We start from the raw sequence: 56319 nt of genomic DNA, 5'->3' as shown, positions 1-56319 counted from the left end.
GCAGGGAGTCCACGACGCGGTGGACCCAGTCCAGGAAGGCTTCGGCTTCGGTGGTGGAGCCCAGGGTGACCAGGGCCTGGACGGTGAGTGCGCCGTCGCGGAGCCAGCAGTAGCGGTAGTCCCAGTTACGGACGCCGCCGATCTCCTCGGGCAGGGAGGTGGTCGCGGCGGCCATGACACCCCCGGTGGGGGTGCACAGACCCCGCAGAGTCAGCGCCGAACGGGCCACCAGATCCCGCTGGGTGAGGGGCAGCTCCACCCCGGACAGCCAACCGGTCCAGGCGCCCTCGCCGTCCTCGCGGCGTCGGGTCTCGGGCACGGGGTGCGCGGTCAGGGAGTCGGTGCCGCAGCGCAGCTCCAGCACCACCGGTTCACTCTGGACCGGTTCGAGGGTGGCCCGGGCGGTGTCCCCTCCGTCCTCGGACTCGATGTGCCACCGCACGCCCGGCGAACGCAGGACCAGGGGGAAGTCCGCCCCGTGGACGCGTAGTCCGTCGTCCTCGGCGACGATCCGGACCGGGGCGCGGCCGAAGTCGGGACGCGGGGCGAACTCGACGGTCACGGGCGTCGAACCCTCGACGACGCGGACCAGGTCCGTACGTCCGGGCTCGGTGTCGTGGGCGAGGTAGTCGGTGACCTCCAGGCGGGACCAGCGGGTGCGCACGGTCATCGTGCCCGGCAGGTAGCGCTGGCCCAGCGGCATCCGCCCGTGGGCGGGCGAGATCGCGAAGACCCCGGCCTGACGGCCACCCAGGACCTCGGCGAACAGGGCGTTGGAGTCCGGCTCGGGGTGGCAGAACCAGAGCAGGCGCGCGTCCGGGCCCAGCAGCGCCACGGAGGCCTGGTTGGAGAGCATCGACATGCGCTCGATCGGGACCGGGCGCTCGCGGGGTTCGGCGCAACAGGCCCGATGTGCCGGGGCCGCCCCCGTCGCCTCGTGTGTGCCCGCAGCTCCCTGTGTGAGAGTCACCCCGCCGCCTTTCTCCGCGCCTTCGGGTTCGGGGACCTCGTCGTCCCCGAACACACCGGTTCACTGACCGGCGAGAAGAACCTAGAACAGGGGTGAACGGGCACACAGCGGGTTTCACCGGACCTTAGGTGTCAGCTAAGGGACTCTTAAGGTCCGGGCCCGCTCCTTCCAGGGAAAACCGATTGCCGGGGCTTGAACTCGCGTGGAACGCTGACCTTCCGCGCCGCCGGAGCGTGCGCGCCATCATGGGCAACAGGAAGAGCGGTCGTGGGCTACGTCGACGTCAACCAGGTGACACACACCCTCCCCGACGGGAGGGTGCTGCTGGACGGGGTGTCGTTCCGGGTCGGCGAGGGTTCCAAGACCGCGCTCGTGGGCGCCAACGGCGCGGGGAAGAGCACCCTGCTGCGTCTGGTGCGCGGTGAGTTCACGCCCCAGTCGGGCGCGGTCACCGTCGACGGCGAACTGGGGGTGATGCCGCAGTTCGTGGGACACGTGCGCGACGCCACCACCGTGCACGAACTCCTGGTGTCGGTCGCCCCCGCACCGGTGCGCCGGGCCCACGCGGACCTGGAGGCGGCCGAGGGGGCCATGATGCTCTCCGAGGACGAGGCCACGCAGATGCGCTACGCGGAGGCGATCACCCGGTATGGCGACGCCGGAGGCTACGAGGCCGAGGTGGTGTGGGACCAGTGCTGCGTGGCCGCCCTGGGCGTGGCCTACGAACGCTGCCGGTGGCGGGAGGTGCGCACGCTCTCCGGCGGTGAACAGAAACGGCTGGTCGTCGAGGCGCTGCTGCGCGGACCGGCGCCGGTCCTGTTGTTGGACGAGCCGGACAACTACCTCGACGTGCCCGGGAAGCGCTGGCTGGAGGAGGCGCTGCGCGCCACCCCCAAGTCGGTCCTGTTCGTCTCGCATGACCGCGAGCTGCTCAGCCGGGTCCCCGACCGGATCGTCACGGTGGAGCTGGGCGCGGCGGGCAACGACACGTGGGTGCACGGCGGGGCCTTCGACACCTACCACGAGGCCCGGCGCGAGCGGTTCGCCCGCCTGGACGAGCTGCGCAAACGCTGGGACGAGGAGCACGCCAAACTCAGGGCGCTGGTGTCCATGTACAAGCAGAAGGCCTCCTACAACTCGGACATGGCCACGCGGTACCAGTCGGCGCGGACCCGGTTGAGCCGGTTCGAGGAGGCGGGGCCGCCCCAGCAGCAGCCCCGGGACCAGAACCTGCGGATGCGACTGCGCGGCGGGCGCACCGGCAAGCGCGCCCTGGTGTGCGAGAAGCTGGAGTTGACCGGGCTGATGCGCCCCTTCGACCTGGAGGTCTGGTACGACGAGCGGGTCGCGGTGCTGGGCTCCAACGGTTCGGGCAAGTCGCACTTCCTGCGGTTGCTCGCCGGTGGTGGCGACGACCCCGAGTCCTCGCTGGTCCCGGAGGAGGAGCGGGCCGGGATCGCACCGGTTCCGCACACCGGGCGGGCCCGGTTGGGCGCCCGGGTGCTGCCGGGTTGGTTCGCGCAGACCCACGAGCACCCGGAGTTCCTGGGGCGCACGCTGCTGGACATCCTGCACAGCGGTCAGGGCCACCGCCGGGGCCTGCCCCGGGACGAGGCGGGCCGGGCCCTGGACCGCTACGAGTTGGCCCTCAGCGCCGAGCAGCCGTTCGACACCCTCTCCGGAGGCCAGCAGGCCCGGTTCCAGGTGCTGTTGCTGGAGCTGTCGGGCACCACGATGCTGCTGCTCGACGAACCCACGGACAACCTCGACGTGGTCTCGGCGGAGGCGTTGGAGGCGGCCCTGGACGCCTACCAGGGGACGGTTCTGGCGGTCACGCACGACCGCTGGTTCGCGCGGGGCTTCGACCGTTTCGTGGTGTTCGGCGCCGATGGTCGGGTGTACGAGGCGGACGAGCCGGTGTGGGACGAGACCCGGGTCCGTAGAGCCAGGTAGAAGGCGGGCTGCACCTCGGCGGCAGGCGCGACATATTCTGGTACAAAACAACAGAAAATGAGAAGAAGGCACCCCATGCCGTATCCCCCAGGCCGCTGGAGCCCCCTGCCGCTGCTGTTCTCCCTCGTCGCGCTCGTGGTCGCGGCCTCCGCCGCACCGGCCCACGCCCACCCCAGCGAGGAGTCACCGGGGTTCTACGCCGACATGCGAGTACGAACGGATGCCGTCGGACCGTGACCCGGGTGGTCGCGCACTCTCCCTCGTGGTCGTGCTGCTCGCCGCGCTCCCGCTGGTGGGCCTCGCCGTGTGGGGTCTGCGTCGGCGCGCGCACCGACCGGTCCGGGTCGTCCCGCTCTCCGAGGCGGTGGTCGACTCGGTGGACTCCGCCGCCCACGAGGAACTGCGCCTGGATCTGACTCGGGTCCTGCCCTCCTACGGCCGCAGGGTGGCCAGGTTCAAGGGCTCACGCGAACGCGCGTCGGACGCCCTGGCCGCCTACGAAGCGGCGGCGCGTGTGCTGGACACCGCCGGGGACGTGTCCGACCTGGTCGGGGTGCGCGTGCTCCTGGACCACTGTGAGGCGGCGCTGAACGGCCGCCCCGCTCCCAGGCACTGCTTCTTCGACCCCCGGCACCGGGGTGAGACGGCCCGGACCAGCCTGCGGGTACCGGCCAGTCCTCGTGCGACGTCGGTCCAGGCCTGCGCCGACTGCCGACGCGACCTGCGTGCCCACGTGCCTCCGAGGGCCGTCCTGGACTCCTCCCATGGCCAGCCGACGCCCTACTACGCGGTGCCCGCCCAGCACAGCGTGTGGGCGGCGACCGGGTACGGCACCCTCGCTCCCGACCTGGTCCAGCGGGTCCTGGGCGGTGGTGCCCGGGGGTGAGTCCGGGGCACCCGTCGCGCGGGGCTGCGACGGGTACCGGAGGGCGTTCTTCGTCACGTCGGGGCCCGGTCGTGGGTGTGTCCACGGCCGGGCCCCGAGGCGTGTCCTGGGACCCCACCGCTCTCGGGAAGCCCGTGGGGAAGGGAGGTACGGGGCTCGGCGCGGGCTCGGGATGACAGCCCCACCATCGGCCCACACCACACACGGTGACGAGGTCGACTCCGTGCGCTTTTGTGTGTTTCTCCAGCCATACCCCCCGAATTTGCATGTCAATTCAGATCATCCGATGATTTGGAACGCGACCGATCCACACCGGAAGGCCCCACCACGATGAAGTTCCCCAAGGGCGGCTCGGACACCGTGTCCGACGACCGGGCCCCCGACGCCGCAGCGCGGCCCGAGGACGAGCGTCCGCCGCTGCGGTTCCTGGTCACCTACGGCGTCCAGCACATCCTCGCGCTGTACGCCGGAGTCGTGACTCCGCCGCTCATCATGGCCGCCGCAGTGGGGTTGGACCCGTTGGAGACGGGTCTGATCATCAGCGCGGCCCTGCTGGTCGCCGGTCTGATGACTCTCGTCCAGACCCTGGGGGTGTGGCGCTTCGGTATGCGCATGCCGCTGGTGATCGGCGCGTCGTTCATCCCGATCACCGCGATGACCGCCATCGGTGAGTCCAGCGGCCTGCCCGCTGTCTTCGGCGCCTCGATCGTCGCCGGTCTGTTCGGCATCCTCATCGCACCGGTGATGGCCAGCCTGATCCGCTTCTTCCCCCCGGTGGTCACCGGCAGCGTGATCACCGTCGTCGGCCTCTCCCTGATCCCCGTCGCGATCGGCTGGATCACCGACAACAGCGAGACCGGCGCCCCCTCCGACACGAACCTGCTGCTGGGCGGGTCGACCCTGCTCATCATCCTGGTGCTGTCCAGGGTGCTGCGCGGGGTGTGGGGCCGCGCCTCCATCCTCCTGGGCATGGTGTTGGGCACACTGCTGGCCGCCGCCATCGGGGCGGTCGACTTCGGCTCGGTCGGCACGGGCCCGGTCTTCTCGCTGCCCACGCCCTTCTACTTCGGCCCGCCGGAGTTCCAGATCGCCGCGATCATCACCATGTGCGTCATGATGATCGTGATCCTGTCCGAGGGCATGGCCGACATCCTCGCGGTGAGCGCGGTCGTGGGCAGCAAGGTGGACGGCCGCCGACTGGCCGACGGCCTGCGCGCCGACGCCGCGACGGCGGTCGTCGGGCCGCTGTTCAACTCCTTCCCGGGCAGCACGTTCAGCCAGAACATCGGCCTGATCGCGCTGAACAAGGTGCGGAGTCGCTACGTGGTGGCCGCTGGCGCCGTCCTGCTGCTCGTCATGGGCCTCTTCCCGATCCTGGGCCGGGTCGTCGCGATGATCCCCTCCCCCGTCCTGGGCGGCGCCGGGCTGGTGCTGTTCGGTTCGGTGGCGGCCGCCGGGATCCAGACGCTCGGCAGGGTGGACTACGAGGACAACCAGAACATGGTGATCGTGGCCGTCTCGCTCGGCTTCGGCGTCCTGTCGATCGTCTCGCCCGACTTCTTCGCGACCTTCCCGGACTGGGCCACGATGATCCTGCACTCGGGCATCGTCACCGCGACCGCCTCCGCGCTGGTCCTCAACGTGGTCTTCAACGTCCTGGGGTCCGGGCGGAGGGGTTCGCGGTCTCCAGGCGGCGAGGCGCCCGCTGAGTCCTCCGGGCTCCCGGACGGCTCGGAGGACGGGCCCCGCGAGGGCACGGACAGCGCCCCCGCGAAGGCCTGACCCCACTCACTCCCCAGCGGGCCCACGGGCACGCGACCGGGGCCGCCGACACCGTCGGCGGCCCCGGTCCCCGTTTCACGGGCGTGGTACTTCAGGGCTTGCGGGCGACCCCGCAATTGTCCGCTTTAATGCACTTCTGGGCATGTCCTTGGATCCCCGCTGCCGACCATGACCCGGCGCGGGGCGGCCCCGCCCGCCGACCGGGGCCGCTCCGTCGCTGGCGGAACGGCCCCGGGGACCTCGAACGCTCCTTGCCCGACCTACGGACGCAGCAGGACCGGCAGTTCCTTCAAGCTGTTGACGACGATGGAGGGGTGGTTCTCCAGTTCCCCGTCCGCGACGGCGAGCCTGAGGTCGGGGAAGCGCTCGAACAGCAGGGGCAGGGCGATCTGTCCCTCCATCCGGGCCAGGTGGGAGCCCGGGCACACGTGCGGCCCGTACCCGAAGGAGATGTGGCGCCCCTTCTCCCTGGTCAGGTCGAAGGAGTCCGGGTGCGGCTCCTCGCCGTGCTCGTCGCGGTCGCGACTGATCGCGCCGTAGGAGGTCATCAGGGCCTCACCCTTGCGGATGGTCTGCCCACCCAGCTCCACGTCCTCCGTGGCGAACCGGAAGATCATGTTGGAGGTGGGCGGGTCGAAGCGCAGGGTCTCCTCCACCACCGTGTCCCAGCCGACCCTGCCCTCCTTGACCAGGTCGAACTGCTCGGGGTGGGCCAGCAGCGCGCGCACGGCGTTGCACAGCAGGTTGACGGTGGTCTCGTGCCCGGCCGCCACGACCACCTGGAGGGTTCCGCGCACCTCCAGGTCGGTGAGGGCGTCACCGTTCTCACCGGTGTTGAGGAGTTCGGTGGTCAGGTCCTCGCCCGGGTTGGCGCGCTTGTCCGCGATCATGCCCTCGTAGTAGCGCTCCAGGGTCGCGTAGGTCTCCAGGAACTCCTCGGGTCCGGTGACCGCGCTGAAGAACTTCACGTACATGTCGCGCAGGTAGCCGTGTTCGGCCGCGTCCACGCCGTAGAGCTCACCGATCACGCTCATGGGGAGCTTGAAGGCGAACTCGTTCTTGAGATCCAGTGGCTCGTGGGCCCCGGCTTCCAGACCGTCCAGCAGCTCGACGGTCAGGTCGTGGATCCTCGGGCGCAGGCGCTCCACGCTGCGGGCCGAGAAGGCCTTGGCGGTGAGCAGGCGCAGGCGCTTGTGCTCCGCGCCGTCGGTACCCAGGAGGTTGGTGGGGGTGGGCGGGATGGTGCTCATCAGCGGCCACGCCTCGGGGACGCGGCCCTTCTGGAAGTCCTCCCAGTGGGCGATGTCCTTCACCAGCCGGGGGTCGGTCAGCGCCGCGCGGGCGGCCTCGTGCCGGGTGACGGCCCAGGCGGTCACCCCGTCGGGCAGCTCCACGCGGGTGACCGGTCCGGCGGCGTGGAGGTACTCGCGCTCGGCTCGCAGGTTCTTGACGTAGGGGTCCAGCGTGACGATTCCGCCGGATCCATGCTCAACGGGGCAGGACAACGGTGCACTCCTCGGGTCGGTACGGGGGGGAAGGTGGGGGTACGCGGGGATCGGGGGCACGCGGGGGCCGTTGCGGTCAGAGGCCCCCGTACGGTTCGGTCGGGGTGAAGGTCACGGGCAGGGAGGCGACCCCCCGCACCCACGGGGAGGGGCGCCAGCGCAGGTCCTCGGCGGGAACGGCGAGTTCGATGTCGGGGAGCCGGTCGACCAGCACCTCGACGCCGGTGACGGCGATGATCTCGGCGATCTCCCGGGCCGGGTAGGGGCACTGGTGGGGTCCGTGCGAGAACGACAGGTGGGCCTGGCTGCCCCGGTCACCGATCCGGCCCGCCGTGGAGCGCACGAGCGGGTCCCGGTTGGCGCCGGAGATCCCGAGGAGCACGAGGTCGCCCTGCCGGATGAGCTGGCCTCCCAGCTCGACGTCGTGCGCGGCGAAGCGCCCGGCGTGGATCTGGGTGGGGGTGTCCTCCCACAGGACCTCGTTGAGGGCCTCCTGCACGCTGTTGCGGGCGCCGGCGATGGACGCGCCGAAACGGTCGTCGGTGAACATCAGCCGCAGTGCGTTGCCCAGCCACTCGGCGGTCGGCTGGTTGCCGCCGCCCAGCAGGACGATGAGCTCCGGGACCGCCTCCTCGTCGCTGTACCCGGCGGGGTGGTCGAGCAGCCGGGAGACCACGTCCGGGCCGGGCCTGGCACGACGGTCCGCGACCAGCTCGCTCATGGCGGCCATCAGCGTCTGCTGGGCGACCATGGCGTCGGGGCCGCCGTCGATCATGGTGTTCATGTTGTCGGCGAGGTGGTCGCCGCGCACGTCGTCCAGCCCGTACATCCAGCTGAGCACGAGCGCGGGCAGCCGTGCCGTGTACGAGGTGCGCAGGTCCGTGCCCTCGGTGGCGCAGAAGGCGTCGATGAGCCGGTCGGCCATGCGCGCGGTGGTGGTGCGCAGCTCGTGCAGGTCGGTGCCGGACAGGGCGTCGGTGAGCGCACCGGTGCGGCGGCGGTGCTCGGTCCCCTCGGTGTAGAGCACCGACGGCAGCTGGATCACCATGGGCAGCATCGGCCAGTCGGCGGGGACCAGGTGCCACGCGTTCCAGCGGCTGGAACTGCGCGCGAACACGGTGGTGTCGTTCATCACCTGGTGCAGTTCCCGGTAGCCGACGACCAGCCACGCGGGGATGTCGCCCTCCATCCGCACGGGCACGACCGGCCCGTGTTCGGCCCGCATCCTCTCGTAGAGACCGCCCGGGTCGGACTGGAACTCGGGTCCGTACATCCGGACGGGGCAGCCGGTCATCGGGGACCTTCCGTGATCAGGGAACGCACGTGTTCCACCAGGGCGATGAGCACCTTCTTGGCCGAGCCTCGCTCTCGGGCGTCACAGCGCAGCAGGGGGATGCCCGGGTCCAGGTCCAGGGCGGTGCGGACGTCCTCGAGGGAGTGCTCGGACTCGCCGAAGTCGTTGTGCGCCACGACGAAGGGCGTGCCCTGGTCCTCCAGGCGGTCGATGGCGTAGAAGCAGTCCTCCAGACGCCGTGTGTCGACCAGGACGACCGCGCCCAGCGCACCGGTGAACAGCCGGTCCCACAGGAACCAGAAGCGTTCCTGTCCGGGAGCGCCGAACAGGTAGAGGACCGAGGTGGCGTCGAGGGTGATCCGGCCGAAGTCGAAGGCCACGGTGGTGGTGCGCTTGCCCTCGACCCCCTCCAGGTCGTCGATGCCCGCCCCGGCCCGGGTCATGGTCTCCTCAGTGGTCAGCGGGCGGATCTCGCTGACGGAGCTGACCATGGTGGTCTTGCCGACCCCGAAACCGCCGACCACGGCGATCTTCAGGGCCTGTTCGGTGCTGTCCGCCAGCGGGGTCACCTGCTGGTCGGTGTGAGCGGGTTCAGAGGTTGTGGAGTGCAACGAGCACCTTCTCCAACACGTCCGGGGAGGCCAGGGGGTGCGCCGGTGAGGGCGCCGGTGCCGGGTGGCGGGCGCTCACCCGGCCGGTGTCGAGGAGGTCGGTGAGCAGGATGCGGGTGACCGCCACGGGCAGGCGCAGGTGCGCGGCGACCTCCACCACCGCCATGGGGCTCACGCACAGGCGCAGGATGGCGGCGTGCTCGGACTGCATGCCGGGGACGGGGGCGCTCTCCGTGACGATGAGGGTGACGGCGTCCAGGGACTCGTCGCCGCCGCGGCTGCGGCCCGAGGTGATGATGTAGAGCCGGTCGGGGCTCTCCCGTCGGTACGGACTCACTCCGCTTCGGCCCCGGCTCGGGACGGCGTGGTCAGGTGCTCACCCATCTGCTCGACCAGTTCGTTCATGTTGTGGCCGACCAGCCCAGGTTCGGCCTCCCCGTTGGTGATGACCGCCAGGTGGGTGCCGTGCCCCGCCTCGACGATGAAGAGGAGACCTCCGTAGAACTCGGCCATCGCCTGTCGGACCCCGCCCCGGCCGTCGCCGAACTCCACCGAGGCGCTGTGCGCAAGGCTCTGCACCCCCGCGGCGATCGCGGCCAGGTGGTCTGCGCTGTCGTTGCCCAGTCCGGCGGTGTGGCACAGCTTGAGGCCGTCCCGGGAGAGCACCAGCGCGTGGCGGGTGCCGGGGGTGCGTTCCAGCAGGCCTTCGAGCAGCCAGGTCAGCGTCTTGAGGTCCATCATGTTTCCTTCGGTGAGTCGGTCGTCTCCTGGCCGCGCACGGCGGAGCGGAACGCGCCGAACCCCGTGGAGGGGGTGCGGGGACCGGCCTCCTTGGGAGCGGGCCGGTTGCGTTCCGCCGCCGCGAGGGACTGCCCCCGGCGACGCAAGGGCAGCCCGCTGTCCGCCCTGGGAGCGGGGGCCGTGTCTGCGGGAGGGGCCGCCGTCTCGCGGGAGGAGGGCTCGGGAACGGTGATCGGCTGTGCGGGGACGCTGGCGGTCAGCGGTTTGACGATGCGCTGCGGCAGGAGCAGGACCACGGCTGTGCCGCCCCTGGAGGAGGAGCGGAAGGAGACCTCGAGACCGTAGCGCTGGGCGATGCGGCCGACGACCGACAGTCCCAGGCGGGTCCCGGAGATGGTGGTGATGTCGAGGCCGTCGCGGACCGCCGCGCGGGCCCGGCGCAGCGCCTCCTCCCCCATGACGAGGCCTCCGTCCTCGACCATGACGGCGATCCCGGCCTGCACCTCCTCCACGTGGACGTGGACCTCGGCGGTGGGCGGGGAGAACTTGGCCGCGTTGTCGAGGATCTCGGCGAGGGCGTGGATGACGCCCTCGGCGGCGAACCCGGCGACCGCCAGGTTGGTGACGCTGTGGGTGCGTACTCGCTGGTAGGCGCCGATCCGGCCCATGGCGCCGCGCAGGACGCTCTCCATGGGGATGGCGCGACCCCAGCGACGCCCCGACCGCGCACCGGTGAGGATCGCGATGCTGTCGGCGACCCGGCCGGTCTGCGCGGTGGTGTGGTCCAGCTGCATGAGGTCACCGAGGACGTCGGCCCCGGCGTCGCCGTCACCGTGGCGTTCCTGCATGCGGCGCAGGTCGGCGAGCATGGTGGTGGACAGTGCCTGGACCCGTCCCGCGGCGGTCGCGCAGGCGGCCATGGCGGCGGAGCGGCGGCGCTCGGAGGCGGAGACCTCGCTGGCCACGCTCCGCAGGACGGCGGAGATCGCGGGGTCGGCGACGTCGGGCATCCGGTGCAGGACGGTGTCGGCGGAGTCGCCGGACCGCAGCTGCTCGACCATGCGGGGCAGCAGTTCCGTGGAGAGGGCGGCGGTCTCGGTGCGGGCCGTGTCCACTCGGGCCCGGAGCTCGGCGACCTGACGGTCCCTGCGCGCCAGGAGGAGAGCCAGGACGAGGATCAGCGCGAGCGCGACCCCTCCGGCGGCCAGGACCGGGATCCACCCGTCGGGTCGGGTGGCCCAGAGCGCCCACCCCCAGGCTGGCAGGGCCGGCACCAGGACGAGCAGCCAGCGCGGGGCGGTCGACCTCGCTGGCGGCACTCCGTCGGGACGGGGGGTTTGGTCAGTCATGGCGCTCCATGTCCGGACACGTCCTCACTATTTGCACACGCCGAAGAGCACGCCGAACGGGCATCCTCAGCCCACGTGCACTGTTGTGTTACATAGGCAGCCTTAAGGCCTTCAACCTGCCCTTTGTTCACACAGCGAGCAAAGATACCACTTGACCCAACCGGCTCCCATGTCAGAACAATGACGAATACCGGAGTTAGCCGACAAAGTTAGTGATACCGACTGAAGACCCGCACAACTCCGCACCGAGCCGGGAAGCGTCCATCCGGGGAATCGACACGGAACACCGGACGAAACCCAAGAACCTTTCCTGAACTGCACGAACGCGCGAATACGAAGCCGTCCGAAAATCCACCGTCGCCACCCCCGCGACCGCGAACAGCGGCGATCCGGGTACCGCGCGGCGGCACGACGGACTGGCGGCGTGGGACCGGGGATCGGGTGGGCCGGAGCGGGGTCGGCGACTTCGAGGGCCGGACATCCGGAGTGGTGCAGGTCACCACCACCGGACCGGCCCGGCGGGGCGGGCCCTCACGCATCGGGCGGGCTCCCGCGTCCGCCGAGGAGGTTCGACCTCAGGTCAGTGGGGAATCTTGACGTGGACCGACGCGTTACACCCCGCGAGACCGCACAAGCGCCTGGAGGCACCCACACGATGGCCGAGCGAGCACTTCGCGGCACACGGCTCGGGGCGACGAGCTACGAGAACGACCGCAACACCGACCTGGCTCCCCGGCAGGAAGTCACCTACGACTGTACCCGGGGTCACCGCTTCTCGGTCACCTTCGCGACCGAGGCCGAAATCCCCGCCGAATGGGAATGCCGTTTCTGCGGCGACCGCGCACTGCGCCGTGACGGCGGCGGCGAGGAACCCAAGAACACCAAGCCGGTCCGCACCCACTGGGACATGCTGTTGGAACGCCGCAGCATGGAGGACCTGGAAGAGGTTCTCGCCGAGCGGCTGGAACTGCTCCGTGCCCGCCGCCGTGAAGAGGCGGCGAAGGTCGAGGAGATCGCCAAGCAGCGGCAGAGCGCCTGACCCTGGGAGGGCCCGACGGCCTGCCCGACGACGGATACGGGGGCGGTGGACATGGTCCACCGCCCCCGTCGTCATGTTCCGGGAACGTGTTTCGGGAGGAGCCCGGTCAGGCCCCGGTGCCGAAGGGGTTCTGGGTGTGGCCCACGAGTTCCTTGACCGAGCCGATCACGCGGGTGGGCCGGTAGGGGAACTGGTCGGCGGTGTCGCGTCCGGAGATGCCCGAGAGCACCAGGACCGTCTGGAGACCGGCCTCCAGGCCGCTGAGCACGTCGGTGTCCATACGGTCGCCGACCATCAGGGTGTTCTCCGAGTGCGCGCCGATCCTGCGCAGCGCCGAGCGCATCATGAGGGGGTTCGGCTTGCCCACGAAGTAGGGGCGGCGGCCGGTGGCCTTCTCGATCAGCGCGGCGACCGCGCCGGTCGCGGGCAGCGGCCCCTCGGCGCTGGGCCCGGTCTCGTCGGGGTTGGTGGCGATGAACCGGGCGCCGTTGCGCACCAGGCGGATGGCGCGGGTGATGGCCTCGAAGCTGTAGGTGCGGGTCTCGCCCAACACCACGTAGTCCGGGTCGCGTTCGGTCATCACGTAGCCCACGTTGTGCAGGGCGGTGGTCAGACCCGACTCACCGACCACGTAGGCCGAGCCACCGGGGCGCTGGGTCTGGAGGAACTGGGCCGTGGCCAGCGCGGAGGTCCAGATGGACTCCTCGGGGATGTCCAGCCCGGTGTTGAGCAGTCGTGCCCGCAGGTCGCGCGGGGTGTAGATGGAGTTGTTCGTCAACACCATGAACGGGGTCCCCTGCTCGCGCAGCTCCGCGATGAGCGTGTCCGCTCCGGGGATCAGGTGCTCCTCGCGTACGAGCACGCCGTCCATGTCGAAAAGGTAGTTCCACTCGTTGCTCACGTGCCCATTGTGCAGGTACGGACCACTAAGGCGCTATTCCTACCGGCCGGTATCCGCGTGTTGGGCGCTTGAGACTGCTCACACCGGTCACACCGGAGGCCAGGGGACGGAGGGCCAGTCGGGGGCGGGGTAGGGGTGGATGCCGTGGTGGATGAGCAGGTCCACACGGGCCCGCACGGCGTAGACCTCGGGGCCGGTCAGGTGGTGGGCCAGCGCGGCCCCCAGGGGGTCGTCCGGGTCGCGGAGCCGGGTGCGCAGCGAGGCCAGGGCCACCAGCGCCTCGTCGGTCAGGGGCAGCCCCTGCCACTGCCACAGGACCGTGCGCAGCTTGTAGTCCTCGGCGAAGGACACCCCGTGGTCGCAGCCGTAGAGGTGCCCCTCGGGCGTGGGCAGCAGGTGGCCGATCTTGCGGTCGGAGTTGTTGATCACCGCGTCCAGGACGGCCATCCGGCGCAGCCCCGGGTGCTCGGTCTCCCGGGAGAGCGCGACGAGGTCGACGGTGGTGTCGCCGTGCACCCACAGCTGCACCATGCCCTCCCCGTAGGGGCCGTCCCGGTGGACGGTGGGCGGCACCACGGACCAGCCGAGTGCCTCGGAGACCGCGTGGGCCGACACCTCCCGACCCGCGAGCGTGCCGTCCGGGAAGTCCCACAGCGGCCGCTCCCCCGCCACCGGCTTGTACACGCATACAGCCGACCGGGTGCCGTCGGAGACCGTGCAGTAGAGGGTCGCGTTGGAGGCGGCGGTCAGACGGCCCTTGACGGTGATCTCGCCCCGGCGCAGCAGATCCAGCCCCTCGGCGGGGGTGAGCCCGCCGAAGGCCGCCGTGGTCACCGTGGGGGGCGGGTCCGCGGCGGTCGGACAGCCGGTGGTGTCGTCGTCCACGAGGTCCCTCAGACGAGACGGTCCGGGCGGTAGCCGTTCTGGCGCGCGCAGATGTGGCCGTTCGGGTCGAGGGGGCGTCCGCAGAGCGGGCAGTCGGGCCGACCGGCGGAGACGACCTTCAGCGCGCGGTCGGCGAAGGCACGCGCCTCGCCCGGGCTGAGGTAGACGCGCAGGACGTCGCGGTGGGCGGGGGCCTCCTCGGCGAAGACCTCCAGCTCCTCCTCGTCGTCGTCCTCGACCAGCTCCTCGGTGGCGGTCTCGTCGATCTCCTGCGCCTCGATGATGACGCGGGCCGCCTCGGCGTCCCAGGCCAGCGCGAGGGTGCCCACCCGGAAGTCCTGCTCGATGGGCTGTTCCAGCGGACCGTCGTCCTCGGGCGGGGCCGCTTCGTCCGGTGGCGCCCCGAAACGGCGGTGCACCTCTTCCAGCAGCTCCTCGATTCGGGTGGCCAGGGCCTCCACCTGGGCCTTCTCCAACACGACGCTGGTGATACGACCCTCGCCGACGGCCTGGAGGAAGAAGGTGCGTTCCCCAGGCTGACCCACGGTTCCGACGACGAACCGTTCCGGCGGATTGAACTGAAAGACGGGCATGAACAGCACCCTAAGGGATGACGGTGACACGGTGCGATACGGCCGCGTTCCGGGGTCGTGTCCCGGGCCGACGACGCTGACCGCGCCCCCGCGTTCCCCCGGTGCGGGGCCCGAGGGGCGCGCGCCGCTCACTCGTCTCCGGCCGACTGGCCCGCCCCGCCGCCGACCGCCGCGTCCCCCCGGGTCTCCGCCGCCGTGGGCAGGGCCCCGGCCAGGGGTTCGCCCGTGTCGTTGAGCTTGTTCAGGAAGGGCCGGGTCCGCGTGTAGGTGATGGAGGTGACCGAACACGGATCCACGCGCAGGCGCTGGAAGAGGTCGAGGTGCATACCCAGGGCGTCCGCGATGATCGCCTTGATCACGTCGCCATGGCCGCACACCACGTACACGGGCGGGGCGGAGCCGGGCGGGGCCTGTTCGAGCAGTCGGCCGTTCCAGTCGCGGACGGCCTCCACGGCCCGGGCGGAGGTCGTGGCCAGGGCCTCGCCGCCGGGGAAGCGGGCCGCGCTCGGGTGGTCCTGGACCACCCGCCACAGTGGTTCGGCGGACAGGTCGGTGAGGGTCCGGCCGGTCCAGCTGCCGTAGTCGCACTCGACGAACCTGTCGTCGGTGGTGACGGTGGTGCCGAGGCGCTCGGCGACGGCCTCGGCCGTCTCCTGGCAGCGTTCGAGCGGGCTGGACACGAGCGCGGCGGGCCTCAGTCCCGCCAGCCGTCCGGCCAGGCGGGAGGCCTGGTCGCGACCCACGTCGTTGAGGTGGATGCCGGGGGCGCGACCGGCCAGGCGCGGCCCGGTGGCGTCGGTCATTCCGTGGCGGACGAGCAGGAGGGTGATCGCCTCGGGCGCGGACGCTCCGCCTGGTGCGTCCCGGTGCCCGGCGGGGGCGTCGGCTGGGGTGTCAGCAGGTGTGGCCATGGCACCAGGGTAGGTCGGCCACGGCCTCGGGGCGGGCCACCGCGACCGGTGGCCCGCCCCGAGAGTGGAACGTCCTGGGGTGTCCGAGGGTGAGGCTGGGACGGGGACGGTCGGCTAGCCGACTCCGGCTCCGCCCTCCGGGGCCAGGACGCCCGTGGAGACCAGCACGATGATGAGCACGCCCAGGGCGATGCGGTAGTAGACGAACGGCATGAAGCTGTGCGTGGTGATGAATTTCATCAGCCAGGCGATGACCACGTAGCCGATCACGAAGGCGACCAGGGTCCCGACGATGGTGGCGCCCCAGCCCGCGTACTCGTTGCCTCCGATGTCGAGCATCTTGTACAGGCCCGAGGCGAACACGGCGGGCATGGCCAGCAGGAACGCGAACTCGGCGGCGGCCGGTCGGGAGAAGCCGAGCAGACGGCCACCGGTGATGGTGGCGCCCGAACGGGAGACGCCGGGGATCAGCGCGAGCGTCTGGAACAGACCGAAGGTCAGGCCCCGGCCGAGGGTGAGGTCCTCCAGCTCGTTCTGCTTGCGGGCGAAGTGGTCGACGGCGCCCAGGAGAAGGCCGAAGACGATGAGGGTCAGGGCGATGAGGCGCAGGTCCCGGAAGACGCCCTCGATCTGGTCCTCGAAGAGCAGGCCCAGGACACCGATGGGGATGGTGGCGAGGATGATGTACCAGCCCATACGCGCGTTGACGTCGGCGCGCAGGTCCCGGTCGACCAGGGAGCGGCACCACACGGAGATGATCGCCCACACCCGTCTGCGGAAGTACACGACCACCGCGAGTTCGGTGCCGATCTGGCTGACGGCGGTGAAGGCCGCACCAGGGTCGGACCAACCGAAGAAGGCCGCGAAGACGCGCAGGTGGGCGCTTGAGGATACTGGCAGGAACTCGGTGAGCCCTTGGATGAGGCCGAGAACGACCGCCTCGAAGATGGACACTCGGTACGGACTTTCGTGACGGGTCCGAGCCCACCGGGGGCACGGACACGAACCAGATGGGGTGACGGCCCGGACGGCCCGCGCGACGAGAGGTCGCGCGTCGGCGCTGGTCCGGCCCCTGCCGACAGTACGCAGCGAAGGTGTACCCAGGGCCTACTTCCGATGAACACGGTAATCTCCGCCGCATGGAACAGCGACAGGTGGGCAGATCAGGGCTCTGGGTGTCTCGTACCGCTCTCGGCACGATGAGCTGGGGAAACGACACCTCCGAGGAGGAGGCCGGGCAGCAGCTCACCGCGTTCGTCAACGCGGGGGGCACGCTCGTGGACACGGCGGACATCTACACGGGCGGCCAGAGCGAGCGGATTCTGGGACGGCTCCTGCGCGGGTCGGTGCGCCGCGAGGACGTGGTGGTGGCCACCAAGAGCGGTCACACACCCGAGGCGTACCGGCCGGTGGACGGTTCCCGCCGCCACCTCCTGGCGTCGCTGGACGCCTCGCTGCGGCGCCTCCAGACGGACTACGTGGACCTGTGGCAGCTGCACGTGTACGACCCCCACACGCCGCCGGAGGAGACGCTGTCCGCGATGGAGACGGCGGTGGCGTCGGGCAGGGCCCGCTACGTGGGCACCGGTGACCTCAAGGCCTGGCAGTTCGCCACGTTGGCCACCTGGCAGCGCGCCCAGCCGGGGCGGGTGCCGCTGGTGAGCGCGGGCACCGAGTACTCGCTGCTCAACCGGGGCGCCGACCACGCGCTGCGGCCGGCCGCGGCGGCCAGCGAGGCGCACGTGATCGCGTGGTCTCCGCTGGGGCGGGGCGTGCTCAGCGCCAAGTACCGCAACGGAGTGCCCGCGGACTCCCGCGCCGCGTTCCCGCACATGGCCCCCTACGTGGAGCCCTACCTGGACGAGCGCAGCCGACGCGTGGTCGAGTCGGTGTGCACGGCGGCCGAGGGGCTGGGTGTCTCCCCGCTCGCCGTGGCGCTGAGCTGGGCCCGGGACCAGGAGGGTGTGGCCTCCGCCGTGGTGGGTCCGCGCACGCTCTCCCAGCTGGAGGAGATCCTGTCCGTGGAGAGCGTGCGGCTTCCTCCCAAGATCCGCGACGCCCTGGACGACGCCACGGCCGGTCCCGAACGCTGACCGGCCGCGCGCCGAGGGCTCAGTCGCCGGGCGGGATCGGGAAGTTCTGGTCGAACACCTGGTCCGGGTCGTACGCGGCCTTGAGCGCGCGCAGACGACCGAGCGCGGGTTCGGGGAAGGCCTCGGCGAGGACCTCGGGCCCGGTGCGCGTGTCGAAACTCAGGTAGAGCCCCCGCGCCGTCGCGCCCAGTTCCGCCCAGCGACGGTCCAGGACGTCCGCCCGGCGCCCCATGGCGGCCAGGGAGAAGTTGGCCGAGCGGTGGGGGTAGGCGGTGGCGTCGGCGGCGACGTCGTTGACCGCCCCACCGACCTGGCGCAGCTGCGCGAAGTAGGCGTCGCCCGTGGCGAGCGCCCGGGCCACGGCCTCGGCGGACTCGTCGGTGATGTGCTCCAGCAGGGCCGAGCGGGCGACCGGGGTCTGGCCGCCCTCGTGCGGACCGGCGTGCCCGACCAGGATCGCCGGGTAGGGGGCGACCTGCGCGCGCTGGTCCAGGACCGGTCCGACCTTGAGGAAGGGTTCCAGGGCCTGGACGGCGGCGTCGGTGTCGTCCCCCGCGAACACGACCATGGCCTGTGCCACGGGCCCCTGGCCTGCTCGTCCCTGGCCCAGGGCCAGGAAGGCGGTGACCTCGCGCGGGGCGGACTCGGCGACCTCACCCCAGGTTCGGAGGAAGGCCGCGGTGTCGGCGGCGTCGTAGGCGATCTGGCCGAGGACGACGTCCCGGACCGGGGCCGCCACGGCCTCCACGGAGGTGATGACGCCGAAGTTGGCCCCGGCGCCGCGTACCGCCCAGAAGAGGTCGGGATGGTGATCGGCGTCCACCCTGAGGTGTTCACCAGCGGCGGTGACCAGCTCGACCGCGGTGAGGCGGTCGATGGTCAGCCCGTGGGCGCGGGACATGTATCCCAGGCCCCCGGTGGTGGCGATCCCGCCGACCCCCACTCCCCCGTGGTCGCCCGAGCTGATCGCCAGCCCGTGCTGGTGCAGCACCGCGCCGACCTCCCCCCAGCGGGCACCGGCGCCGAGACGGACGCGACCGGTCGCGGCGTCCAGGACCTCGACCCCGTTCATGCGGCCGAGGTCGAGGACGACACCGCCGTCGTTGGTGGAGCGGCCGCTGATGCCGTGTCCGCCGCTGCGCACGTTGAGCGGCGCGTCCTGGTCGAGGGCGTAGGCGAGGGCCTCGGCGACCTGGTCGGGACCGGTGGGCCGCAGGACCAGCCCGGGGCGGCCCCGCTGCATGTACCCGTGCCGGAGCTTGGTGAAGCCCTTGTCCCCGGGCTCGACCGCCGTGTCGCGCAGGCCGTGCGGGACGGCGTCGTAGTCGATGCCGGGGCGGCGTGCGGTCAGGGCGGCGACGGGACGGACCGGCCCGGTCGGGGTCCCGGTGCTGGTGCGTTCGGCCTCGACCGCCCGGCGCAGGGCGGGGGCCACCTCCTGGCCGAAGGTGTCGATGGCGCGGGGGTCGTCGGTGGGCATCACGAACGTGGAGAAGCCCAGCTCCAGGGCCAGGGGCAGCAGCTGCTCGACCCACTGTTCGGGCGGGCCCTGGAGGAAACCGTCGTCGCTCGGGGAGAACGCGGCGCCCGTCAGGTTGACGAGGCGGCGGATCTGCCGTGGGTCGCGGCCGTGTTCGAGCGCGGATTCGTCGATGGTCGCGTTGAGTCCGGGCAGGTCCTCGAGCTTGGCGTAGCCGAGGCTGGGCAGCCAGCCGTCGGCCTTGGCACCGATGAGCCTGAGCATGCGGGGTTTGTAGGCGCCCAGCCAGATCCCGATGTCGTGGGCGGGTTCGGGGCCGCGCTTCATGCCGTGGGCGGAGTAGTGCTCGCCCTGGAGTCGCACCCCTCCCCTGGCGTCGGTGTCCCACACGGCGCGGATGAGGTCGATGGCCTCGGAGAGGGCGTCCACGGACTGGCCGGGGGTGCGGCGTCCGCCTCCCATCGAGTGGATGGCGTCCCAGAAGCCCCCGGCGCCGAGCCCGAGCTCGAAGCGGCCCTTGGAGAGGCGGTCGAGGCTGGCGGCGGCGCGGGCCAGGACGGCGGGCGGGCGCAGCGGCAGGTTGATCACGTTGCCGGAGACCCGGAGGCGTTCGGTGCGCGCGGCGACCCAGCTGAGCAGGGTCCAGGTGTCGAGGAAGGCGGGGTTGTAGGGGTGGTCCTGGAAGGTGGCCAGGTCCAGCCCGGCGGCCTCGGTGAGCTCCGCCAGCCCGACCACGCGGTCGGGGTCCTGTGCGGTCGGCGTGAGGAAGGTGCCGAACTCCAGGGGGTGTCCGTAGTCGGTCATGGCCTGACCTCCAGGAAGGGGATCGTTTGTTGGACAAATGATGCTCAACACAACTTATCTTCCCTCACACCTATTCCTGGTAATCTCGGACCATGACACCCACCACGCCGGAGCCGAGCCTCGGGGAACACAACCTGGGCTGGTCCCTGGCCGTGCTGCTGCGCCGCTGGCACGAACACGTGGAGGCGGCGCTCGCCGACCTCCCGCACGGGAGCCGCGGCTACCACGTTCTCGCGGCGGCCTCCCGGGGTGACGCCCCCACACAGGCCGCGCTGGCCGAACGGCTGCTCATCGACCGCAGCGTGATGACCTACCTCATCGACGACCTGGAAGCCGCCGACCTGGTCCGGCGCCGCGCCGACCCGGCTGACCGCCGGGTACGCAGGGTGTGCCCCACCGACCACGGGTCCGAGGTCCTGGCGAGCGCCAACGAACTGGTCGAGCACGTCGAGGAGCGGCTGCTGGGCGCGCTGGACGCCGACACCCGGGCGCTCTTCCGCGCGGCCGCCGCACACGCGGCCACCGCCGTCCAGGAGGCCTCCCCCGACACCGATCCCTGCGCCGCCGTCCTCCAGGTGACCCAGGACGAGGCGGGCCCCACCGGGTGACCCTGTGGACGACGAACACCGCGTGTCGCCGCGAGTCGGTAGGCTCCCACCGAGTCCACGAACCACCTGACGAGGGGAACCGGTGTCCGAGGCTGTCGAGAAGGTCCTAGCCGTCCTTGACCGGATGGGTGCCCCGCACGCCCTGGCGCCGCGCCTGGTGTCCGTGCTGGGTCCCCAACCCGCCGCCGAGCTGGACGCCAACCCCTGGTTGCTGCTGCGCCTGCCCGAAGTGACCATCGAGCAGGCCGACTACTGCGCGCGCAAGCACCTGGCCGGGGCCGCGCGCCCCGACGACCCCCGCCGCCTCGGCGCCCTGGTCGGACACACGCTGCGTACCGCCGCCCGCCGGGGCCACACCGCGATCGAGGAGAAGAGGCTGGCCACAGTGGTCGGCCAGCTCGGCGTCGCCGACCCCCGGGCTGCGCTGGAGGCCGCCGTCGCGGCGGACGAGATCGCGCTGTTCGAGAGCGGCGACGAGGCCGACGACGACCTCGACTTCGAGGAGGGCGGTGTTCCGGAGGTACCGGACCTGCCCGATCCCGAACGCCACTACGCCCCCTACGATGTCGGCCACGCCGAACAGCGGCTCGGTGTACAGCTCCTGCGGCTGATCGGTGGCAGCGAACCGATCATGGACCCGATGACCGCCGCCGAGACCCTGGAGGCCGCCACCTCCGAACACGGTCTCACGATCTCCGAGACCACCCGGGAGGCGGTGCTCACCGCCACCATGCGTCCGGTGACGGTGGTGCACCACGGCCCCGGCGACCAGGCCGAGGCCGCGCGGACCCTGCTCTGCCTGGCCGGTATCGCCCGGGAGAGCCAGGTGGGGATCACGGTCGTGGCTCCCACCGCGCAGACCGCCGCCGCCGTGAACGCCGACCTGGACCGGCTGCTGGGTTCGGAGGGCGAACCGCCCGTGCGCGCGGTCTCCCTCGCCGCCCTGCTGGCCGGAGGACCCGCCTCGGCGGGGATCGTCGCGCTGTGCGAGTCGATGTCCCTGGGCGTGGCCCGCATGGCGGACCTGGCGTCGGTCTGCGTGGACGACGCGCATCTGGTGCTGCTGGCCGACCCGGACCAGGCGCCCTCCGCCACCCCCGGTCGGGTGGTGGTCGACGTGGCCTCCTCACGCACCGCGCACGTCGCCGTCGTCGCCGACGACGCCGAGCCCTCCCCCGTCGCCAAGTTGGCCCGCGCGGTCGCCGAGGGCGACTGGACCGAGGTGGAGGCGCCCGACCGCGAGGTCGTCCGGGTCCCCGCCGCCTCCGCCGAGGAGGCCGCCCACCGGGTGACGCAGCTGGTGACCGACTCCATCCCCCGGGCCTTGGGGATCGGTTCCGACCAGGTCCAGGTGGTCACCTGCCGCGAGGACGGCCCGGCCGGTGCCCGCGCGCTCAACGCCGCGTGCAAGGAGCGCCTCAACCCCGGCCCGGGAGCGCACGGCGGGTTCGACGTGGGCGACCGTGTGGTGCTCACCTCCGAGGGTCCCGGGTACGGTCCGGGCGAGACCGGCTATCTGCGTGAGGTGTCCGAGGGTGCCGTGATCGAGCTGGCCGACGGCACGACTGTCACCGTCACCGACCCGTCCGCGCTGCGCCCGGGATGGGCCGTGAGCGTGGCCGTCGCCCACGGGAGCCGCTGGCCCGCCGTGGTGGCGGTCTTCCCGCCCCAGGTCCCGGTTTCGCGCCCCCAGGTGTACACGGCCCTGACCAGGACCACCCGCCACGTGTCCGTGGTCGACGCCACCGAGGGCGCCCTGGAGACCGGGGTGCGCGAGACCCTCGCGCCGGATCGCACCACGCGTCTGGCCCTCATCCTCCGCGCGGGCTGAGGACCGGGCACGGAAACGGGATGACCCGGACATCAACGGTCCGGGGCATCCCGCGCTCCCGGTTCGGGAGGGACTCCGACGTCGGTCAGGACCCGAGCTCGATGGTGACCTCCTCGGTGACTCCGTTCACGCTCACGCGCAGCTCCACGGTCCCCTCCCCCAGCGCGCTGAACCGGCCCGTCGCCGGATCGAACGCGGCAACGTGATCGGCCCCCGCGTCGTCGACCGGGCCGATGTGGACACCGTCGGAGCCGGACCAGTCCGCGCTCACCGGGTAGGCGACCGGCACCGCGCTGCCGTCGTTGTCCACCGTCGCGGCGATCTCCGCCTGCTCACCAACGGTGACCGAGGCGGGCGCGTCCAGCTCCAGCCCGTCCACGTGGGGGCGCAGTTCCGTCACCACCCAGTCCTCCTCGGGCTGTCCCCCGGTGTTCACGCCCCACAGCGACCAACCGGTGAATCCGCCCTCCGCGGGTCCGGCCGAGGGGTTCTTCCCGGCGTTGCCGTTGACGACGTAGGGCACCCCGTCCACCCGGTCGGCGTGGAACACTCCCACGTGCGCCCCGATGAAGGCCGCTCCCTTGCCGGTCTCCGCCTGGAACCCGGCCAGCCAGCCCTCGACCGTGGCCGCCTCCTTGCGGTCCGCCAGCTCGCTCGCCTTGGAGGGAAGCGGGTCACGGAAGGGCACGTGCTGGGCGACCACCACCGACGTCACGGCGGGGTCCTCGGCCGCGGCGTCCAGTTGTTCCCGCAGCAGCCGCAGCTGCGACCAGTCGCTGGCCCGGTAGGAGAACCGGGCCGTGTCCAGCAGCACGAACCTCGTGCCGTGGTGGTCGACCACCCGCTGGGTCTGCCCGAACGCCTCCCGGAAGTTGTCGAGCGTGCCCCCGGAGACCTCGTGGTTGCCCGGCACGTAGTAGTAGGGCAGCTCGCCCTCCAGTTCCTCGTCGAGGATGCGCTGGGCCAGAGCGAGGTCCTCGGGCGCGGCCTCGTCGACGAAGTCACCGTTGATGATGAGGAACTCCGCGTCGCTGGCGCGGATCTCCCTCAGGGCCCGCCGCGTGTAGGCGACGATCTCGCTGTCCGGATCGCGTGCGACGAACTGGGCGTCCGACAGGACGGCGAACCGCCAGTCCTGTTGGGCCACGGTCGCGCCGGGGGCCACCACGGGGTCGACGACGGGCTCGGTGGGCGGCACGTCGATCGGCGGCGGCACCATCGCGGTCACCTCGTCGATGACCACCTCGCCCTGGTAGCTGGCCCCGGGCTCGGTCTCCGCGAAGTAGACACGTCGCAGCGACAGCGGATACTGCGTGCCCGGCGGGACCCTGAAGACCAGTTGCTGCCAGCCCGGTTCGTCGAGGTACCCGGCGCGCATCGCGGGCACCAGCTGTCCGGCGCCGTCCCAGACCTGGAGGCTGGCCCACTCCCCGTTGCCCTCCGAACTGACCCAGGCGCGCAGCTCCTGCGGCTGTCCGGGGATCTCCCGCTCCCCGCCCGGCGGCAGGACACCACCGGTCCGGGTCCCGGTCGAGGCGGTGAAGTCGTAGGTCAGGTTCACACCCTTGCCGTCGCGGCCCTCCGCCACCGCGACCTCCCCCTCGGCCCGCTCACCGAAGTAGGACCAGTCGGCGGCGTCCTCGAAGTCGGCGACGACGACCTCGTCCAGCCCGACGGTAACCGCCATGGTCGTCTCGACGTCACCGACCCGCACGGTGGCGAGCGTGGAACCGCTCTCGGTGGCGGCCCGGACCTCGAAGCGACCGTCCTCGGTCACCGAGACCCGGGCGACGCTCTCGTCGACGGTCAACTCCACGTCGTCCGGCTCGATCGGTGCGGCGAACCCGTCCGCGTCGTAGCCGGTCACCTGCACGACGGCGGAGGCCTCCGCGTCGGAGAGTCCCACCCGTTCGGGTGTGGTCCCGATCCGGGTCAGGTCGCCCAGGACGGTCAGTTCGATCTCGCCCCGCGCACGGAGCTTGCTGGCCGTGACCGTGGCGATACCAGGTGACCGAGCGGTGAACACTCCCTCGCGGTCCGTCACTCCGACCCGGCTGTCGTCGGACCGCCAATTCGGTACGGCCTCGGCCGGACCATAGGTCTCGTCGTGGCCGGCCGCCGTCAATCTTCTCGTCAGTCCGGGGAAGACCCGGTCCGTCCGACTGGGCGCGACGTACCCGGAGCCGTCGACGTGTTCGGGGGCGATCCCGGTCTCCACCCAGAAACCGTCGATCTGACCGCTGCCCTCGGGGGCGAACAGCCCCAGCCCGTTGGGGACGAGGCGCTCCTCCCCGTCCGAGGGCCGGTTCTCCACCCGTACCTCCTCCGCGCCGGGGGTACGCGCCACCATCGTGGCCGAGCCGCCGCCGTCCAGGTTGACCGCGGTGTGCGCACCGGCCTCGACCATCATCTGGCCGAGCTCGTCCAGACCGACCCCCGCCGAGAACGCGGGCTGGCGCCCGTCCACACTCAGCAGGAACATCTGTGAGCCGTCCTCGGAGAACCCGATGGCCATGCGCGGGGCCCCGGGGACGTTGTTGCCCTCCGAAGCCCGCTGCACCCGGCCGTCGACGACGAGCATCTGACGGCCGTTCAGCGCCGCGTGGATCTCCTGGTCACCGCTGGCGCGCGCGTCGTAGGCGATGCCGACCGGGTCGCCCACCTCCAGCGAGGACAGTGCCTCGGCACCGTCCTCACGTCCGACCAACACGAAGCTGTCGTCGGCGATCGTTCCCTCGCGCGGATCCTCCACGACCTCGGTGACCACGCCGTCGGTGACGACGACCTCCAACGTCTCCGAGGTGCCCTCCACCACCCGGCAGCGGCAGTACGACCCCCACAACGGGGTGAACGCGGCGATCTCGCCGGGACCCAGAGAGGGCTTGTTGATCGCGTCCAGCGGCGAGGTTCCCTCGGGCAGTTCGATGGTCCCCTCGAAGAACACCTCGCCGATCGAACCGAGCCCGTCGGGGGTGAAGACGGCGGAGGACTCGCGGTGGTCGTCGGTCGTCGGCGACTGGATGAGCTCACCGCTGCGCACGCCCACGCCCTGCGGAGCACCGGAGGCGTTGATGTCGAAGAAGTCGCCGTTCACCGCCGCGACCGCACCGACCCGGTCGGCCTGGGTGCTCAGGGGCTCCCGCTCGGTCACCCGGCCGGGGAACAGGTAGTCGACGCTGACGTCCCCGGTGAGGTCCGTGGTCAGCAGGTCGCCCTGGAGCCAGTTCGGGTCTCCCGTGTAGCCGTCCGGCCCGTAGGTGTCGAACGAGGTCAACGTGACCCCGGGGGCGACCGGTCTCTCGGACTCGAACGTCTCCAACCTCGGCGCGGGATCGTCGACCCTGGTGGCCGAGCCACCCGGTGGGATCTCGACGGTCTCGCTGAACCCGGTGTGTTCCCGGGGATCGTCGCGGGGGTCGGCCGCTGCCGCGACGGGTGTGAAGGTGAGGACCAGGACGGAACCCGCTGCCACGAGGGCACTCGTGCGTGAGCGGATCGACCACCGGCGATTCATGGAAAGCCTCCGGGCGGCTGGGGGAACGAGGAAGCCCTGCGCGTCAACTTCCTACCATCTGCCCCATCCTTTGTGTAGGAGGTGAACATCGTCGCGGTCTGTCCGTTTCGACCGGGAACGCGCCTCCCCAAGGGGATGACCGGCACATACACACGCCCACTGATGACACCGAGTTGAGCACGAGTATCCAGATTTCACCTGAACCCTGCCGGTTCGTCATTCGGAGTCCGACTGATCACTCATCACGCGGCGTCGCGTCACCGCGTCGCCGCGTCGAAGCCCACGCACCTGTCCGTGTTCCGTCCCGGGACCTCCGCGCTGAGAACGGATCCGGCGACCGGGTCGGGACGGACGCCAGGGGGAGCGGCCCGGCTCGAAAGAATCCAGGGATCCCGGGGAACTCCTCGCGGCCGAGGGACGACTTCTCGTAGTGCCGACCACGTGGTCGCACACGACGAGGAGGATCCATGCGGGGCATCCCCGGCCTACTCTGCGCCGTCACCACCGCCGTGGTGCTCACACCGGCCCCGGCGCTCGCCCACGACACTCTGCTCTCCTCGGTCCCAGGGGACGAACAGGCGGTCCCGACCGCTCCCGACGAGGTCAGGCTCACTTTCAGCGGGGAGCCGATGGACGTGTCCACCGCCGTGCTGGTCCTGGACTCCGAAGCCGAGCCGGTGGCCACCACTGAGCCGCTCGTGGACGGTCACGAGGTCAGCGTCGAACTGCCCCCGGACCTGGCCGACGGCGGGTACGCGGTCCGCTGGCGCGTGGTCTCCAGCGACGGCCACCCCATCAGCGGAGCCCTGACCTTTGAGGTGGGCGAGGGCGGACCGCCCCCTCCCGATCTGGAAGCCGCCCCGGCCAACGAGACCGACGGCGAGGACGCGGCCGCGGCCCCCTCCCCGAACGTCACCCTTCCCCGCGAGGCCGTCATGGCCCTGGCCGGAGCCCTGACCGGACTTCTCATCTACGCCGCCGCCCTGCGCCTTCGGCGCCCCACCGACCCGCGACGACCCATGACCCAGCACACTCGAGCCGAACAGGAAACCCGATGAACCTCACCGCACGCTCGCTCCTGATCCCGACCGCCGTGAGCGCCGCCCTGATCCTGGGTGCCTGCTCCTCGACCTCCCCCGCAGAGGAGGACGCCGCGGTCCAGGAGGGATCCGCCGCACAGGCCGATCTGGTCTCCGTCTCCGACCCGTGGGTCAAGGCGGCCGCTGCCGACGACGGCATGACCGCCGCCTTCGGCATCCTGACCAACGAGGGCGAAGCCGAAGCCCTCATCGTGGCCGCCAGCGCCGACGACGTCTCCGACATGGTCGAACTGCACGAGGTCGTCAGCGGGGACGACGGCAACATGGTCATGCAGGAGAAGGACAGCGGCTTCTCCGTTCCGGCCGGGTCCGAACACGAGCTCTCCCCGGGTGCCGACCACATCATGATCATGGGCCTGGCCCAGGACCTGGAGCCCGGCGCCGAGGTCACCGTCACGCTCGAGTTCGAGGACGGCTCCACCCACGAGTTCACCGCCCCTGTGAAGGACTTCGAGGGAGCGAACGAGAACTACGACGGTGACCACGGGGACCACGGGGACTCCGACGACGACCACGAGGGCCACTGATGGAGCACCCCACGGAGGAGGGCGCTCGACCCTCGCGCAGAAGTGTCCTGTTGGGAGGTGCCGCTGCCGCTGGAGTGGGAGCGGTGGCCCTCAGTGGTGGTGACGCCCTGGTCCGCTCGCTGCGCTCACCCGCGGAGTCCTCCTCGGCAACCGGGAACGTGCACGGTGACCGCACCCACGCCTTCCACGGCGCCCACCAGGCGGGGATCGCGACACCACCGCAGGCCCACGCCAGGTTCGTCGGCGTCGACCTGAACGAGGACGTCGACGCCGACGGGGTACGACGGCTGCTCACGCTGCTCTCCGACGACGCGGCCCGGCTCACCCAGGGCAGGTCCGCTCTGGCCGACACCGAACCCGAGCTCGCCCTCTCCCCTGCGGGCCTGACCGTGACCCTGGGCTTCGGCCCCGGCCTGGTGGAGCGGGTCGACCCGGCCCTGGTCCCACAGTGGCTGGGACCGTTGCCGGAATTCGACACCGACCGCTTGGAGGAGGCATGGTCCCACGGCGACCTGCTCCTCCAGGTGTGCTGCGACGACCCGCTGACTCTCTCCCACGCCGCACGCATGCTCCTGAAGGACACCCGCGCCTTCGGTTCGGTGCGCTGGGCGCAGGACGGCTTCCGCCGTTCCTACGGGGCCGAGCCCGAGGGAACGACCATGCGCAACCTCTTCGGTCAGGTCGACGGCACGGTCAATCCAGAGCCGCAGGACGAGGACTTCGATCCCCTGGTCTGGTGCGGGGAGGACGCCCCGGCCTGGCTCCGGGGAGGAACGGCTCTGGTGCTGCGGCGAGTCTCCATGGACCTGGGCGAGTGGGACCGCCTCGACCGCCCCGGCCGGGAGGACTCAGTGGGGCGTCGCCTGGACAACGGCGCTCCCCTCACCGGAGAGGAGGAACACGACGACCCCGACCTCGACGCCCTGACACCGCTCGGGTTCCCGGTGATCGCCGAGTACGCGCACATCCGCCGCGCCCGCTCGGAGGACCCGGACGAGAGGATCTTTCGTCGCGGCTACAACTACGAGTCCGGGGACGACGCGGGGCTGCTGTTCGTCTGCCACCAACGGGACCCGCACCGACAGTTCGTGCCCATCCAGCGTCGCCTCGACGAACTGGACCTGCTCAACGAGTGGATCACCCACATCGGCTCGGCGGTCTTCGCGATCCCGCCCGGCTGCTCGGAGGGAGGGTTCGTGGGGCAGACCCTGTTCGAAGCCTGATGTCCGTCGCTGCGGTCCTGTGTCCCGACCACCCCAAGCGGTGACCCGCCTCCCTCGTGAGAGGGCAGGGCGCTCCGGACACACGCCACCGCACCGTCGACCGGCAGGAACGTGCGACGGGTCGCCCCATGCGTGCGACCCCGTCCCACTGGCCTCCGTGGTGGAGTACGCGGCGGTCGGGCGGGGGCCCTGGGCAGGACCGCCAACGGGCGCACCGGTCGGAACCACACAGCGGCTCCGACCGGTGCGCCCGAGGGCCGGCTATCCGGCTGTGCGCAGGCGTCCGATCATGCCGTCGAGGTCGGCGCGCACCAGGTCCGGGCGGATGAAGTGGCCGCCCCCGGCCTCGTGCGACTCGTGCGGGATGCCGGCGCCGTCCAGCAGGGCGCGGAACTCGCGCTGACCGGCCAGCACCTGTTCCTCGTTCATCCGGTCGAAGAGGTCGAAGGGGTCAGGGCTGTCCCCGGCGACCATGAAGACACGCTTGCCGCGGTAGCGCTCGACGTTCTCCACGGCGTTGTCGGCGCTCACCCTGGCCTCGTTCCACGGCACGCCGTAGACCGTGCCGCCGCCGAGCTCGAAGGCTCCGGAGGTGAAGTTCGCCCAGTGGGTGACGAGCCCGAGATCGCGTCGCATGCTGGCGGGCCCCGAGTAGGAGCTCACGGAGGCGAAGTGACCGTAGTACTTGGCGGCGTACTTGAGCGCGCCGAATCCGCCCATCGAGAAGCCCGCGACGGCGCGGCCGTCGAACTCCGCGTGCGTGCGGAAGTTCGCGTCGATCCAGGGCAGGACCTGGTTGATGTGGAAGGTCTCCCAGTTGCGGGGACCGACGTTGGTGGTGACGGGATTGCTGTACCACCCGCAGGGCCCACCGTCGGGCATCACGATGATGATCTGCTTGTCCTCGGAGAGCTGGCGGATGCCTGCCCTGTCCCAGCTGATGAAGTCCTGGCCGGGGCCGCCTCCGTGGAACAGGTAGAGGACCGGGTAGGTGCGGCCGTTGTCCCGGTAGCCGTGCGGCACGAGGACGTTGACGGCGGGATTCCACCCGATCTCGTCGGTCTCGAAGCGGTAGTACCACATGCGGGGGTCGTCCTCGTTGTGTGCGACGAGACGGAGTCCGGCGTGGTTCGGTGCGGGCAGGTTCCGGGCGACCGGGTCCGCGTGGGCCGAGGAGGTCGCCGCGAAGACGCCGCCGGAGGTCACGGCCAGACCAAGGGAAAGTCCGCCGACGCTCTTGAGGAGGCTGCGTCGGCTCGGGGGATTCGGACTCAAGTCGGCTCCAGGGGAAGACGGGGGCGCTCGTGCGAGTCGTCGCGTCCCGGTCCCGGTTCGAAGGGGTGGACCGGGACGACGGCTCGTGCGAGGCGGCCACCCTCGTGGCCGCCGCCTCAGTGAAACAGAGCGCTCCCTCGGGCACACGGGGGGTTGTCATAACGGATCCGACAATTTTCGTCACTCAATGCTGGAACTGAGTTCGTTTCCTACATGGGCCTGTGGCCCGGGGTGCGCCCGCCTCCCAGGGGTGGTTGACAACCGGGGTCGGCCTGTTGATCCTGAGCCTTCGGCGACCACGTAGGAGCGATCTTGATCGACCCCCACTCCCCTCGGCTCCCCCACTCCCACGCGGCTCATCCCCCGCGGATCGACCGGTCCACGTTCCTGCGCGGCTCCGCGGGGGTCCTGCTCGGCTCCGGGTTCCTGCTCGGTACGTCCCCCTCCACGGCCGCGGCGGGCCCCGCGCCCCGGGAGGGCCTCGAGGTCACCAAGGTCGGTGACCTCACCGGCCCCGGACTGACCACACGCTTTCGCATGGAAGCCACCGACCTGGGCATACCTGTGCGCACTCCGGACGGACGCACGCTGTTCGTCTTCGGCGACAGCTTCGAGGACGCCGTGGTCGGCGGCGGCTGGTGGCGTTCCCCCACCGCCCTGTACTCCACGACCACCGATCTCGAGGCCGGGGTGGAGTGGTCCGGTGCGGTGGGAGGGGAGGCCGCGGAGCAGTTGTGGGACTACGACCACGACAACCCGGTCTTCACCACCGTCCTGCCCTCGGACGTGATCACCATCGGCGACACCATGTACCTGCACGCGATGGTCAACAAGGGTCTGGGCAACGTGGTCTGGACGGAGATCTGGCGTTCGGACGACTCCGGAGCCACCTGGGTGCACACCGGCGCGCACTTCGACGCCGACCTGCACGACGGCCTGTTCCAGCTGCTCACCTGGGCCGAGGGCGACGACGGATACGTGTACGTGTACTCCACGGCCTTCACCCGTAGTCGGCCGATCATCCTGCACCGGGTCCCCTCGTCCGCCATCGCCGATCCCGGCGCCTACGAACCCTGGGGGTACCGCGACGGGGTCTGGGACTGGGGGCTGCCGCCCACCCCCGTCCTCGATGGTGCCTTCGGCGAGATGTGCCTGCGCCCTCTCGAAGGTAGATGGGTGCTGACCTGGTTCAACGCTGGCGACTACCGCATCGACGGCATCATCGCGGACACCCCCACGGCGAACCTGTACACGGCTCACCGCCGCACGCTCATCCACGGCGGGGCCTGGGGTGAGGAGGACGACTCGCATGTGGCCCAGCTCTATGGCGGATACATCATCCCCGGGTCCACGCTGGACGACCTGCACCTGACCGTCAGCCAGTGGAACACCGACCACGACTGGCCCTACCGGGTCATGCAACACCGGATCCGCGGCTTCGGCTCCTGAGCCTGACCTCGACACACCCCCCGTCCCCGGGGTCGCGAGCAGCCTCCGCGGCGTCATCCCTTCACGGGGCGGGGAGCTCCCAGCACGGAACGGCCACGGGAAGCGTCCGGGGCCGCGCGGATCCGGGGTCGACGACCGCTCCGCCGCCTTCAGCTAGGTTCCGTTCTCACGCGGACACGGGGAAGTGGTCCTCCCGCCTCTGGCGGACCTCGGCTGCGATAGACGGGGACGAACGTGTCAGCCGGAGTCAGGAGACGGTGCGCCCGTCCCCTGGAAGGTACGGCGGTAGGCGCTGGGAGAGACCCCGAGCCCCGCGTGCATGTGCTGACGCAGCGACGCCGAGGTACCGAACCCGGCCACGCGCGCGATCCGGTCCACTGACAGGTCCGACTCCTCCAGGAGCTGCCTGGCGCGGTCGAGCCGCTGTTGGGCGAGCCACTGACCCGGTGAGTAACCCACCTCGTCCCTGAAACGGCGCGTGAACGTGCGCACGCTCATCGCCTCCTGACCGGCCATGTCACTCAGGCTCGGTTGGAGGTGGAGGTGCTCCAGCGCCCAGGACCGGGCCCGGGAGGTCGCGGAGCGTGCGGGGGCGGGCACGGGGCTGCGGATGTACTGGGCCTGCCCACCGTCGCGGTGCGGCGGCACCACCGTGTTCCGAGCGACCTCGTTGGCGATGGCGGCACCGTGGTCCGTGCGGATCATGTGCAGGCTGAGGTCGATCCCGGAGGCGACCCCGGCAGCGGTCAGCACGCGCCCGTTGTCCGTGTACAGCACGTCGGGGTCGAGGTCGATGTGCGGATACATCGCGCGGAAGAACCCGGCCGACTTCCAGTGCGTGGTGACCCGACAGCCCTCCAGGAGCCCGAGCGCGGCGAGCACGAAGGCGCCCGTGCAGATCGAGGCCACCCGCGCGTGCTCGGGGATGCGGTTGACCGCCGCCGCCAGGGCCGGGGAGATCGGGTCGTGCGGGCGTTCCAGGTAGTCCTCCTGCGCCGCGGGCAGGATGACCGTCTGCGCCTCGTCGAGGACCTCGGGGCCGTGGCGGACGTTCAGGGAGAAGTCGGTGTCGGTGGTGATCACGCCCGGTTCCACGGCACAGGTCACGACCTCGTACAGGGGTCGGCCGTCGGTCCCGCAGGCCCGACCGAACAGCCGGTGGACGATCCCCGCCTCGATGGGCAGCAGGCCGTGGCGGGCGAGCACGGCGACACGGTGGCGATCCGGACTGGCGAAAACCGTCATGGCCGGATTCTTGCACATGTTGGCTTTCGGGACACTGTCCGGAGGAGGCCCCGCGCAGGAGTCTGGACACATGACTTCGACAGGCCTCTCCAAGAGCACCGGGACGAGCGCGTCCAACGACGGGCGAACGCCCGCACTGGTCCACCGAGCCTGGCTGATCGCGCTCGTCGCGGGCGCGACCATCGTCGCCGCGGCGGCCTTCGCCGCGATGCCGGGACTCCTCATGGACCCCCTGCACACCGAGTACGACTGGTCGCGCGGCTCGATCGGTCTCGCCGCCTCGGTCAACATGATCGTCTACGGCCTCATCGCCCCCTTCGCGGCGGCGCTGATGGACCGGTTCGGCATCCGCCGGATCGCCCTGGTCGCCCTGGCGACCGTCATCGCGGGAGCGGGGCTGACCACGGTGATCACGGACTCCTGGCAGCTGACCCTCTACTGGGGGTTCCTCGTCGGCGCGGGCACCGGATCACTCGCGATGACCTTCGCCGCCACCATCGCCAACAACTGGTTCGTCGAGCGCCGGGGCCTGGTCATCGGCGCGCTGACCGGAGCCAGTGCCTTCGGGCAGCTGGTCTTCCTGCCCGCGCTCGCGTGGATCATCGAGCAGCAGGGGTGGCGTCCGGCCATCGTGACGCTGGCCCTCACCGCGTTCGTGATGATGCTCCTCGTCGCCCTGATCCTGCGTGACCATCCTGCGGACGTGGGACACAGGCCCTACGGTGCCGCGTCCTTCGTCGCCAAACCACGGACGGAGCAGGGCGCGGCCCGCCGAACCATCCGGGTCCTGCGCGACTCCGTGCGCAGCCGACAGTTCTGGCTCCTCGCCGGGACGTTCGCGGTGTGCGGAGCCACCACCAACGGCATCATGTGGACCCACTTCGTGCCCGCCGCACAGGACCACGGGATGGCGGTGACCGTCGCGGCGGGGCTGGTCTCGGCCATCGGCGTGTTCTCCCTGGTCGGCACCATCGTCTCCGGCTGGCTCACCGACCGTTTCGACCCGCGCGGCCTGCTGGTCGCCTACTACCTCGGCCGGGCCGTCCTCCTGGCCGGGCTGCCCGCGCTGTTCGGTCCGAACGCCGGATCCGCGCTCGTCGCCTTCGTCGTGGTCTTCGGCCTGCTGGACGTGGCGACCGTGCCCCCGACCATCCTGCTCTGCCGCCGGGTGTTCGGCGCGGACGGCGCGATCGTCTTCGGGTGGGTGAACGCCATCCACCAGGTCGGCGCGGGCTCCATGGCGGTCTTCGGCGGTTTCACGCGTGACGTGACCGGGGGCTACGGCCCGGTGTGGCTCATGGCAGCGGCGCTGTGCGCGGTCGCGGCGGTGCTCGCCCTCCGGATCGCCCGTGGCGGCGCGGAGCCGGAGGACGGCGTCACCGCGACGCGGACCACTGGCCAGGACAACGACGACGAACGGACCAGGGTGTGAGCGCGATGAACCAGGACGGTGTCGGCCACGACGTGATGGGCCTCCCCGCGCGCCCCGGCGGAACGGCGGCGCGCCCCGGGGACGGATCCCCCGGAGAGGTGCAGCCCCGTCAGGCGCCCTCGCTCCCGTTCTCCCTCGTTCTGCTGCTCCTGGTCGCCGGTGTGGCCTACGTGGGCTTCGCCGGGCTCGACCAGAGCCTGAGGGCTGCGCGGGGCGAAGGAGCGCCGGGGGTGTTCACGGTGTCCAGTCTCAGCTGTGTCCAGCACCCCGGGCACGAGTCGTGCACCTGCAACGGCACCTACACGCCGGACTCGGGCGGCGAGGCACGCGGCGTCCAACTCCACGCCGCCGGACGCGGGACCTGCCGGGAGGGCGAGGAGATCCGGGTTGTCGACGTGGGCGCCGGGAACCGGGTCCACGGTCCGGACGGCTCACGCGAGTGGATACTGTCCTCGGTGATCCTCGCGGGGTCCGCGGCGGTCGTCTGCGGTGTCGCGGTGACGTGGATCCGCCACCTGCGCGGGGCCGGGGCCGAACGGCGGTGACGAGGCGTCGCACCGACCCCCGCGCGGAGCGCCCGCTCCGCGCCCGGTCATGGAGTTCCCGGTCTCGGCGAGGGCCGAAGTAAGCGAACCCGGCCGGTGGGCCGACTGCCGCACCTCGCCGTCACGGCCCGTCGTCGTGCGTGCCTGAGGCCCTCTCCGTGAGGAGCTCGTTCAGGCGCTTGAGCACGCGCAGCTGGGCGGGGTTGTACAACTGCGTCACCGCCTCGGCCATGGTCCGCGTGGCATGCAGCTCACCCCCCGGCGCGTCCGCCGCCGGGGCCCGCGACCACGGGTTCTCCTCACGCCCCCGCAGCACGACCGGCAGTATGCGCTCGGCGAGAGCGTCGATCACGGCCTGGTCCGCGTCCGCTGGCAGGGCCTCGAACTCCTCGTCCGTCTCCTCGGGCTCGCTGATCAACTCGCGGAACCGCTCGACGGACTCCTTGCTGAGGACGGAGGAGAAGACCATCAACAGGGACCGCTGCCGTTCGGAGAGGTCACCGGAGATCGGCGCGAACTCGGGCGGCACGTACGCGGGCGCACGGTGGCGGAGGATGACGGCCAGCTCCTCACGCACCCGGTTGAGCCGGTTGACCGTCGCCTCCAGTTCCCTGTCCAGGACGCGGATGGCCTCGTCCGGGTCGTCGTCGGCCCGTTCCAGAGTCGCGACCTCGGACAGCGGAACACCCAGGTCGCTGAGCCGCCTGATCTGCAGCAGCCGAACCAGGTGCGCGACCTCGTACTGCTTGTATCCGTTCGCCGCCCGTTCGGGCAGGTCCAGCAGCCCGATCTGGTGGTAGTACCGGACGGCCTTGACCGTCGTCCCGGCCAGATCGGCGATCTGCTGGGTACTCCACGCCACGTGTGACCACCTTCCACTCAGTCGACGCGGGTGGTCCCGCACCGCGACCCCAGTCAACACCCTGCCCCTGGGGCAGGGTCAACAGTCCTCTCCGGGCTTGACTCTGCCCCGAGGGCAGGGTCTGCAATGGGTGCCAGCACCGACCGGAAGAGGGCTCGCGTCCGAACGCACACGGCCTTCACGAAGGAGCGGAACGGGTCGGGAACGGCCCCGAGCACCTTCGAGCGACGAGACGGGACACGCAGTGATCAAGGACCGGAGGAAGCGCGCGGCCGCGCGGCGGGTCAGGGGCGGGAACGGGCGTTCCCTGAAGCCCTACCGTGCCTGGCAACCCCTCTCCCGCGCGCTGCACCACCTCGAGCTCACCGACCACCGGGGGCGACAGGCGGTCTACAGCGTCGACGTCCCCTATTGGCAACGGCTGCTCACGGAGAACGGCGAGGGCAGGGCCCACCTGTACCTCAACGGCAGACACCACCTGGACTCCACGCTCCCCGCCGTGTTCACCGTGCCCGGAGGGACGATCGAGGTGGAGGCCACGAGCTACGGGCTCAGGCGCTGCCATTACGTCGGCGAAGAGGGCGTCGAGCGACGCCTCTCCCCCGACCCTCGATCGGCGGAGGGGCGTCGGTCCCGGATGGAACGTGAGCGTCCGGGGCTGAGCCGGTGCATCCGCGTGGTGTCGCTGGTGATGCTGGTCATCCCCGTTCTCCTGGTGGTTCCGCAGATTGTGGAGGCCCTCTCCCAGGTGCCTCCGGTGGCCGAACGCTGGGGAACCCTCACCTCGCCCGTGAACCTTCCGCTGTGGCTCAACAGCGTGCTCGGGCTCTGCGCGTCCACCGCCAGCGTGGAACGCGCGACGCGACTGCGCTGGAGTCGGGCACTGGACGGTCAGGGCTGACCACACCCGAACGACCGATCGCCAGCGCCCCTCCCGGTCGGAACCAACCCGTACTCGCCATCAAGGAGACAGACCCCATGCGACGCCTGCGTGAACCCTTCCGCATCATCCGATCAAACCTGCGCGCCTACCTCGTGCTCAACGCCCTCGTCTACGGGGTGCTCCTGGTCGGGCTGGTGCTGGGAGTGCTCTTCCCCGACCTGACCGCGTCGCTGGTCACCGGCCTGGAGGAGGACGGGACGGCGGACCTGGTGGCGTCGCTGCTCAGCAACGTGTGGTTGTTCGCCCTGACCATCCTCGCGGTCAACGTGCTGACGGTCTCCCTGAAGCTGATCCTGCTGCCCTCACTGGTCGTCCCCTTCGCCGGGGTCGCCCTCCTCCTGTACAAGACGTTCGAGAGCGGTCTGGTCCTGGCCCCGGTCGACGAGACCATGGCGACGTTGTTGGTTCCGCACTCCCTGACGATGGTCATCGAGTTCCAGGCCTACATTCTTCTCGCTCTCGGCTCGTACGTCTTCGCCATGGCCTGGCTGCGTCCGGCGACGGTCGGCGCGCCCGACCGCCGACGGGGATACCTGCGCGGACTCCAACTGTTCGGCTGGCTGAGCCTGCCCGCGCTGGGACTGCTGATCATCGGTGCCGTCTACGAGGCCCTCTCCCTCGTCCACATCGTCCCCCGCATGTTCCTGGGATGGTGACCAGTGGTCAGCGGCCATCCCCGAACGAAGAGTGGGACCACAGCCCACGGGGCCCGGCTCGGGAGTCGACCCGGGATGCAGGAAAGCTCGTTGAACCGATTCCGACCGTGACATGCGGCGGGACGTGGACGTGCTGAGTCACACCCCGTTCCGATGGGAAGCGGATGCGTGACGGCGCGCGACACGGGTAATAGCTGTCCGCGCGTCCGCGCCGTCCGTCTCGTGTGGGAAGGAATCAGCTCCGAACCATGTCCGTCTCCCCGTCACTGTCCCGGCGACGCCGGGCCACCGGCGCCTGGCTCACGCGTGCCCGGCGTTCGGGCAGCCACGAACAGAACCTCGTCCTCGGCATCCTCAAGAGCGCCCTGGCGGCCACCCTCTCCTGGTACATCGCCCATGACGTCCTGGCGGCCGAGGCCCCCGCCTTCGCTCCCTTCACCGCCGTCATGATGATGCAGGTCACCGTCTACCGGTCTGCGGTGCAGTCGCTCCGCTACATCGGCGCTGTCCTCCTGGGCATCGCCGTGCAGGCGTTCCTCGCCTTCACGGCGGGCCCGGACGTACTCACCTTCGCCCTGGTCACGCTGCTCACCCTGGTGATCGCCCGGTGGCGCTTCCTCGGCGAGCAGGGCACGCAGGTGCCCACCGCCGCGTTCTTCGCCTTCTCCGTGTTCCTCACCTCGTCCGGATTCGACGGACGGCTCATGGCGCTGGGTGAGATCGTCCTCCTGGTGGCGATCGGGTGCGGACTCGGCACCGTGACCAACCTGGTGCTCTTCCCCCCGATGCGGCACCGCAGCGTGGAGTGGACCATCGGTTCCCTCTCGCACTCCATGTGCGACCTGCTCGGCGACGTGGCCCGCAGCCTGACTGAGGGGGACCTGGACGAGAGCCGGTCCGAGGCGTGGCGCCGACGCGCCGAGGCCCTGGAGTCCGAGGTGGAACAGGCCCGGGCCTCGATCCGGACGGCATGGGAGTCCCTTCTGTTCAACCCCTCCAGGTTGGTGGCCAGGCACCGCAAGCACGCGACCTTCGAGGGGTACGAACAGCTGGTGGAGGCGCTCGGTCGGGTGGCCGCCCAGGTGGGGTCGATGGCTCGCGCGCTGCACCTGTGGGCCGACGACGACCGCCAGACGGCGCACCGGGAGTTCATGTCACGCTTTGGCGAGGTGATCGGTTCCGTGGGGCAGATCACCCGCACCCTGTCGGACCTGGATGAGGACCGGCTGAGCGAACAAGCCGTCCGACTGTGCGAACTGGCGGGCGAAGCGCGTGAACGGGTCGAAGCTCTCACCCTCATCCCCCGGCAGGAGGACCCGCCGCCCTTCGACGACCTGACACAGCCCTACGGAGTGCTGCTCATCGAGGCGCAGCGGTTGGTGGACGAGATGCAGTACTCCTGCGACATCGTCAAGTACTACGTGGACGAGCGCGACCGCCGCTGACCCGGGCGGAGCCCGCGGCCACCCGCCGCGACGCCCGGGTCCGGGAGCCCCCGCGCGTGGCTGGTCGAGGAGAGACGTGCTCCCCGCGTGGGCCCTGGGCATGGCGGCCCCGCCGGTGGACGACAGTGCCAGGACGACACAGGTACTCGCTGACGAGGACCTGTGGAGTCTCTGCGACCCGGGCGGGCGGGGCCTCGGGCGAGGTATGCAGCCCCGGTGGTTCACCACCTCCACGAGAGGAACTCACAGGCATGCTGTTCGTCGGCCACCGTGCCAGGACCTTCCGACGGAATGGGTGACCCGACTTCTCCACCCCGAAAACCCCTTTAATTCGAATTGTCCAATTCTTTCACACTCGGTCATCCCTGCCAAAAGCACCAAACCGGACCAGGTCGCAGCATCGCATTGACAAAAGAGGCAATGACCCAAGATGCTTGACATGCAAGGACCCTGAATGGATACGAGAATGGCCGGGACAGAAACCGCCGGGGCATTTGTCCGTTCTTCCGCCTCGGTCCTTCTCATGTCGACTGAAAGCAGGATGCTGTGGCGCACACCGGTGACGGTGCGAGGGCCGACCACGTGGGCGAACCGGTGCTGATCGCGGCCGGGGTGGCCGACCTGGCGTGCAGCGGTGTCGGAGCGGCACTGAAGAAGGCGAGAGCGCTGCTGGGCCGGTCGGACCTGGTGGAGCTGTCACAGGACGGCCGGGAGGAACTGAGGCAGAGGGGTCGGCTCGCATTGCAACGGTACGCCCCCGCGTCCGAGTCCCATTTGGAGCTGCTTGCCCGGCGGGCCGCGTCCCGGCCCGGGCACGGCGATGTCTGAGATCAACGAGCAGTTTCTGCTCCGCTCCCGGGTGGACACCGCGTTGCAGGAGTTCGCTCGGCAGGAGACGGATCGGCTCCTCGCCATCGACGCCGACCTGTGGCCGGTGGCCGAGCAGTTGGCCGTGGCGGTCGCCAGCGGCAAGCGTCTGCGCGCCGCGTTCTGTTACTGGGGATGGCGCGCGGCCGGGCAACCGGACAGCGATGCTCTGATCAGGGCCGCCACAGCGATGGAGCTGGTGCACGCCGCGGCCGTCATCCACGACGACCTGATCGACGAGAGCCCGATGCGCCACGGCGTACCGAGCTCCCATGTGGCGCTGCGCGCCGCGTTCACCGGTCGGGCGCGGCCGCATGCGGGAGGCCGGGCCCTGGCCCTGCTGACCGGGGACCTGCTGATGTCGTGGGCCGCCCAGCTGTTCCTCAACTGCGGCCTGCCCGCGGCCTATCTGTCCCGCGCTCGCGAGCTGTGGGCGGTCATGACCAGGGAACTGATCGCCGGGGAGTGCCTGGAGATCCTCCGGACCGGTTCCCCGCCCGACACGGGCAGATCCCTGCAGGTGATCCGCTACAAGACCGCCAAGTACACGGTCGAACACCCCCTGCGCATCGGCGGCGCGATGGCCGGAGCACCGGGCACCCTGATGGAGGCCTTCACCTCCTACGGGCTGCCCCTCGGCGAGGCGTTCCAGCTGCGCGACGACCTGCTGGGGCTCTTCGGAGATCCAGAACTCACCGGAAAGTCGAACCTGGACGACGTCCGGGGCAACCGGCCGACTGTCCTGCTCGCCGAGACCTGGTCGGCCGCCACCGCGGCCGAACGACGGGAGCTGCGCGGCTTGCTCGGCAGACGGGGCCTGGACGGCGAGGGCCTGTCGCGAGTGCAAGCGATCGCGCGACGCACCGGGGCGCTCGACCGTGTCGAGGGGATGATCGTCCAGCGCGTCCAGGCCGCGACCGCTGTTCTCGCCCACGCGGACCTACCGGACGAAGCCGCCGCCGCCCTGTCCCACATGGTGGTCTCGGTCGCGTCCCGCCGTTACTGACCGAAGGAACGCCATGACCTACACACCACAGTCCATGGACGCGCTGAGGCTCCTCGGGGACGAACTCGCCGACGCGACGGTGCAGGAACTGTTCGAACGCGGGGAGGTCGGCAAGTTCAACACGCTCATGCGCTACTTCTCCACTGCCGGTCAGGACCTGCCCGACGGCCTCCCCGACGTCGCCCGTGAGTACCTGCACGCCACCTCCGCACCGCCGACCTGGATCGACTGGGGTGAGATGGAGAAGGCACGGTCGTTCTTCATAGACAACAACGTGCACATATCCACTGCCCTGGCCTTCTCGGCGATGCCCGCCTGCTATGTCATCCCGCACGTGGCCAAGCTGCTCAGCTCCACCCACGCGCTGGAGTACCCCTCACGGCGCATGGCCGAGACCGGGCAGTTCACCGTCTACCTGATGCGGCCAGACGCCTTCGAGGCGGGGAGCCGGTTCGTCCCCGCGGTCCAGAAGGTACGGCTGCTGCACGCCTCCATCCGCTACCACATGCGCCGTGAGGGCCGTTGGGACGTGGCTGCGCTCGGCACGCCGATCTGTCAGGAGGACATGATCGGCGGCCAGATGATGTTCTCCATCCAGGTGCTGGACGCGCTGCACCGCCTGGGCATCCACATGTCGGTCGACGGCGCGGAGTCCTACTTCTACGTCTGGCGCGTCGTCGGCGAGATGCTCGGAATCAGCCCCGACCACGCCCCCACCGATCTGGAGAAGGCCCGAGAGTTCTCCGACCTGTACATGACCAGGTACATGGGCCCCTCCGAAGAAGGGGCGCGGCTGACCCGCCAGCTCATCGATCTCTATGAGGAGGTGGTCCCGGGAACCCTCCTCGATCCCGTGGTCGCCGCTCTCATCCGCTACCTCATCGGCGACACCTGCGCCGACTGGCTCCAGGTGCCGCGCACCGGCTGGGACACGGCCGTCAAGCTCTCTCCCGCCCTGCTCGGCATCTTCGAGCGCATCGAGGACCGCTCCCCGCTGGGAGAGTGGGCCCTGGACCGGCTCGGCCACATCACCACCCACTTCGAACTCAGCTCCCTCACCCGTGGCCGGGTCATGCAGTACGCCATCCCCGAGCAGCTCAAGGACGAGTACGGTGTCACCTCCCAGACCAACCGGGCCGACCGCTGGAGCCCACCGCCCCTGACGCCGCGCGCCTGAGTGAGGGCGCGTCCCCGGGCGTGAACTGCTCGGGGACGCGGGCTCCGCGTTCGAGCCGGGGAGCGGCCATGGGGCCGAGGTCACCGCTGGTCCCGGGCCTGGATCAACGGGCACTCATCGGGGACAGCGACCGTGGTGCACAGCTCACATCGTCGTCGCGGCCAGGGCCAGGAGCCCCAGGCTGATGGCGTTGTAGACCATGTGCATGATGACCCCGGGCCAGATGGATCCGCTGCGGCGGTAGAGCTCGGCGGCGATCAGCCCGACGATCAGAGCTGCGGGCAGGACTTCGTTGATGCCGTGCATGAGCGCGAACACCACGGCACTGCCCACAACACCGATCAGGGCGCCGTAACGCAACAGCACGCTGGTCACCACCCCGCGGAACAGGAACTCCTCCCCGATGGGAGTGAGCACGGCCAGGGTGAGCATTGTCAGAGCCAGGGACACCAGTCCGGCGCCGGCCCCGGCTGCGTAGCTCGCCTGGGTGTCGGTCTCCAGGTCGACGACCAGGGTGACCAGATACACGGTCAGGGCCCTGGCCACGAACGCGACGAGCCCCGCGGCGGCGCCGATCACCAGCCAGCGCGCGGCGGTGGAGCGTACGCCGAAGGCGGACCAGGAGCGCACGCGCACCATCGCGGCCGCGGCGAAGGCGACCAACCCGCCGCCACCACTGACCACACCGCCGACGATTCCGGCGGTGGGACCGCTCATGCCCAACTGGCTCAGCAGCGGTGCCAATCCGAACGCGATGAGCGCCATCACCGCCAGCCCCACGGCGAGTTCGACCCACCCGGGGCGAACCGCGTCCGGGGCCGCGCCCGGTGCGTTGCGGTGAGGGGAATCGGGGGAATGCGGGTAGGGCACCGGTCGGGGTCCTCTCTGAAGACGGTTCGTGGCAGTCGTGGGCCGGTCGACTCGGTGGGGGACGCACCGGCAACCACGGTGCGTCACTTCTGCCCCCCAAAAGGCCGAAATACTCGCGAAGAGCGGGTCCGATCAGATAGGGATCACGGCTTCTCCGCCGCCGCCGCCCACCCCCAGCACACCCGCCCACGCCGCCAACGGCACCGTGCTGGCGAACGGACACAGGAGTGCCTCAACCCCAGCGGCTTCTAAGAGATGCCAGGGACGCAGGTCGTCAGCGACCAGACGGACCAGGTCGCGTTCTTCTCCGACGCAATGTGCGAGGGCCCTGGGGGCCGGTGGAGCCCGAGGCGGAGATCCTGTTCCCAGGCTCCGCCCACTTCTCCACCGAGCAGGCGGCGCCCTTTCCGCCAAGCGCCTTCCTGGGATGTGCGCGGATCCAACGTGCCACCGCCAGCCTCCGAGGCGTCAACCCGTTCCCTCGCACACCTCATGGGACGCCGTACCGCCGTGGCGGCCGGTGTCACCGGGTATCGGACATCGTTCAATGTGAGTAGAGGGCGACTCCTCGGTGTGCAGGGGACCACGGGTGTTCGCGCTGGGACCGAAACGGATCCAGGCCAACTCCAGTGCCCGGCGCCGGTCGAGTGCGAGCAGACTACGCGCGCCCGGCGCGAACGCCGTCGGCCCGTTCCGGGTGGCCGCGCGCAGTCGCCGCCAGCGCCGCGAATGCATCCGGTGGCTGCGCTCGGTCACCCGCCGGCCCCTGGCGTTCTGCCCGCTCCGGGCCTCCTGCGGGGTGGCATCGATCATCAGCACGTGCATCTCGTACCGGCAGAGTCGGCAGAGCAGGGCGATCAGCAAGCGGACCGGGCGCCGGGTCCCGCACTCGTGCACCACCACCGGGCCTCCGCGTAGCGCCGCGGCCACCTGCAACAGGTGTAGTACATGCACCACCCAGCGCCACAGTGGGTAGGGGACCCGGCCGAGCAGCGGTCTCAGCTGGTACCTCGACTGCAGCGAGTCGATCACTCGGACACCGTCCGCGGTGAGCACGGTCCGTTTCTCATCCCCGCGCAGACCGAACAACCGCCGCAACAGGGTGCTCTTCCCGGCCCCGGGCACCCCCGCGACCAGAACCAGGGACCGCCGAGGGTAGACGGCCCCGCACACCATCGCGTCCTTCACCGTGGGCACGTACCGCACCCGACCCTGGAACATCTTCGGTAGCTCCTCAAAGCCGACCTTCGCGCCGGTGGGGCGCCGCTCTACAGTGGCCGCGTCATCTACATCATGGTGCTGCTGCGCATCGACGACGTCGACGAGTACCGCGTGTTCCTGCGCATCCCGGGGTAACGGCCAGTGCCTTTACCACGGCTGGGAGCACCGGACGTGTGTTGGTGGGTGCGGGCGATGGAGTCCACCGAGGCGTCCCGGTTGATCAGCTCCTTCGCGCCGACTCGGACCTCTCGAAGACGCGGGGACAGGTACCTCGCGCTGCTGCGGAACAGGCCGCTCGACGCCCTTCGAAGCAACGACTCCGGCCCGCCCGCTGAGCGTCTGTCAGAACTCTCCGAGCCACGAGACATGATCATCGCATGCCCCCGACCCACTCTCGAAACCCCTCGGGATGCCGGGTGAGAGGTGAGCGATCGTCGATGTCCTGGCCTCGCATGTCAGGGGTGGTTGCAAAGTCGCAGTTCCAAGGCCTGCGGTGAAGAGTCCCGAGTCGCATTCTTCAGCGGCCCTCAGGTAGTACGGAAGGACCCTGGGCACCGAGAGGGGCCTTCATCGCGCTGCAATCGTCGCTTCAGAATCTGTCTGACACCAAGGAAACTGGACCAGCACACCAACCAGGCGATAGATCACGAACCCGATCCACATAATCAGGTGCATCAGCAGCGTCCACAATGAAGCAGAAAGCAGACCAAAGAGCACGACCAAGGTCGATTTATCATTCAGCGCACTGCATCGTTCATTGAGATTGATCAGCACACCAGCCGCACCGCCGATGATTACTCCTTAAAGCATAACCGTACTCGCACCACCAACCCAACCCACAAACGTGCCCACGGATCCAAGAATGGAGATCCACCGGTAACACCTGAAACACCACCCCATCAAACACCAACCATTCCACCGACGGCGAACCCTGCGATGATGTTTCCGAACAGAACACGCCGTAGGTCTGTGGTCCGGTGGGTTCGATGTCGTTAGCAGGATTACAGGACGCGTGGATGTGGTGCGCCAGAAGGAGGACGGTTGAGTGAGGCTGAGCGTGAAGGTGTCATGGAAACATTGGAACAGGTGCACTGACCGGATCCGAAACTGGTAAGCACCGGCGTGGACGAACGGATTCAGCTCCCCGCCCGGGCGTCTTCCAGGATGCCAGAGGACTACTCCTCATAAGGGTTGTACCCGTAAGCCGCATCCGGAGCACCGACCTCGGAGCCCTCAGCCGTCAGCACCAAGACGACGTAGAAGCAGTGGGATGGTTCAGGTACTTGGCCCCGCTCTCCTCATTGATGAGCGGGGGGTGAAGGTGTCGTAGAAGCGGTGGGACAGGTGCACGGTCCCGTCCTGGAACTGGTAGGCGCCGGTGTAGCCAAATGGGTTCAGCTCTCCGGCCCGGGTTCCGTCCAGAGTGTCAGAGGACTGCTCGCCGTAGGGGCTGTACCGATACACCGCGTCCGGGGCGTCGGTTTCGGAACCCTCAGCTGTCAGGCGAGGACGGTGTTCTGGTGGTCCAGGGTGTAGTGGAAGCGCTCATCGCCGTCCCAGGCCACCATGGAAATGAGTTGGCCGTTGGGATCGCGGACGAAGCTGGTGCGCTCGCCCTCGGAGGCGATGTTGATGACCCCGAGAGCGGTGTTGGACAGTTGGTGGTCGGAGGTGTCGTAGAAACAGCCCTCCTGCCCCCGTCCGCTCGGTGGCTCCAAGCCCCTGGGAGTTCACTTGGACCGCTTCGACCTTTGCTCCCGAATAGACGAACTCGCCCCCGTGGGCGCCTTAACCGGGGCGCGGTGGCACACCGTAACCACCGCACTTCTTCTTGCGGCTCTGATCAACACCGGTGGCCTGGCTGCGCGTGCCACGAAGGATCTACTGACTGCCGATTGCGTCCCTCTGTGCACTGAGCCAGGGAGTCATTCAAGATTTTTGACTCGAGGACTTCTCGGCCTCTCGCAGTCCTGCATTTATATCAATTGCGCTTATTTCGCAAGACGAAGGGGGCGGCCGCAGTCAGCAGCAAAAAAGTCACGACTGCGAGGATTCTTGGATCGGCTCCATACTCCGAATCCAAAGCAGTGAGAATAAAGTACACGCAAAGGGATCCAATGAGAGAAGAAGCGAAGTATAGGAAAATTCGATTTTTGTTCTGGTTCAACTTCAAGATTCCCCCTCACACGGGCCGCCCCCTTGGGGCGGCCCGCCAACAAGCAGACTTGGTGCAGGTTTCTGACTAGCAGCGCATAAGGCCTAGTGCAGCCCCGGCAACAATTCCACCAACCAGCCCTCCAGCCATGCCAAGAGCGGCGCCTTTAATGCCGCCCGTAAAAGCACCAGTAATAGTTCCTCCGATGACACCCACAACAACGGTGTCAGCAATTCTATCACCCATGCACTGACTGAAAGAAGAGAGGCCGGAAGGGTCAATTCGGTTGATGGGGTCGCACGCGGCGTAGGTGTGGTTGTTGAGTTCCTGCCGGGAGGGGTCGGGCTGAGTGAAGCCCAGGGTGAAGGTGTCGTAGAAGCGGTGGGACAGGTGCACGGTCCCGTCCTGGAACTGGTAGGCGCCGGTGTAGCCAAATGGGTTCAGCTCTCCGGCCCGGGTTCCGTCCAGAGTGTCAGAGGACTGCTCGCCGTAGGGGCTGTACTCATAGACCGCGTCCGGAACATCGGCCTCCGAACCCTCGGCGGTCAACGCGAGGACGGTGTTCTGATGGTCCAGGGTGTAGTGGAACCGCTCGTCCCCGTCCCAGGCCACCATGGAGATCAGTTCACCGTTGGGGTCCCGCACGAAGCTGGTGCGCTCCCCTTCAGAGGCGATGTTGGTGACGCCCAGTGCGGTGTTGGACAGCTGACGCTCGACACGGTCCCCGTCGTGGACGTCGGTGATACCGCGCATCTGGGTCTGGTCGGTGGTGTCATAGCTCAACCACGCGGCCAGGTCCCCGTCGCCGTCGACGATGCGGGTGTTCTGCTTGGTCTCCGAGTACTCGTACACGTACTCGCCGCGGCCGGTCATGTTCCCGGCCTCGTCATGCGCAATGTCTTCGCCCCGGGCGGTGGTGGGCTGGTCGGCCTCGTTGTAGGCAAACTCCTCCTCACCCGAGGTGAGGAGGTTGCCGGCGTCGTCGTAGGTGTAGTCGATCTGGCCGTTGCTGGCCAGGCGCTGCAGCCCGTCGTAGGAGAAGTTCTCCGCCTCACCGTTGACGGTGCGCGACTGCAACTGGGCGCTGTCGGAGCCGTCGTTGTCATAGGAGTACGAAGCGGCCAGGAGTTCCTGTCCCTCAGCTCCGGTGGTGGTGATACCGGTCAGACGCCCCGAGGCGTCGTAGGACCGGTCCTCCTCGGCCCCGTCGGGGTGGGTGATCGAGGTGCGCTGGTTGTTGGCGTCGTAGTCGAAGGTGGTTTCGGCGCCGGTGTGGTCGGTCAGCGAGGTGAGTCGGAACGCGGCGCCGTAGGCGTATTCGGTGGTGTTGCCGTGTTCGGTGATCGCGGTGACGTTACCGGCCGCGTCGTGCGTGTAGTTGGTCGTCTCCGCACCTGCGGTGTCGGTGCGCTCTGATGCGGTCAGGTCGCCGCGGCCGTTGTAGGACCAGGTAGTGGTGGCCTGATCGGTGTGAGTGGCGACCTGGCGACCGTTGCCGTCGTACTCCACGCTCTGGAGCACGTCACCGTCGTGGGAGATGGACACGATCCGGTCCAGCCGGTCGTATCCGTAGTCCAGCCTCACCCCGTTGCCGTCGGTCACCGACGTCACCCTCGACAGTGAGTCGTAGCCGAAGGTGGTGGCGCCGGTCGGACCGGGTTCGGCCATCTCGGTCAGGTTGCCCACGCTGTCGTAGGTGAAGCTGGTGGTGTTGCTGTTGGCGTCAGTGATCGAGGAGACCAGGCCCTGGCCGGTGTAGGAGATCGAGGAGACCTCGATGTCCATGTCTTCCTGCACTGCTGCGGTCAAGTTCCCGGCGCTGTCGTAGGACAGTGACAGCTCGTCGCCGTCCGGGGTGGTGACGCTGGTGGGCTTGGCCGGGTTGGCGGTGTCGGCGAAGCCGACCGAGATGGCCGCGCCGGTGGGCAGTTCGGTGCCGATGAGGTTGTTGAACTCATCGTGGGTGTAGGTGACCGAGGATTCCAGAGCGTCGGTGGTCGAAGCGACGTCGGAGTTGACGGTCCAGGCCTGGGAGCGGCTGTTGCCGACCTGGTCGGTGGCGTCGGTCTGGCGTCCCTGGTCATCAAAGGTGAAGGTCGATTCCCCGCCGTTGGGGTCGCTCACCACGGTCTCGGTGTTGGCGAAGCCGCCGTCGTAGGCATAGGACGTGCGGGCCCCATCCTCGGAGCCGTCCGGGACGGTGAGTGAGGAGACCTGGCCGTCGCTGTTGTAGGCGATGGACCAGGTGGCGCCGGTGGTGTCGGTGATGGCTGAGAGCTGGTTGTCGTCGGTGTAGTCGAACCCGAGTTCCTGACCGGCCCGGTCGGTCAGGGTGACCAGTTGGCCGCCCTCCCATTCCTGGGCGGTGGCGCTCTCACCGATGGGGTCGGTGATCTCCACCAGTTCCGGGGCGAACTCGCTGCCTTGCCAGCCGAAGGTGCTCACCCGGTCCTGGGTGTCCACGATCGAGGCCAGGTGCCCCTCGGAGTCGTAGCGCAGCCGGTGGGTGTTGCCGTTGCGGTCGGCCTGGGAGTACCACCAGCCCTGCGCGTTGAAGGTCCACACCTGGTCGGCATACTCGCCCCGGTGGAAGGTGAGCGCGTAGTGACCGTTGTCCAACTCCACCAGGTCGGCGTTCAGCCCGGCCGGGGCATTGAACGATCCGTCGTCCTCGGCCTCGAAGCTCTCGCAGTAACCGGAGGGGCCCTGGAAGATGATGGAGTTGGAGAAGATGTTCAGCCCGACATGGCGGCCGTGGGTCTGGGTCCACCCGTCGAAGGAGGGGGCGGAGTTGTAGAAGGAGGACAGCGACAGATCCAGACCGGTCCCGGCGACGGTCAGGTCCCGGTGCTGGACGACGAGGTTGCCGTTCTGGGTGTTGACCGCCATCTCCAGGCGGTCGCTGATCTGGTGGCGCTCTAGCGGGTACCAGGGCTGGAGTCCCCGGTTGATGCCATCAGCACAGGTACCCACCAAGGCTTCGGCGTCCTCGGCGGTGTGGGCTTCGGGGTCGGGGTCGTTGCCCGGTGGCGTCCACGGCACCTCGGGCGGGTCCCCGCCGGTGGGGTCGGTGTTGGCCTCACCCGGCTCCCAGGTCTCCGGGACGGGGACGGTGCGGTCGGCCGGAGAGTGCGGGCCTTCATCAGCCCAGGCCGGTGGGGCCGACAACAATCCGAGGGTGAGGGTGGCGGCGGCCGTGGTGGCCACAAACGCGCGCACGGGGTGGGATCTCACGAGGGGGAACGCTCCAAGACGGTGGAGAGGGGATAAGGAATCCCCGACCAGCCGGAACCATGGAGCGGGCACGAGAAGCCAACCAGGTGCGAGGATGCGGCCCGGGAAGACTACGAGCCCTGCGCGCCGGGGAGCGATCACCCCACCGTCACCACCCTCACCCAGGGTGAGGGGACCTTCCAGCAGGTTTAACCGGCCGAGAAGCAGAACGTAGCGGTGGCGGTGCTATGCACAGCAGGAACACCAGGGCGCAACACACCGCTCAGACCCCTGCGGACCCCACGCGGGGTACTGGGTACCGACATCGGGTCATGGTGTCCACATGTGGCCCCCGGCAACAGTTGCCACATGACAACTACCTAAAAGAATCCTCAGACTACAATGAGCAACATGCGTGGAGCATCAGCCTGCCTGATTCTTCGCCCCCCCACCAACGGACGCATCCCGGCTTGTGTGCTCCGTTCGTGCTCCGCAGTTTGGACCGGGACGTCAGCGGGCGGTACGACGCGGCACAGGACGACATCCGGATCCGGATGGCGCGGGACGGAACGGCACGAAGTGACACGTGGCGGTACGCGACCATGGAACTTCTCATCCGATGGTCCTCACAAGCACGAGGGCATGCCGCAGCGCAGGGGACGGCTGCTGTTCAGAGGCGGGCCCGACCACTTCCCCACAAGGCTCAGGGCAGGGAGATGTCGAAGTCCCGTGGCGGTTTCTCTTCATGGCCCTCGGGCCACTGGACCCCGTGGATCAGACCTGGTCGAGGAAGCCGCCGTCGACCACCAGATTCTGGCCGGTGACGTAGGTGGCGGCGGGGCTGGCCAGGAAGGCGACCGAGCGGGCCACCTCCTCCGGGCGACCCAGGCGGCCGTAGGGGACGCGTTCGCGGACGCTCTCGTAGAAGTCGGGGTCGCTGTCGCGGCGGCGCTCCCAGCCACCGCCGGGGAACTCGGTGGGCCCTGGTGAGACCGTGTTGACGCGCACGCCGTCGGGCGCCCACTCGCGGGCCAGCGAGGACGCGTGGTGGTTCAGGGCCGCCTTGACGGCGCCGTAGGAGCGGGCTCCGGCGGGGGTCGTGACGTGCAGCGCCGAGGTGGTGGAGACCAGGACGACGGCGCCGCGCTCGGAGCCGATGAGGTAGGGCCTCGCCGCTTCGGTGAGGCGCACGAACGGCATCAGGTCCGCGTTGAACCCGCGCTCCCACTGGTCCGGGGTGGGCGCGCTGCCTCCGGAGACATTGGAGACCAGAACGTCGAGGCCGCCCAGTTCGGAGGCGGCGTCGTTCACGAAGGACGGCAGCGCGATGTGGTCGGTCACGTCCAGGGCCCGGGTGAAAACCTTCGCGCCCGCGTCGGAGAGCTCCCGCGCGGCCTGGCCCAGGGCGTCGGACCCGCGGGCGCAGATGGCCAGGTCGGCGCCCTCCTCGGCGAACACCTGGGCGATGGCGCGGCCGATCCCCCTGCTGGCGCCGGTCACCACGACCCGCGCCCCCGACAGTCCCAGATCCATACCGTCCGCCTTCCGAAACGACACCGTGCCGCCGGGGCAGATGGTACCGGTGCCGCGAACACACGTGTGGGCGGCACCCCGAGGGGATGCCGCCCACACAGGGATCAGGCTCCGGTGGAGTGGAACCCGCCGTCGACGTGCACGATCTCGCCGGTGGTCGCGGGGAACCAGTCCGACAGCAGGGCCACGACCGCCTTGGCGGCGGGCTCGGGGTCGCTGACGTCCCAGCCCAGGGGCGCCCGCTCGGGCCAGTGCTTGGCCAGTTCCTCGAAGCCGGGGATGCTGCGGGCCGCCATGGTGCTGAGCGGTCCCGCTGAGACCAGGTTGACCCGGACGTTCCGGTCGCCCACGTAGCGGGCCAGGTAGCGCGCGGTGGAGGTCAGCGCGGACTTGGCCACGCCCATCCAGTCGTAGATGGGGTAGGAGACGCTGTTGTCGAAGTCCAGGGCCACCACCGAGCCGCCCTTGTCCATGAGCGGCAGGAGCGCGGTGGTGAGCGACTTCAGGGAGAAGGTGGAGGTGTGCATCGCCTGGGCGACGTCGCTCCACTCGGTGTTGAGGAAGTTGCCGCCCAGGGCGTCCTGCGGGGTGAAGCCGATGGAGTGCACGATGCCGTCGAGGCCGTCGACGTGCTCTCCCACGCGTTCGGCCAGGCTCGCGAGCTGCTCGTCGTCGGTGACGTCCAGTTCGAGGACGGGCGGCGTCTCGGGCAGGCGCTTGGCGATGCGCTGCACCAGACCGAGGCGCCCGTAGCCGGTGAGCACGACCGTGGCGCCCTGTTCCTGGGCGAGCCGGGCGACGTGGAAGCCGATGGAGGAGTCGGTCAGCACACCCGTGACGAGGATGCGCTTGCCTTCGAGGATTCCCATGATGGTCCGTCCTGTGTGTGGTGGGTCTGGTCGAGTCGGCTCAGTGACCCATGCCCAGGCCGCCGTCGACGGGGATCACGGCGCCGGTGATGTAGCCGCCGGGCCCGGCGAGGAAACCGACGGTCCTGGCGATGTCCTCAGTGGAGCCGAGGCGGCCCAGGGGGACGTTCTTCTTGATCTCGGCCTGGCGCTCGTCGCTGAGGGCCGCGGTCATGTCGGTCTCGATGAAGCCGGGGGCGACCACGTTCACGGTGATGTTGCGCGAACCCAGCTCACGGGCGAGAGAGCGTCCGAAGCCGACCAGCCCGGCCTTGGAGGCGGCGTAGTTGGCCTGGCCGCCGGAGCCGAGCAAGCCCACGACGGAGGAGATGAGGACGATGCGGCCGAAGCGCTTGCGCATCATGCCGCGCACGGCGCGCTTGGCCACCCGGAAGGAACCGGTGAGGTTGGTGTCCAGGACGGAGGAGAAGTCGTCCTCGCTCATGAGGGCGAGGAGCTGGTCCTTGGTGACACCGGCGTTGGCGACGAGCACCTCCACGGGCCCCTGGGCGTCCTCGACCTCCTTGAAGGCGGCGTCGACCTGGGCGGAGTCGGTGATGTCGCAGCGGACGCCGAGCAGACCCTCCGGGGGCTCTCCGGAACGGTAGGTGACCGCCACGTTGTCCCCACCAGCCGCGAGCTCACGGGCGATGGCCAGACCGATCCCTCGGTTGCCACCGGTGACCAGTACTGAGCGCGACATAGGGGTTCCTCTTCTCTGCGGCCGTCGAACGACGGCCGCGACGTGTTGTTCCGGGTGCGGATCGCCTTGCAGGTTACCGAGCTACCGGCGGGTAGACGCAACCGAGACGGGGATGGGGGCCACTCGGGACGATCCGGGCGATCGTGGGCGGCGCGGAGCGCCCGGTGGCGGGGGTCTTCGGCCCGGGGGTGAACCCGGTCACGTCTGCTCAGGCCCAGCCCGCGTCATGGGCGAGGATGGCGGCCTGCACCCGGTTGGACATGTCCAGCTTGGCGAGGATACGGCTCACGTGCGCCTTGACCGTGGTCTCCCGCATGTCCAGGGCCCGGCCGACCTCGGCGTTGGACTTGCCCTCGGCGACCGCCACGAGGACCTGGCGTTCGCGTTCGCTGAGCACCGAGAGCCTGCGCACGGCCTCCGTGCGCCCGGCGGCGGAGTCGGCGGGGGCGGGTGAGGCGAAGCGTTCGAGCATGCGTTTGGTGACGCTGGGCGCGAGCATCGCGTGGCCCTCGTGCACCGTGTGCACGGCGTTGATGAGCTCGCGGGGCGGGGTGTCCTTGAGCAGGAACCCGACCGCCCCGGCACGGAGCGCGGCGTGCACGTACTCGTCGAGGTCGAAGGTGGTGAGCAGGACGACCCTGGGCGGGTGGGGCAGCGTGCTCAGCCGCGCGGCGGCGGCCAGACCGTCGGTGCCGGGCATGCGGATGTCCAACAGCACGACGTCCGGGCCGAGTTCCTCGGCCAGGCGCACGGCCTCCTCGCCGTCGCTCCCCTCCCCGACCACCTCGATCCCGGGGTCGGCCTCCAGGATCATCCGCAGGCCGGACCTGACCAGGAGTTCGTCATCGACCAGGAGCGTGCGGATCACCGTCGGTGCCCTCTTCCTCGACCTCGGAGCTGTTCGGTTCGGGGGAGGTCTCCTCCCCCACCGGCAAGATAGCGCGCAATCGCCATCCTCCGTCCGGGCAGACTCCCGAAGTCAACTCTCCCCCGGCCAGGACCACGCGTTCACGCAGACCCGTCAGACCGAATCCGCTGCGCGGCGGGGCCTGGCCGGGTGACCGGGCCGGGTCGTTGGCCACCTCCACCTCGAGTTGGCTCTCACCGTGGTGCAGCCACACCTCCACCCGGGCTCCGGTGGCGTGTTTGGCGGCGTTGGTCAACCCCTCCTGGACGATCCGGAAGGCGGTGCGCTGGATCGCCGCGGGGAGGGGCCGCACCCGGCCGGAGGTCTCCCACCACACCTCCATACCGGCCCCGCGCCACTCGGTGATCAGACGGTCGAGGTCCTCGAGAACGGGTTGGGGCGCGGTGGGCGCGGTGTCGGTGCCCTCGTCGCGCAGCACCCCGAGGATGCCGCGCAGTTCGGACAGGGCCTCACGCCCGGTGGTGCGGATGAGTCCAGCGGCCTCGGCGGTGCGTTCGTCGGCGGCCGAGACCTCCAGGCCGCCCGCGTGCAGGACCATGAGGCTGACCCTGTGGGCGACGACGTCGTGCATCTCCCGGGCGATGCGGGTGCGTTCGGCGCCGATGGCCTGTTCGGCCATCATGTGCTGTTCGCGTTCCAGGCGCTCGGCCCGTTCGTGGAGGCGGTCGATGAGCTGGCGCCTCGTACCGATCCAGAGGCCGGCGATGGTGGGGACGACCAGGACGAGGATCGCGCTCATAAGGAAGCCGAGCACCGACTGGCCGAGGTTGACCGCGGTGCCCAGCAGGCCCAGCAGGAAGAAGGCGGTGAGGGGGCGGCGCTCGCTGAAGTGCGCCGGGTAGGAGTACAGGCCCACCATCAGCGGGACCGGGTTCCCGTACAGGAACAGCAGCGCCAGACCGACCAGCATCAGCCACTTCGGTGCGGTGCGGCGCCACAGCATCGTCGCCGAGGCCAACAAGCCCGGCAGCACGAAGACGAGGACTCCCCAGCCGAGGACGACCCACTGGTTGGAGATGAGGCCGGACCCCAGGGGGAGCAGGAAGGTGATCAGGCCCAGGTTGCCGCCGACACCGACGACCATCCCCATCCCGGTGAAGGGCAGGGTGAAGACGGCGTAGAACCAGTCGGCGAAGCGCAGCCGACGCTTCCACCACCAGTTCCAGTTGTGACCCAACAGGGCACTGAGGTCCCCCAGGCGATCCCGCAACCACGTTGTCATCCGCCAGAGTCTACGGCGGCGTCCCCGGCGGGGGTCGTCCGTTCGACCGACACGGAGCACCGGGCCTCCGATAGTAGTCTCACCGGCGTTTGAGCAGTTCAAGGGGGTTTCTCGTGGGGGTGAGCGACCCGCTCGCCGGTCTCACCCCCTACGAAAGTCGGGGGTGGAACCTGACGAAGGAGTCCCGAACCCGCTCCGCGTCATGCCTTTGGCCGGTGTGAGGATCAGCCCCCAGACCGAGGTGGCGGGGGTGGTCACGGACCTAGCGTGGAGACACACGCCGAGGAGCACGGGGCACCCCGTGCCACCGGCGCCCTCACCTTCCCGAGTTCTGGAGTTGTTCTGTCGTGACCGAGTCCGCTGTGAAGCCCACGTCCCCGGTCCAAGCCCCGCCGGTGGTGGTGGCTCGGGGGCTCACCAAGATCTACGACACCGGCGGCAACCAGGTGCACGCCCTGGCCGGTGTGGACGTGGAGTTCCGCCGGGGCGCGTTCACCGCCATCATGGGCCCCTCCGGCTCGGGCAAGTCGACCCTGATGCACTGCCTGGCCGGGCTCGACGTACCCACCTCCGGCACCGTCCACCTGGGCCGCACCCAGATCACGGGCATGCGCGACGGTGACCTCACCCTCCTGCGCCGCGACCGGATCGGCTTCATCTTCCAGTCGTTCAACCTGCTGCCGATGCTGACCGCGGAGCAGAACATCCTGCTCCCCTCCCAGATCGCCAAGCGCAAGGTGGACCAGGCCCGCTTCGACCACATCGTCGACGTGGTGGGCCTGCGCGACCGGCTGAACCACCTGCCCACCAAGCTCTCCGGCGGCCAGCAGCAGCGCGTGGCGGTGGCCCGGGCCCTGCTCAACGCCCCCGAGGTGGTCTACGCCGACGAGCCCACCGGAAACCTGGACTCCCGCTCGGGCGCCGAGGTCCTGGCGTTCCTGCGCGACTCCGCCAAGGACCTGAACCAGACCATCGTCATGGTGACCCACGACCCGGTCGCGGCCTCCTACGCCGACCGCGTGGTGTTCCTGCGTGACGGCAGCCTGGTGGACGAGGTCCACGACCCGACCGCCGAGGTCGTCTCCGACCGACTGCTGAAGCTGGAGGCCTGAGCTCCATGCTGCGCACCACACTCGCCGGGCTCAGACTCCACAAGTCCCGGTACGTCACCACCGTGCTGGCCATCCTGCTGGGTGTCATGTTCGTCTCGGGAACCCTGGTCTTCGCCGACACCCTCAAGGCCAGCTACGAGAAGTCCGTGATGGGGTCGGCGACCAGCGTCGACGCCATCGCCGTCCCCGAGGCCGAGGAAGGCGTGGACGAGGACGGCTTCCGCTTGGAACCGGTCCCCTTCGACGACGCCGTGTTGGACGACATCCGCGCCCTGCCGCAGGTCGCCGGGGCCGACGGGCTGATCCGGGGCCAGGCCGTGCTCCTGGACGCCGAGGGCCGCGCGTTCGGCTTCACCCCGCCCGCCGCCGTGGCGTTCGGTGAGACGAGCCGCTTCTCGGCCAGCGAGGGCGAGCTGCCCTCCTCCGACGACGAGATCGCCCTGGCCACGTCCACCGCCGACCAGACCGGGTTCGAGGTCGGCGACACCGTCACGGTGCTCGACCCCGACCAGGAACAGCGCGAGTTCACCGTCACCGGGCTGGTCAACTTCGGTGTCGACGCCGGTTACAGCTTCGGCGGCGCGGTGGTCCTCTCCCCGGACACCATCCAGGAGATGACCGGCGCGTCCGGCTACTCCGAGGTCAACGTGCGGGCCGCCGACGGGACGTCCCCCGAGGAGGCCGCCACGGCCGTCGCCACGGTGACCGGTACCGACGTCCAGACCGGAGCCGAGTACGGCGAGGAGATGGCCGAGAGCGCGGGCGCGCAGACCGAGATGATGCGTATCGCTCTGCTGCTGTTCGGTGTCATCGCGATGTTCGTCGCCGGGATCGTCATCTACAACACGTTCGCGATCCTCATCGCCCAGCGCCAGCGTGAACTTGCTCTGCTGCGCTGCGTGGGCGCCAAGCGCGGTCAGGTCTTCCGTTCCGTGCTGGCCGAGTCGTTCGT

Annotated in this window: 49 protein-coding genes (1 of these 49 running past the window's edge); 22 read left to right on the top strand and 27 right to left on the bottom strand. The window is 69.9% G+C overall.

The genetic code is table 11. The features are described 5' to 3' along the window. Nucleotides 1-862, bottom strand: an 862-nt coding sequence (locus KBX21_RS18860; RefSeq protein ID WP_247665969.1) for a trehalase-like domain-containing protein, incomplete at its 3' end; no start/stop codon positions are given. A 375-nt stretch (nt 863-1237) separates the two neighbouring features. Here KBX21_RS18860 and KBX21_RS18855 point away from each other — a divergent pair. The 4 genes from KBX21_RS18855 (at nt 1238) to KBX21_RS18840 (ending at nt 5591) form a co-directional block, all read left to right on the top strand. Continuing rightward, nucleotides 1238-2923, top strand: coding sequence for an ABC-F family ATP-binding cassette domain-containing protein (locus tag KBX21_RS18855; protein ID WP_049579680.1), 1686 nt, complete (start codon nt 1238-1240; stop codon nt 2921-2923). Nucleotides 2924-2998: 75 nt separating this feature from the next. Then, nucleotides 2999-3160, top strand: coding sequence for a hypothetical protein (locus tag KBX21_RS18850; RefSeq protein ID WP_210842706.1), 162 nt, complete (start codon nt 2999-3001; stop codon nt 3158-3160). Further along, complete coding sequence (locus tag KBX21_RS18845; RefSeq protein ID WP_210842705.1) at nt 3144-3809, top strand: hypothetical protein; 666 nt, start codon at nt 3144-3146, stop codon at nt 3807-3809. The genes KBX21_RS18850 and KBX21_RS18845 overlap by 17 nt, the downstream gene beginning before the upstream one ends. A gap of 330 nt (nt 3810-4139) precedes the next feature. Further along, the gene (locus tag KBX21_RS18840; RefSeq protein WP_247665968.1) at nt 4140-5591 is read left to right on the top strand and encodes a nucleobase:cation symporter-2 family protein; all 1452 of its coding nucleotides are present in this window, start codon (nt 4140-4142) and stop codon (nt 5589-5591) included. Nucleotides 5592-5851: 260 nt separating this feature from the next. On the opposite strand, the gene KBX21_RS18835 is transcribed toward KBX21_RS18840, so the two are convergent. The 6 genes from KBX21_RS18835 to KBX21_RS18810 all read right to left on the bottom strand — a co-directional run bounded on the left by KBX21_RS18835 (nt 5852) and on the right by KBX21_RS18810 (nt 11091). Next, nucleotides 5852-7096 carry a cytochrome P450 gene (locus tag KBX21_RS18835; RefSeq protein WP_210842704.1) on the bottom strand — a complete coding sequence of 415 codons (1245 nt, stop codon included), beginning with the start codon at nt 7094-7096 and terminating at the stop codon, nt 5852-5854. 76 nt (nt 7097-7172) lie between these two features. After that, entirely contained in the window at nt 7173-8390 is a 1218-nt protein-coding gene (locus KBX21_RS18830; protein WP_210842703.1) for a cytochrome P450, read from the bottom strand. Continuing rightward, nucleotides 8387-9001: an ATP/GTP-binding protein gene (locus KBX21_RS18825; protein WP_049579796.1), complete on the bottom strand. Its 615-nt coding sequence runs from the start codon at nt 8999-9001 to the stop codon at nt 8387-8389. Before KBX21_RS18825 ends, KBX21_RS18830 begins: the two co-directional genes overlap by 4 nt. Next, a complete protein-coding gene (locus KBX21_RS18820) occupies nt 8982-9338 on the bottom strand; it encodes a DUF742 domain-containing protein (RefSeq protein ID WP_049579794.1) in 357 nt (118 codons plus the stop codon). The genes KBX21_RS18825 and KBX21_RS18820 overlap by 20 nt, the downstream gene beginning before the upstream one ends. Then, a complete protein-coding gene (locus tag KBX21_RS18815; protein WP_049579792.1) occupies nt 9335-9739 on the bottom strand; it encodes a roadblock/LC7 domain-containing protein in 405 nt (134 codons plus the stop codon). The genes KBX21_RS18820 and KBX21_RS18815 overlap by 4 nt, the downstream gene beginning before the upstream one ends. Then, nucleotides 9739-11091: an ATP-binding protein gene (locus tag KBX21_RS18810; protein ID WP_199776694.1), complete on the bottom strand. Its 1353-nt coding sequence runs from the start codon at nt 11089-11091 to the stop codon at nt 9739-9741. Before KBX21_RS18810 ends, KBX21_RS18815 begins: the two co-directional genes overlap by 1 nt. A 655-nt stretch (nt 11092-11746) precedes the next feature. Between KBX21_RS18810 and KBX21_RS18805 the strand changes: the two genes are divergently transcribed. Beyond that, nucleotides 11747-12130 carry an RNA polymerase-binding protein RbpA gene (locus KBX21_RS18805; RefSeq protein ID WP_017535724.1) on the top strand — a complete coding sequence of 128 codons (384 nt, stop codon included), beginning with the start codon at nt 11747-11749 and terminating at the stop codon, nt 12128-12130. 106 nt (nt 12131-12236) lie between these two features. On the opposite strand, the gene KBX21_RS18800 is transcribed toward KBX21_RS18805, so the two are convergent. The 5 genes from KBX21_RS18800 to KBX21_RS18780 all read right to left on the bottom strand — a co-directional run bounded on the left by KBX21_RS18800 (nt 12237) and on the right by KBX21_RS18780 (nt 16374). Continuing rightward, a complete protein-coding gene (locus KBX21_RS18800) occupies nt 12237-13001 on the bottom strand; it encodes an HAD-IIA family hydrolase (protein WP_210842713.1) in 765 nt (254 codons plus the stop codon). Between the two features lie 117 nt (nt 13002-13118). Further along, a complete protein-coding gene (locus KBX21_RS18795) occupies nt 13119-13865 on the bottom strand; it encodes an SCO1664 family protein (RefSeq protein ID WP_210842712.1) in 747 nt (248 codons plus the stop codon). 59 nt (nt 13866-13924) lie between these two features. After that, the gene (locus tag KBX21_RS18790) at nt 13925-14509 is read right to left on the bottom strand and encodes a DUF3090 domain-containing protein (protein WP_210842702.1); all 585 of its coding nucleotides are present in this window, start codon (nt 14507-14509) and stop codon (nt 13925-13927) included. Nucleotides 14510-14637: 128 nt separating this feature from the next. After that, the gene (locus KBX21_RS18785) at nt 14638-15420 is read right to left on the bottom strand and encodes an MSMEG_4193 family putative phosphomutase (protein WP_210842701.1); all 783 of its coding nucleotides are present in this window, start codon (nt 15418-15420) and stop codon (nt 14638-14640) included. Between the two features lie 114 nt (nt 15421-15534). Beyond that, nucleotides 15535-16374 (bottom strand): undecaprenyl-diphosphate phosphatase, encoded by an 840-nt coding sequence (locus KBX21_RS18780; RefSeq protein WP_210842700.1) that lies wholly within the window; start codon nt 16372-16374, stop codon nt 15535-15537. A gap of 185 nt (nt 16375-16559) precedes the next feature. Here KBX21_RS18780 and KBX21_RS18775 point away from each other — a divergent pair, with 185 nt between their 5' ends. Next, on the top strand, nt 16560-17513 hold the full coding sequence (locus KBX21_RS18775; RefSeq protein ID WP_210842699.1) for an aldo/keto reductase: 954 nt from the start codon (nt 16560-16562) through the stop codon (nt 17511-17513). 19 nt (nt 17514-17532) lie between these two features. On the opposite strand, the gene KBX21_RS18770 is transcribed toward KBX21_RS18775, so the two are convergent. Then, entirely contained in the window at nt 17533-19797 is a 2265-nt protein-coding gene (locus KBX21_RS18770; RefSeq protein ID WP_210842698.1) for an LLM class flavin-dependent oxidoreductase, read from the bottom strand. A 92-nt stretch (nt 19798-19889) separates the two neighbouring features. Between KBX21_RS18770 and KBX21_RS18765 the strand changes: the two genes are divergently transcribed. Together KBX21_RS18765 and KBX21_RS18760 are read left to right on the top strand one after the other, a co-directional pair. Then, nucleotides 19890-20405, top strand: coding sequence for a MarR family winged helix-turn-helix transcriptional regulator (locus KBX21_RS18765; RefSeq protein ID WP_210842697.1), 516 nt, complete (start codon nt 19890-19892; stop codon nt 20403-20405). An 82-nt stretch (nt 20406-20487) separates the two neighbouring features. Further along, nucleotides 20488-22236, top strand: coding sequence for a helix-hairpin-helix domain-containing protein (locus tag KBX21_RS18760; RefSeq protein ID WP_210842696.1), 1749 nt, complete (start codon nt 20488-20490; stop codon nt 22234-22236). An 85-nt stretch (nt 22237-22321) separates the two neighbouring features. Here KBX21_RS18760 and KBX21_RS18755 read toward each other — a convergent pair whose 3' ends face one another. Next, the gene (locus KBX21_RS18755; protein WP_210842695.1) at nt 22322-25750 is read right to left on the bottom strand and encodes a phosphodiester glycosidase family protein; all 3429 of its coding nucleotides are present in this window, start codon (nt 25748-25750) and stop codon (nt 22322-22324) included. 467 nt (nt 25751-26217) lie between these two features. Here KBX21_RS18755 and KBX21_RS18750 point away from each other — a divergent pair, with 467 nt between their 5' ends. From KBX21_RS18750 to KBX21_RS18740, 3 genes are read left to right on the top strand one after another with little or no spacing between them, the layout of a single operon-like run. Then, nucleotides 26218-26808: a copper resistance CopC family protein gene (locus tag KBX21_RS18750; protein ID WP_210842694.1), complete on the top strand. Its 591-nt coding sequence runs from the start codon at nt 26218-26220 to the stop codon at nt 26806-26808. Continuing rightward, a complete protein-coding gene (locus KBX21_RS18745; protein WP_210842693.1) occupies nt 26805-27377 on the top strand; it encodes a copper chaperone PCu(A)C in 573 nt (190 codons plus the stop codon). The genes KBX21_RS18750 and KBX21_RS18745 overlap by 4 nt, the downstream gene beginning before the upstream one ends. After that, a complete protein-coding gene (locus KBX21_RS18740) occupies nt 27377-28600 on the top strand; it encodes a Dyp-type peroxidase (RefSeq protein WP_210842692.1) in 1224 nt (407 codons plus the stop codon). Before KBX21_RS18745 ends, KBX21_RS18740 begins: the two co-directional genes overlap by 1 nt. Nucleotides 28601-28861: 261 nt before the next feature. Here KBX21_RS18740 and KBX21_RS18735 read toward each other — a convergent pair whose 3' ends face one another. Next, complete coding sequence (locus KBX21_RS18735) at nt 28862-29875, bottom strand: alpha/beta hydrolase family protein (protein ID WP_210842691.1); 1014 nt, start codon at nt 29873-29875, stop codon at nt 28862-28864. 312 nt (nt 29876-30187) lie between these two features. Between KBX21_RS18735 and KBX21_RS18730 the strand changes: the two genes are divergently transcribed. Then, the gene (locus KBX21_RS18730) at nt 30188-31324 is read left to right on the top strand and encodes a DUF4185 domain-containing protein (protein WP_210842690.1); all 1137 of its coding nucleotides are present in this window, start codon (nt 30188-30190) and stop codon (nt 31322-31324) included. 237 nt (nt 31325-31561) lie between these two features. Here KBX21_RS18730 and KBX21_RS18725 read toward each other — a convergent pair whose 3' ends face one another. After that, entirely contained in the window at nt 31562-32569 is a 1008-nt protein-coding gene (locus KBX21_RS18725) for a GlxA family transcriptional regulator (protein WP_210842689.1), read from the bottom strand. Nucleotides 32570-32639: 70 nt separating this feature from the next. On the opposite strand from KBX21_RS18725, the gene KBX21_RS18720 reads away from it, so the two are divergent. Next, nucleotides 32640-34001: an MFS transporter gene (locus KBX21_RS18720; RefSeq protein ID WP_210842688.1), complete on the top strand. Its 1362-nt coding sequence runs from the start codon at nt 32640-32642 to the stop codon at nt 33999-34001. Between the two features lie 5 nt (nt 34002-34006). Continuing rightward, nucleotides 34007-34546, top strand: a complete 540-nt coding sequence (locus KBX21_RS18715; RefSeq protein WP_247665984.1) for a hypothetical protein — start codon at nt 34007-34009, stop codon at nt 34544-34546. Between the two features lie 121 nt (nt 34547-34667). On the opposite strand, the gene KBX21_RS18710 is transcribed toward KBX21_RS18715, so the two are convergent. Then, complete coding sequence (locus tag KBX21_RS18710; protein ID WP_210842687.1) at nt 34668-35408, bottom strand: MerR family transcriptional regulator; 741 nt, start codon at nt 35406-35408, stop codon at nt 34668-34670. Nucleotides 35409-35652: 244 nt separating this feature from the next. Here KBX21_RS18710 and KBX21_RS18705 point away from each other — a divergent pair, with 244 nt between their 5' ends. The 6 genes from KBX21_RS18705 (at nt 35653) to KBX21_RS18680 (ending at nt 41502) form a co-directional block, all read left to right on the top strand. Next, the gene (locus KBX21_RS18705; RefSeq protein ID WP_210842686.1) at nt 35653-36309 is read left to right on the top strand and encodes a hypothetical protein; all 657 of its coding nucleotides are present in this window, start codon (nt 35653-35655) and stop codon (nt 36307-36309) included. A gap of 77 nt (nt 36310-36386) precedes the next feature. Continuing rightward, entirely contained in the window at nt 36387-37007 is a 621-nt protein-coding gene (locus tag KBX21_RS18700; protein ID WP_210842685.1) for a stage II sporulation protein M, read from the top strand. Between the two features lie 248 nt (nt 37008-37255). Next, nucleotides 37256-38452, top strand: coding sequence for an aromatic acid exporter family protein (locus tag KBX21_RS18695; protein WP_210842684.1), 1197 nt, complete (start codon nt 37256-37258; stop codon nt 38450-38452). Nucleotides 38453-38998: 546 nt separating this feature from the next. Next, nucleotides 38999-39280: a hypothetical protein gene (locus KBX21_RS18690; protein WP_210842683.1), complete on the top strand. Its 282-nt coding sequence runs from the start codon at nt 38999-39001 to the stop codon at nt 39278-39280. Then, nucleotides 39273-40325 carry a polyprenyl synthetase family protein gene (locus KBX21_RS18685; protein WP_210842682.1) on the top strand — a complete coding sequence of 351 codons (1053 nt, stop codon included), beginning with the start codon at nt 39273-39275 and terminating at the stop codon, nt 40323-40325. The genes KBX21_RS18690 and KBX21_RS18685 overlap by 8 nt, the downstream gene beginning before the upstream one ends. A gap of 13 nt (nt 40326-40338) precedes the next feature. Further along, the gene (locus tag KBX21_RS18680) at nt 40339-41502 is read left to right on the top strand and encodes an oxygenase MpaB family protein (RefSeq protein ID WP_210842681.1); all 1164 of its coding nucleotides are present in this window, start codon (nt 40339-40341) and stop codon (nt 41500-41502) included. 144 nt (nt 41503-41646) lie between these two features. Here KBX21_RS18680 and KBX21_RS27150 read toward each other — a convergent pair whose 3' ends face one another. The 10 genes from KBX21_RS27150 to KBX21_RS18630 form a co-directional block, all read right to left on the bottom strand. Then, the gene (locus tag KBX21_RS27150; protein ID WP_307869234.1) at nt 41647-42372 is read right to left on the bottom strand and encodes a type II CAAX endopeptidase family protein; all 726 of its coding nucleotides are present in this window, start codon (nt 42370-42372) and stop codon (nt 41647-41649) included. Nucleotides 42373-42840: 468 nt separating this feature from the next. Next, nucleotides 42841-43593 carry an ATP-binding protein gene (locus KBX21_RS18670; protein WP_247665967.1) on the bottom strand — a complete coding sequence of 251 codons (753 nt, stop codon included), beginning with the start codon at nt 43591-43593 and terminating at the stop codon, nt 42841-42843. Between the two features lie 567 nt (nt 43594-44160). Continuing rightward, nucleotides 44161-44367: a hypothetical protein gene (locus KBX21_RS18665; protein WP_210842680.1), complete on the bottom strand. Its 207-nt coding sequence runs from the start codon at nt 44365-44367 to the stop codon at nt 44161-44163. 725 nt (nt 44368-45092) lie between these two features. Beyond that, complete coding sequence (locus KBX21_RS26690; protein ID WP_247665966.1) at nt 45093-45311, bottom strand: hypothetical protein; 219 nt, start codon at nt 45309-45311, stop codon at nt 45093-45095. Between the two features lie 524 nt (nt 45312-45835). Beyond that, nucleotides 45836-48982 carry an RHS repeat-associated core domain-containing protein gene (locus tag KBX21_RS18655; RefSeq protein ID WP_307869233.1) on the bottom strand — a complete coding sequence of 1049 codons (3147 nt, stop codon included), beginning with the start codon at nt 48980-48982 and terminating at the stop codon, nt 45836-45838. Between the two features lie 753 nt (nt 48983-49735). Then, nucleotides 49736-50494 (bottom strand): SDR family NAD(P)-dependent oxidoreductase, encoded by a 759-nt coding sequence (locus KBX21_RS18650; RefSeq protein ID WP_210842679.1) that lies wholly within the window; start codon nt 50492-50494, stop codon nt 49736-49738. A 104-nt stretch (nt 50495-50598) separates the two neighbouring features. Then, nucleotides 50599-51363 carry an enoyl-ACP reductase FabI gene (gene fabI, locus KBX21_RS18645; protein ID WP_210842678.1) on the bottom strand — a complete coding sequence of 255 codons (765 nt, stop codon included), beginning with the start codon at nt 51361-51363 and terminating at the stop codon, nt 50599-50601. A 40-nt stretch (nt 51364-51403) separates the two neighbouring features. After that, the gene (gene fabG / locus KBX21_RS18640; protein WP_210842677.1) at nt 51404-52105 is read right to left on the bottom strand and encodes a 3-oxoacyl-ACP reductase FabG; all 702 of its coding nucleotides are present in this window, start codon (nt 52103-52105) and stop codon (nt 51404-51406) included. Between the two features lie 208 nt (nt 52106-52313). Continuing rightward, entirely contained in the window at nt 52314-52973 is a 660-nt protein-coding gene (locus KBX21_RS18635; RefSeq protein ID WP_210842676.1) for a response regulator transcription factor, read from the bottom strand. Continuing rightward, a complete protein-coding gene (locus tag KBX21_RS18630) occupies nt 52948-54255 on the bottom strand; it encodes a sensor histidine kinase (protein WP_210842675.1) in 1308 nt (435 codons plus the stop codon). The genes KBX21_RS18635 and KBX21_RS18630 overlap by 26 nt, the downstream gene beginning before the upstream one ends. Before the next feature lie 347 nt (nt 54256-54602). Between KBX21_RS18630 and KBX21_RS18625 the strand changes: the two genes are divergently transcribed. Further along, complete coding sequence (locus tag KBX21_RS18625; RefSeq protein ID WP_017545553.1) at nt 54603-55367, top strand: ABC transporter ATP-binding protein; 765 nt, start codon at nt 54603-54605, stop codon at nt 55365-55367. Between the two features lie 5 nt (nt 55368-55372). Continuing rightward, on the top strand, nt 55373-56319 hold the beginning of the coding sequence (locus tag KBX21_RS18620; protein ID WP_210842674.1) for an ABC transporter permease. Its footprint extends 1717 nt past the window's final position; 947 of the gene's 2664 nt are visible here — the first part of the coding sequence; the start codon lies at nt 55373-55375; its stop codon lies off the right edge, out of view.

Origin of the sequence: Nocardiopsis sp. B62 (assembly GCF_018070675.1) — a bacterium.
GTDB classification, from domain to species: Bacteria; Actinomycetota; Actinomycetes; order Streptosporangiales; family Streptosporangiaceae; genus Nocardiopsis; species Nocardiopsis prasina.
The sequence above is the reverse complement of the archived record's forward strand: the minus strand, read 5'-3'. Positions and strand labels throughout refer to the sequence as shown.

Coding starts and splice junctions, on each gene's coding strand:
- KBX21_RS18725 (WP_210842689.1), bottom strand. CDS start 32,569: ATGACGGTTTTCGCCAGTCCGGATCGCCACCGTGTCGCCGTGCTCGCC.
- KBX21_RS18790 (WP_210842702.1), bottom strand. CDS start 14,509: ATGCCCGTCTTTCAGTTCAATCCGCCGGAACGGTTCGTCGTCGGAACC.
- KBX21_RS18740 (WP_210842692.1), top strand. CDS start 27,377: ATGGAGCACCCCACGGAGGAGGGCGCTCGACCCTCGCGCAGAAGTGTC.
- KBX21_RS18845 (WP_210842705.1), top strand. CDS start 3,144: ATGCCGTCGGACCGTGACCCGGGTGGTCGCGCACTCTCCCTCGTGGTC.
- KBX21_RS18685 (WP_210842682.1), top strand. CDS start 39,273: ATGTCTGAGATCAACGAGCAGTTTCTGCTCCGCTCCCGGGTGGACACC.
- KBX21_RS18680 (WP_210842681.1), top strand. CDS start 40,339: ATGACCTACACACCACAGTCCATGGACGCGCTGAGGCTCCTCGGGGAC.
- KBX21_RS18770 (WP_210842698.1), bottom strand. CDS start 19,797: ATGACCGACTACGGACACCCCCTGGAGTTCGGCACCTTCCTCACGCCG.
- KBX21_RS18815 (WP_049579792.1), bottom strand. CDS start 9,739: ATGGACCTCAAGACGCTGACCTGGCTGCTCGAAGGCCTGCTGGAACGC.
- fabG (WP_210842677.1), bottom strand. CDS start 52,105: ATGTCGCGCTCAGTACTGGTCACCGGTGGCAACCGAGGGATCGGTCTG.
- KBX21_RS18700 (WP_210842685.1), top strand. CDS start 36,387: ATGCGACGCCTGCGTGAACCCTTCCGCATCATCCGATCAAACCTGCGC.
- KBX21_RS18715 (WP_247665984.1), top strand. CDS start 34,007: ATGAACCAGGACGGTGTCGGCCACGACGTGATGGGCCTCCCCGCGCGC.
- KBX21_RS18775 (WP_210842699.1), top strand. CDS start 16,560: ATGGAACAGCGACAGGTGGGCAGATCAGGGCTCTGGGTGTCTCGTACC.
- KBX21_RS18840 (WP_247665968.1), top strand. CDS start 4,140: ATGAAGTTCCCCAAGGGCGGCTCGGACACCGTGTCCGACGACCGGGCC.
- KBX21_RS18810 (WP_199776694.1), bottom strand. CDS start 11,091: ATGACTGACCAAACCCCCCGTCCCGACGGAGTGCCGCCAGCGAGGTCG.
- KBX21_RS18755 (WP_210842695.1), bottom strand. CDS start 25,750: ATGAATCGCCGGTGGTCGATCCGCTCACGCACGAGTGCCCTCGTGGCA.
- KBX21_RS18805 (WP_017535724.1), top strand. CDS start 11,747: ATGGCCGAGCGAGCACTTCGCGGCACACGGCTCGGGGCGACGAGCTAC.
- KBX21_RS18750 (WP_210842694.1), top strand. CDS start 26,218: ATGCGGGGCATCCCCGGCCTACTCTGCGCCGTCACCACCGCCGTGGTG.
- KBX21_RS18720 (WP_210842688.1), top strand. CDS start 32,640: ATGACTTCGACAGGCCTCTCCAAGAGCACCGGGACGAGCGCGTCCAAC.
- KBX21_RS18650 (WP_210842679.1), bottom strand. CDS start 50,494: ATGGATCTGGGACTGTCGGGGGCGCGGGTCGTGGTGACCGGCGCCAGC.
- KBX21_RS18630 (WP_210842675.1), bottom strand. CDS start 54,255: ATGACAACGTGGTTGCGGGATCGCCTGGGGGACCTCAGTGCCCTGTTG.
- KBX21_RS18800 (WP_210842713.1), bottom strand. CDS start 13,001: ATGGACGGCGTGCTCGTACGCGAGGAGCACCTGATCCCCGGAGCGGAC.
- KBX21_RS18745 (WP_210842693.1), top strand. CDS start 26,805: ATGAACCTCACCGCACGCTCGCTCCTGATCCCGACCGCCGTGAGCGCC.
- KBX21_RS18850 (WP_210842706.1), top strand. CDS start 2,999: ATGCCGTATCCCCCAGGCCGCTGGAGCCCCCTGCCGCTGCTGTTCTCC.
- KBX21_RS18695 (WP_210842684.1), top strand. CDS start 37,256: ATGTCCGTCTCCCCGTCACTGTCCCGGCGACGCCGGGCCACCGGCGCC.
- fabI (WP_210842678.1), bottom strand. CDS start 51,363: ATGGGAATCCTCGAAGGCAAGCGCATCCTCGTCACGGGTGTGCTGACC.
- KBX21_RS18765 (WP_210842697.1), top strand. CDS start 19,890: ATGACACCCACCACGCCGGAGCCGAGCCTCGGGGAACACAACCTGGGC.
- KBX21_RS18830 (WP_210842703.1), bottom strand. CDS start 8,390: ATGACCGGCTGCCCCGTCCGGATGTACGGACCCGAGTTCCAGTCCGAC.
- KBX21_RS18670 (WP_247665967.1), bottom strand. CDS start 43,593: ATGTTCCAGGGTCGGGTGCGGTACGTGCCCACGGTGAAGGACGCGATG.
- KBX21_RS18785 (WP_210842701.1), bottom strand. CDS start 15,420: ATGGCCACACCTGCTGACACCCCAGCCGACGCCCCCGCCGGGCACCGG.